This is a genomic window from Paenibacillus sp. FSL M7-0802, from assembly GCF_038004945.1.
In the GTDB taxonomy this organism is placed as follows: domain Bacteria; phylum Bacillota; class Bacilli; order Paenibacillales; family Paenibacillaceae; genus Paenibacillus; species Paenibacillus polymyxa_B.
Genome location: NZ_JBBOSD010000001.1, coordinates 2,425,172 through 2,482,842, shown reverse-complemented (window position 1 = coordinate 2,482,842; position 57,671 = coordinate 2,425,172). Strand labels below are relative to the sequence as shown.

55 protein-coding genes (2 of these 55 running past the window's edge) are annotated in these 57,671 nt (G+C 44.5%); 33 read left to right on the top strand and 22 right to left on the bottom strand.

Annotated features, from left to right (window positions below; all coding sequences use genetic code 11):
• A protein-coding gene (locus MHB54_RS11630; RefSeq protein ID WP_076265112.1) for a MarR family transcriptional regulator crosses the window boundary here: on the top strand, positions 1-312 show its 3' portion. It extends 192 nt beyond the left edge of the window; only the last 312 of its 504 coding nucleotides appear in the window; its start codon lies off the left edge, out of view; the stop codon is at positions 310-312.
• A gap of 203 nt (positions 313-515) precedes the next feature.
• On the opposite strand, the gene MHB54_RS11625 is transcribed toward MHB54_RS11630, so the two are convergent.
• Positions 516-1,445, bottom strand: coding sequence for a response regulator (locus tag MHB54_RS11625; RefSeq protein WP_023986559.1), 930 nt, complete (start codon positions 1,443-1,445; stop codon positions 516-518).
• A gap of 5 nt (positions 1,446-1,450) precedes the next feature.
• Positions 1,451-2,755, bottom strand: coding sequence for a sensor histidine kinase (locus MHB54_RS11620; RefSeq protein ID WP_264454286.1), 1,305 nt, complete (start codon positions 2,753-2,755; stop codon positions 1,451-1,453).
• Between the two features lie 211 nt (positions 2,756-2,966).
• Here MHB54_RS11620 and MHB54_RS11615 point away from each other — a divergent pair, with 211 nt between their 5' ends.
• The 10 genes from MHB54_RS11615 (at position 2,967) to MHB54_RS11570 (ending at position 14,011) form a co-directional block, all read left to right on the top strand.
• Positions 2,967-4,220 (top strand): cation:dicarboxylate symporter family transporter, encoded by a 1,254-nt coding sequence (locus MHB54_RS11615; protein ID WP_023986561.1) that lies wholly within the window; start codon positions 2,967-2,969, stop codon positions 4,218-4,220.
• A 256-nt stretch (positions 4,221-4,476) separates the two neighbouring features.
• Positions 4,477-5,988, top strand: coding sequence for a methyl-accepting chemotaxis protein (locus tag MHB54_RS11610; RefSeq protein ID WP_319640920.1), 1,512 nt, complete (start codon positions 4,477-4,479; stop codon positions 5,986-5,988).
• A gap of 130 nt (positions 5,989-6,118) precedes the next feature.
• On the top strand, positions 6,119-6,481 hold the full coding sequence (locus MHB54_RS11605; RefSeq protein ID WP_023986563.1) for a DUF1304 domain-containing protein: 363 nt from the start codon (positions 6,119-6,121) through the stop codon (positions 6,479-6,481).
• A gap of 156 nt (positions 6,482-6,637) precedes the next feature.
• Positions 6,638-8,257: an ABC transporter substrate-binding protein gene (locus MHB54_RS11600; protein ID WP_068938348.1), complete on the top strand. Its 1,620-nt coding sequence runs from the start codon at positions 6,638-6,640 to the stop codon at positions 8,255-8,257.
• A 72-nt stretch (positions 8,258-8,329) separates the two neighbouring features.
• Positions 8,330-9,280, top strand: coding sequence for an ABC transporter permease (locus MHB54_RS11595; protein ID WP_023986565.1), 951 nt, complete (start codon positions 8,330-8,332; stop codon positions 9,278-9,280).
• A 4-nt stretch (positions 9,281-9,284) separates the two neighbouring features.
• Entirely contained in the window at positions 9,285-10,130 is an 846-nt protein-coding gene (locus MHB54_RS11590; RefSeq protein WP_013308329.1) for an ABC transporter permease, read from the top strand.
• Positions 10,131-10,189: 59 nt separating this feature from the next.
• Positions 10,190-11,227 (top strand): ABC transporter ATP-binding protein, encoded by a 1,038-nt coding sequence (locus MHB54_RS11585; protein WP_071559474.1) that lies wholly within the window; start codon positions 10,190-10,192, stop codon positions 11,225-11,227.
• A complete protein-coding gene (locus MHB54_RS11580) occupies positions 11,220-12,182 on the top strand; it encodes an ABC transporter ATP-binding protein (protein ID WP_319640919.1) in 963 nt (320 codons plus the stop codon). Before MHB54_RS11585 ends, MHB54_RS11580 begins: the two co-directional genes overlap by 8 nt.
• Before the next feature lie 49 nt (positions 12,183-12,231).
• Positions 12,232-12,690, top strand: coding sequence for a hypothetical protein (locus MHB54_RS11575; protein WP_023986568.1), 459 nt, complete (start codon positions 12,232-12,234; stop codon positions 12,688-12,690).
• 490 nt (positions 12,691-13,180) lie between these two features.
• Complete coding sequence (locus tag MHB54_RS11570) at positions 13,181-14,011, top strand: hypothetical protein (RefSeq protein ID WP_023986570.1); 831 nt, start codon at positions 13,181-13,183, stop codon at positions 14,009-14,011.
• 39 nt (positions 14,012-14,050) lie between these two features.
• Here the strand turns inward: MHB54_RS11570 and MHB54_RS11565 are convergent, their stop codons facing one another.
• Both MHB54_RS11565 and MHB54_RS11560 read right to left on the bottom strand, forming a co-directional pair.
• Complete coding sequence (locus tag MHB54_RS11565) at positions 14,051-14,527, bottom strand: L,D-transpeptidase (RefSeq protein ID WP_023986571.1); 477 nt, start codon at positions 14,525-14,527, stop codon at positions 14,051-14,053.
• Positions 14,528-14,986: 459 nt separating this feature from the next.
• A complete protein-coding gene (locus MHB54_RS11560) occupies positions 14,987-15,202 on the bottom strand; it encodes a helix-turn-helix domain-containing protein (RefSeq protein WP_235322351.1) in 216 nt (71 codons plus the stop codon).
• 1,354 nt (positions 15,203-16,556) lie between these two features.
• Between MHB54_RS11560 and MHB54_RS11555 the strand changes: the two genes are divergently transcribed.
• Complete coding sequence (locus MHB54_RS11555) at positions 16,557-16,880, top strand: hypothetical protein (RefSeq protein WP_023986575.1); 324 nt, start codon at positions 16,557-16,559, stop codon at positions 16,878-16,880.
• A gap of 190 nt (positions 16,881-17,070) precedes the next feature.
• Here the strand turns inward: MHB54_RS11555 and MHB54_RS11550 are convergent, their stop codons facing one another.
• The gene (locus MHB54_RS11550; RefSeq protein ID WP_235322432.1) at positions 17,071-17,658 is read right to left on the bottom strand and encodes a Y-family DNA polymerase; all 588 of its coding nucleotides are present in this window, start codon (positions 17,656-17,658) and stop codon (positions 17,071-17,073) included.
• 831 nt (positions 17,659-18,489) lie between these two features.
• Between MHB54_RS11550 and MHB54_RS11545 the strand changes: the two genes are divergently transcribed.
• The gene (locus MHB54_RS11545; protein ID WP_023986577.1) at positions 18,490-18,981 is read left to right on the top strand and encodes a hypothetical protein; all 492 of its coding nucleotides are present in this window, start codon (positions 18,490-18,492) and stop codon (positions 18,979-18,981) included.
• A gap of 70 nt (positions 18,982-19,051) precedes the next feature.
• Here the strand turns inward: MHB54_RS11545 and MHB54_RS11540 are convergent, their stop codons facing one another.
• The 3 genes from MHB54_RS11540 to MHB54_RS11530 form a co-directional block, all read right to left on the bottom strand.
• Complete coding sequence (locus tag MHB54_RS11540; protein WP_023986578.1) at positions 19,052-19,516, bottom strand: hypothetical protein; 465 nt, start codon at positions 19,514-19,516, stop codon at positions 19,052-19,054.
• A 462-nt stretch (positions 19,517-19,978) separates the two neighbouring features.
• A complete protein-coding gene (locus tag MHB54_RS11535) occupies positions 19,979-20,194 on the bottom strand; it encodes a helix-turn-helix domain-containing protein (protein WP_235322353.1) in 216 nt (71 codons plus the stop codon).
• A complete protein-coding gene (locus MHB54_RS11530) occupies positions 20,146-20,478 on the bottom strand; it encodes a hypothetical protein (protein ID WP_039275274.1) in 333 nt (110 codons plus the stop codon). The genes MHB54_RS11535 and MHB54_RS11530 overlap by 49 nt, the downstream gene beginning before the upstream one ends.
• A gap of 361 nt (positions 20,479-20,839) precedes the next feature.
• Between MHB54_RS11530 and MHB54_RS11525 the strand changes: the two genes are divergently transcribed.
• The 5 genes from MHB54_RS11525 (at position 20,840) to MHB54_RS11505 (ending at position 28,538) form a co-directional block, all read left to right on the top strand.
• Positions 20,840-21,397, top strand: coding sequence for a GNAT family N-acetyltransferase (locus MHB54_RS11525; protein WP_071559472.1), 558 nt, complete (start codon positions 20,840-20,842; stop codon positions 21,395-21,397).
• Between the two features lie 271 nt (positions 21,398-21,668).
• A complete protein-coding gene (ppdK, locus tag MHB54_RS11520; protein WP_053324425.1) occupies positions 21,669-24,341 on the top strand; it encodes a pyruvate, phosphate dikinase in 2,673 nt (890 codons plus the stop codon).
• A gap of 218 nt (positions 24,342-24,559) precedes the next feature.
• Complete coding sequence (locus MHB54_RS11515; protein WP_319640918.1) at positions 24,560-25,858, top strand: ABC transporter substrate-binding protein; 1,299 nt, start codon at positions 24,560-24,562, stop codon at positions 25,856-25,858.
• Between the two features lie 414 nt (positions 25,859-26,272).
• Positions 26,273-27,001, top strand: a complete 729-nt coding sequence (locus MHB54_RS11510; protein ID WP_023986584.1) for a LytR/AlgR family response regulator transcription factor — start codon at positions 26,273-26,275, stop codon at positions 26,999-27,001.
• Positions 27,002-27,434: 433 nt separating this feature from the next.
• Complete coding sequence (locus MHB54_RS11505) at positions 27,435-28,538, top strand: hypothetical protein (protein WP_023986585.1); 1,104 nt, start codon at positions 27,435-27,437, stop codon at positions 28,536-28,538.
• A 79-nt stretch (positions 28,539-28,617) separates the two neighbouring features.
• Here MHB54_RS11505 and MHB54_RS11500 read toward each other — a convergent pair whose 3' ends face one another.
• Positions 28,618-29,454 (bottom strand): helix-turn-helix transcriptional regulator, encoded by an 837-nt coding sequence (locus MHB54_RS11500; protein ID WP_023986586.1) that lies wholly within the window; start codon positions 29,452-29,454, stop codon positions 28,618-28,620.
• 137 nt (positions 29,455-29,591) lie between these two features.
• On the opposite strand from MHB54_RS11500, the gene MHB54_RS11495 reads away from it, so the two are divergent.
• Positions 29,592-30,878: a Gfo/Idh/MocA family protein gene (locus MHB54_RS11495; protein ID WP_264454284.1), complete on the top strand. Its 1,287-nt coding sequence runs from the start codon at positions 29,592-29,594 to the stop codon at positions 30,876-30,878.
• Between the two features lie 111 nt (positions 30,879-30,989).
• Here MHB54_RS11495 and MHB54_RS11490 read toward each other — a convergent pair whose 3' ends face one another.
• Positions 30,990-31,826 carry a carbonic anhydrase gene (locus tag MHB54_RS11490; protein ID WP_264454283.1) on the bottom strand — a complete coding sequence of 279 codons (837 nt, stop codon included), beginning with the start codon at positions 31,824-31,826 and terminating at the stop codon, positions 30,990-30,992.
• A 217-nt stretch (positions 31,827-32,043) separates the two neighbouring features.
• On the opposite strand from MHB54_RS11490, the gene adhP reads away from it, so the two are divergent.
• A complete protein-coding gene (gene adhP / locus MHB54_RS11485) occupies positions 32,044-33,060 on the top strand; it encodes an alcohol dehydrogenase AdhP (protein ID WP_023986589.1) in 1,017 nt (338 codons plus the stop codon).
• A 76-nt stretch (positions 33,061-33,136) separates the two neighbouring features.
• Here the strand turns inward: adhP and MHB54_RS11480 are convergent, their stop codons facing one another.
• A complete protein-coding gene (locus MHB54_RS11480; protein WP_028541937.1) occupies positions 33,137-33,502 on the bottom strand; it encodes a winged helix-turn-helix transcriptional regulator in 366 nt (121 codons plus the stop codon).
• A gap of 187 nt (positions 33,503-33,689) precedes the next feature.
• Here MHB54_RS11480 and MHB54_RS11475 point away from each other — a divergent pair, with 187 nt between their 5' ends.
• The 7 genes from MHB54_RS11475 (at position 33,690) to MHB54_RS11445 (ending at position 41,565) form a co-directional block, all read left to right on the top strand.
• Positions 33,690-34,886 carry an MFS transporter gene (locus tag MHB54_RS11475; RefSeq protein WP_028541938.1) on the top strand — a complete coding sequence of 399 codons (1,197 nt, stop codon included), beginning with the start codon at positions 33,690-33,692 and terminating at the stop codon, positions 34,884-34,886.
• A 31-nt stretch (positions 34,887-34,917) separates the two neighbouring features.
• Positions 34,918-35,760: an aldo/keto reductase gene (locus tag MHB54_RS11470; protein WP_023986591.1), complete on the top strand. Its 843-nt coding sequence runs from the start codon at positions 34,918-34,920 to the stop codon at positions 35,758-35,760.
• Positions 35,761-35,926: 166 nt separating this feature from the next.
• On the top strand, positions 35,927-36,949 hold the full coding sequence (locus tag MHB54_RS11465) for a LacI family DNA-binding transcriptional regulator (protein WP_023986592.1): 1,023 nt from the start codon (positions 35,927-35,929) through the stop codon (positions 36,947-36,949).
• Positions 36,950-37,133: 184 nt separating this feature from the next.
• On the top strand, positions 37,134-38,609 hold the full coding sequence (locus MHB54_RS11460; protein ID WP_028541940.1) for a glycoside hydrolase family 32 protein: 1,476 nt from the start codon (positions 37,134-37,136) through the stop codon (positions 38,607-38,609).
• Between the two features lie 67 nt (positions 38,610-38,676).
• A complete protein-coding gene (locus MHB54_RS11455; RefSeq protein WP_081326318.1) occupies positions 38,677-40,095 on the top strand; it encodes a sucrose-specific PTS transporter subunit IIBC in 1,419 nt (472 codons plus the stop codon).
• Positions 40,096-40,469: 374 nt separating this feature from the next.
• The gene (locus tag MHB54_RS11450; RefSeq protein ID WP_028541942.1) at positions 40,470-41,057 is read left to right on the top strand and encodes a hypothetical protein; all 588 of its coding nucleotides are present in this window, start codon (positions 40,470-40,472) and stop codon (positions 41,055-41,057) included.
• A 103-nt stretch (positions 41,058-41,160) separates the two neighbouring features.
• Complete coding sequence (locus tag MHB54_RS11445; protein ID WP_023986596.1) at positions 41,161-41,565, top strand: hypothetical protein; 405 nt, start codon at positions 41,161-41,163, stop codon at positions 41,563-41,565.
• Between the two features lie 98 nt (positions 41,566-41,663).
• On the opposite strand, the gene MHB54_RS11440 is transcribed toward MHB54_RS11445, so the two are convergent.
• Entirely contained in the window at positions 41,664-42,452 is a 789-nt protein-coding gene (locus tag MHB54_RS11440; RefSeq protein ID WP_023986597.1) for a helix-turn-helix domain-containing protein, read from the bottom strand.
• A 179-nt stretch (positions 42,453-42,631) separates the two neighbouring features.
• Between MHB54_RS11440 and pyk the strand changes: the two genes are divergently transcribed.
• Positions 42,632-44,047: a pyruvate kinase gene (gene pyk, locus MHB54_RS11435; RefSeq protein ID WP_023986598.1), complete on the top strand. Its 1,416-nt coding sequence runs from the start codon at positions 42,632-42,634 to the stop codon at positions 44,045-44,047.
• A gap of 127 nt (positions 44,048-44,174) precedes the next feature.
• Here the strand turns inward: pyk and MHB54_RS11430 are convergent, their stop codons facing one another.
• From MHB54_RS11430 to MHB54_RS11400, 7 genes are all read right to left on the bottom strand, one after another.
• Positions 44,175-44,573, bottom strand: a complete 399-nt coding sequence (locus MHB54_RS11430; protein WP_023986599.1) for a hypothetical protein — start codon at positions 44,571-44,573, stop codon at positions 44,175-44,177.
• Positions 44,574-44,829: 256 nt separating this feature from the next.
• Positions 44,830-45,969: a GerAB/ArcD/ProY family transporter gene (locus MHB54_RS11425; protein WP_308457640.1), complete on the bottom strand. Its 1,140-nt coding sequence runs from the start codon at positions 45,967-45,969 to the stop codon at positions 44,830-44,832.
• Positions 45,941-47,092 carry a GerAB/ArcD/ProY family transporter gene (locus tag MHB54_RS11420; RefSeq protein ID WP_023986601.1) on the bottom strand — a complete coding sequence of 384 codons (1,152 nt, stop codon included), beginning with the start codon at positions 47,090-47,092 and terminating at the stop codon, positions 45,941-45,943. Before MHB54_RS11420 ends, MHB54_RS11425 begins: the two co-directional genes overlap by 29 nt.
• Positions 47,093-47,107: 15 nt before the next feature.
• Positions 47,108-47,359 (bottom strand): hypothetical protein, encoded by a 252-nt coding sequence (locus MHB54_RS11415; protein WP_023986602.1) that lies wholly within the window; start codon positions 47,357-47,359, stop codon positions 47,108-47,110.
• A gap of 74 nt (positions 47,360-47,433) precedes the next feature.
• Positions 47,434-48,639 carry a Ger(x)C family spore germination protein gene (locus MHB54_RS11410; RefSeq protein WP_023986603.1) on the bottom strand — a complete coding sequence of 402 codons (1,206 nt, stop codon included), beginning with the start codon at positions 48,637-48,639 and terminating at the stop codon, positions 47,434-47,436.
• Positions 48,640-48,675: 36 nt separating this feature from the next.
• On the bottom strand, positions 48,676-50,271 hold the full coding sequence (locus MHB54_RS11405; RefSeq protein ID WP_076295736.1) for a spore germination protein: 1,596 nt from the start codon (positions 50,269-50,271) through the stop codon (positions 48,676-48,678).
• A 153-nt stretch (positions 50,272-50,424) separates the two neighbouring features.
• Positions 50,425-50,769 carry a DUF805 domain-containing protein gene (locus MHB54_RS11400; RefSeq protein WP_023986605.1) on the bottom strand — a complete coding sequence of 115 codons (345 nt, stop codon included), beginning with the start codon at positions 50,767-50,769 and terminating at the stop codon, positions 50,425-50,427.
• 429 nt (positions 50,770-51,198) lie between these two features.
• On the opposite strand from MHB54_RS11400, the gene MHB54_RS11395 reads away from it, so the two are divergent.
• From MHB54_RS11395 to MHB54_RS11385, 3 genes are all read left to right on the top strand, one after another.
• Entirely contained in the window at positions 51,199-53,634 is a 2,436-nt protein-coding gene (locus MHB54_RS11395) for a LamG-like jellyroll fold domain-containing protein (RefSeq protein WP_076295737.1), read from the top strand.
• Between the two features lie 386 nt (positions 53,635-54,020).
• A complete protein-coding gene (locus tag MHB54_RS11390) occupies positions 54,021-54,221 on the top strand; it encodes a cold-shock protein (protein ID WP_007428290.1) in 201 nt (66 codons plus the stop codon).
• A 131-nt stretch (positions 54,222-54,352) separates the two neighbouring features.
• Positions 54,353-54,568, top strand: coding sequence for a cold-shock protein (locus MHB54_RS11385; RefSeq protein WP_013308357.1), 216 nt, complete (start codon positions 54,353-54,355; stop codon positions 54,566-54,568).
• Positions 54,569-54,677: 109 nt separating this feature from the next.
• Here MHB54_RS11385 and MHB54_RS11380 read toward each other — a convergent pair whose 3' ends face one another.
• Positions 54,678-55,496 (bottom strand): alpha/beta fold hydrolase, encoded by an 819-nt coding sequence (locus tag MHB54_RS11380; protein ID WP_023986607.1) that lies wholly within the window; start codon positions 55,494-55,496, stop codon positions 54,678-54,680.
• A 188-nt stretch (positions 55,497-55,684) separates the two neighbouring features.
• Here MHB54_RS11380 and MHB54_RS11375 point away from each other — a divergent pair, with 188 nt between their 5' ends.
• Positions 55,685-56,017, top strand: a complete 333-nt coding sequence (locus tag MHB54_RS11375; protein ID WP_250273452.1) for a hypothetical protein — start codon at positions 55,685-55,687, stop codon at positions 56,015-56,017.
• Between the two features lie 51 nt (positions 56,018-56,068).
• On the opposite strand, the gene MHB54_RS11370 is transcribed toward MHB54_RS11375, so the two are convergent.
• Both MHB54_RS11370 and MHB54_RS11365 read right to left on the bottom strand, forming a co-directional pair.
• Complete coding sequence (locus MHB54_RS11370; RefSeq protein ID WP_264454282.1) at positions 56,069-56,614, bottom strand: GNAT family N-acetyltransferase; 546 nt, start codon at positions 56,612-56,614, stop codon at positions 56,069-56,071.
• Between the two features lie 191 nt (positions 56,615-56,805).
• Positions 56,806-57,378 (bottom strand): hypothetical protein, encoded by a 573-nt coding sequence (locus tag MHB54_RS11365; RefSeq protein ID WP_023986609.1) that lies wholly within the window; start codon positions 57,376-57,378, stop codon positions 56,806-56,808.
• 212 nt (positions 57,379-57,590) lie between these two features.
• Here MHB54_RS11365 and MHB54_RS11360 point away from each other — a divergent pair, with 212 nt between their 5' ends.
• Positions 57,591-57,671 carry the 5' portion of a GntR family transcriptional regulator gene (locus MHB54_RS11360; protein WP_258297472.1) on the top strand. 333 nt of this gene lie beyond the right edge of the window, so only the first 81 of its 414 coding nucleotides appear in the window; the start codon lies at positions 57,591-57,593; its stop codon lies off the right edge, out of view.

The window sequence follows — 57,671 nt, the reverse complement described above, 5'->3', positions numbered from 1 at the left end:
GTTACGACATTAGCGGATCGAATTGAGCTGAGCAAGGGTACAGTTTCGAAAGTCAGCACCAAGCTGATCAAGGAAGGCTGGATTCGCAGAACCCAGCTTAACGACAACAAGAAAGAAATTTATTTTCGGTTAACCCCGTTGGGGAAAAGACTCTTTCTTGTGCATGAACGACTGCATGTTAAGGTACAGCAGCAGTTATTTGAATTTTTAAATCGTTATAGCTCGGAAGAACTGAATGTCTTGAAACGTCTGCTGTCCGATGGTGTAGATCTCTTGGAAACTATGGAGTGGCAGGACAAGAGTCTGGACTAAAGGGATATCGAATCATCAACGATGGGCACCTGTTTTATCTCCGAGTAATAGATACATGGGGAGATGCAGGTGCTTTTCTTTTAATGTCAGCAGTTTGCATAATTCGATTCCCAACGCTCGAAGGTACAATATTTAGACGGACTAACCCGTTCCGATCTATATATTGCTGATTTGTGAATACTCTTGGGATTTATGCAAAATGCTTAGTGTAATAGCCGTTTTGCTTCCATATAGAGCACCTGTACGAACTTTTTCGTATTAATGCGGGCTTGGGACAGTGAAGGCTCCACATTGTTTTGCAGCTCCAGCATTTTTTTGCGGATTTCTGTAAAATCAAAAAATTTGGATGCATAATTTTCAAATTTAGGATGCGTATAGTCGGTCAATCCGAGCGATACTATATGGCTTAGCGTCTGGAAAATAGCGCGGCGGACACGTTGCTCCGATGCTTTGATTTCCTTACTCAGCTCTACTGCTGAGGCTGAAGCCCCCAACCGTTTGGACGCCACATTGGCAAATATATCCTTCAACGGCGGGAACAGATAGGGAGATAGATTGCCTGTTTCCTCCTCATACTGGTCCAGAAATTCCAGCATGTCCAGTAGATCCATACTCCCGGCTTCCCCGATCATCCCCATTTCAGAGAGCAGAAACTGCCCGGAAGTTACGATGTTTCGGGTCGGTTCAATTGTTGCCGTTGGGTTATTCGATGTGAACATCGACAACCCTTGAAGCGTGCGCTGGATATCCGTAATCGATTGCTGCATGCGCAGACGCTCAGCCACCTTATGAATAACTGCAATAATCTCCAGTCGATTCAAAGGCTTGGCCACATAATATTCAATACCGAGCGAGTACGCCTCGCCGATCATGTTTTTGGATTCGATGCGAGAAATCATAATGATTTTGCCGCTGAATTGATCGCCGAGTGCACGCACGGTCTGAATGCCGTCACGAAGCGGCATCAGCAGGTCAATCAGCAATACATCAATCCGGTTCAACTCCAGGAGGCCGCTATTCACGTAGGTACCATCCTCTGCTTCCCCGATGACTTCCCCTAGACCTTCGTCTTCAATAATATCTGCCAGCATAGAACGAATTCCCTGATCGTCATCCACAATATAAAAACGCATCCGGGCTATCTTCCTTTCTCCGTCAGTTTCCGTAAAGGCAATGTAATTCTAAAAGTGGTCTGTAATCTATCTGTATTCTCTTCTTCATCCTGTTGCAGTTCAATCGTTCCTTCAAGGCTCTCCGCGACCTCACGCACATAAAACAATCCCATACCGGTCGACGGCTGTCCTTCCTCATCATACTTGGTCGTATACCCCGGTGTGAAGACCATTTCCCGTTTCCGCTGAGGAATACCCGGACCGTTGTCGGTAACACTAAAGGAGGCTATATCCTCTTTTCCCGGGAGACAACGAATGGAAACGTCAATCCTTCCGTTGTCCCTCATTGCTTCAACCGCATTGGCTGTCAGGTTATTAATAAGTGTCAAAACGGTATAAACATGTAGCTTGGGTAACAAAGGATCGACATCTAGGGTAAAACGAATAGACTTGTCCAGCGATTGGGCATATTTGCTGTTCGTTCGGATGATTAGCTCCCCAAGCTCTTGAGAAGCCATGTAATGGACTCCGCTTTCGGCATCAATCAGCTTGGACAAACCAGCAAAAATCCGCTGGCTGTCTTTTTTAATCTCGTGAACCTGTCCGGAAATACGAAGTGCCTGTCTGGCGTAATGTTCTCTATCCTTCAGAGATTCATCCTGCTGTAGCTCACGGTACAGCTCGTAGCTTTCACGAGTGATTTGTTCTGCATGTGATAGTGTTTTGCCTAACTGGACCGACTCCTCATACAAGTCCGATACAAGGAGTAAAATTCGCTCTGTCTGCTGCCTTTGTGCCTCTTCATGCTGAACCGATTGATTTAACCGAATCATATTATAAAACCCAAGCACGAAGAAGCTGCGGATCATAGCCATGAAAGCTACTTTGCTGATCTTAATGATGTCCCAGAAATCGCCGTCAATGCTCCACCGGACGCTAAGTTCCGACACACTTGCGGCAACCTCAATCCCTACAGAGAGGATGCCCACGCGGAGCGCGCGGTAAGGCTCAGCATTAATGTTAAGGACCTGGAAGAGCAGCCCGTAGACCATGTAATAAAAAAAGGTAGGGCCGTGCAGTGTCAGCAACTCTTCGAAGGGAAGACCGGGCTGAGTGTAATGATTGAGTAAGATGCGAAAGGCGACTACCGCTATCCCTGCAAGCACTCCTGATAATGCAGGCGGAATATGACGAATAGATAACAGAAAGAAAAAAAATACAGGCGTACCAAAGCTGAGACGGAATGTATTAGCGAACGGGTGAATATTCAGCTCACCTGCGAGCGGTACAAATACAAGCATGAGCAGGAAAAGGAGCGTATTCAACTTCATCCATATTCACCTCCTGGGTATTCAGTCAGAAAGGCAATGTGAGCTAAATTCACAGGCTCGCCGTTAAAGTTTGTGAATTTATAGAAAAAAATAAATGTGGCTGTAGATAATTGTCGTTTTTTATAGATCAGATTGTAGTATAAATAACATCATTTGAATATTAAGAACAGCATACTGCAAAAATATACAAATCAGCCAGGGGGGACACGAAGTGAAAAAGATTAATTTGACGATGCAAATCTTTATCGGTCTGGCTTTAGGTATTATTATTGGTGCCTTATTTTACGGCAATTCAGGGGTGGAAGTCTACTTAAAGCCAATCGGCGATATTTTCATCCGCTTGATCAAGATGATTGTCGTGCCTATTGTGATCTCAACGCTCATTATCGGCGTTGCCGGCGTGGGAGACATGAAAAAACTAGGTAAACTTGGCGGCAAGTCTATTCTGTACTTTGAGATTGTAACGACAATCGCCATCCTTTTCGGACTGCTTGTTGCCAACTTGGTTCGACCGGGTGACGGCGTGGATATGTCCCACCTGGCCAAGAGTGATATTCATTCCTATGTGGAGACTGCAGAGAAGTCAGGCCATAGCTTTATAGATACGATTGTGCATATTGTTCCTACCAATATTATTCAAGCTCTGGGCGAGGGAGATATGCTGGCTATTATATTCTTCTCCGTACTGTTTGGACTAGGGGTAGCGGCGATTGGTGACAAGGGCAAGCCCGTGCTGAATTTCTTTGAAGGCGTAGCCGACGCCATGTTCTGGGTAACCAATCAGGTCATGCGCCTGGCTCCGTTCGGAGTATTCGCACTGATTGGAACGACAGTGGCCAAGTTTGGATTGGCGTCGTTATGGCCATTATTGAAGCTTGTTTTGTCGGTGTACGGCTCCATGGCGCTGTTCATTGTGATTGTTTTCGGAATTATCGCCAAGCTTTGCGGTACCCGTCTCTGGACCATGATTAAAATTTTGAAAAGTGAGCTGTTGCTTGCATATTCGACGGCCAGTTCGGAAAGTGTTCTGCCTAAGATCATGGAGAAGATGGAGAAGTTCGGATGTCCTAAAGGAATTACTTCCTTTGTCATTCCGATTGGGTATTCTTTTAATCTGGACGGTTCCACCCTGTATCAGGCACTGGCTGCGATTTTCATTGCCCAAATGTACGGCATTGACCTGCCAATCACGACACAAATCACGCTGGTGCTAGTTTTGATTATTTCATCCAAAGGTATTGCAGGGGTGCCAGGTGCTTCCTTTGTCGTTTTGCTTGCTACACTTGGAGCAGTGAATCTCCCGCTGGAGGGTTTGGCTTTTATCGCTGGTATTGATCGCATTCTGGATATGGCGCGTACGGTAGTCAATGTATTAGGCAACTCGCTTGCCGCTGTGGTCATGTCCAAATGGGAAGGCCAATATGATAAAGAAAAGGGCGAAGAATACGTTGCTTCAATTAAATAAGATGCGACGAACTGAATAGTTGACAGAAAGAGCACTTTTGCGAAGTAATGCAAAGGTGTTCTTTTCGCTTCCAGACTTATTAAGACCTTTCCTTTTTCGACATTTTTCGATGTTTTTGTATGAATATATAGGTATATGGACATAAAAATGATTCTTATTACCTATGCAATTTTAAATTTATTTATAATGATTCTTAATAAAATTCCGATATTAAACTATATCGTTTTATATATTGGCTTAGAAGGGAAGAGCATATATGTTTCTTAAAAAAAATGAGACCCACTCACTTGCTCCTTTAGTAGAAGAAAGCCGCAAGCTTTCACAAAGAATACAGCAGAAGGATTATTCCGCCGCAATACAAGTTTCATCCAAATCTTCCGAGGTTCAAGAAATCGCAAACAATGTAAACCAAGCGCTTGAGTCCATGAAAAAGGATGCTCAACATGTTGACATCCGTCTGAAGCTTGTTACCAAGGCTATAGAGATTGGCTTATGGGACATGGAGGTAGTTGCGGGTGATCCCGTCAATCCAAGTAATACGTTCACATGGTCAGAAGAATTTCGTGCTATGCTGGGGTATCAGAGCGAAAAGGACTTCCCCAATGTATTAAACAGCTGGGCATCCCGGCTGCACCCCGAAGATCATGACAGGTCATTGGCAGCTTTGTCAGATCATTTGCTGGATTTTACGGGCAAGACGCCTTATGACGTACAGTATCGTTTGAAGCTGAAGCATGGAGAATACCGCTGGTTCCGGGCTACCGGAACGACGATCCGCGATCAGCAGGGAGTGCCGCTTCGAATTGCGGGTGCTCTATTGGATGTGCACGACCAGAAGATTAAGTCCGAGGAGTTGCAGGCTCTAGTTACAAGATATGATCTCATCAATCGTGTTTTGGTGGAAGCTCCATATGATGTCATTCTGGCTGATGGAGACATTGAGAACCCGGATAATATATTTTGGTGGTCCCAGCAATTCCGCCACACCTTGGGCTTTAAGGATGAGCAGGACTTCCCGAGTGTACTAAGCAGTTGGAGTTCGCGTATACATCCTGACGATGCCGAGCATGCGTTTAAGGCTGTAGTTGATCATTTAAATGACTATTCAGATCGTACGCCATATGACATGGTGTGTCGCTTGCAAAGTAAAAATGGTGAATATCGCTGGTATCAAAACAGTGGAAGAAGCATACGCGATAGCAAGGGAGTGCCTATTCGTATTGCCGGGACCATTCGTGATATCACAGTGGAAAAGGAGAAGCAGGCTGTCGCGGATGAGCTTACGCTCAAAATCCAGCATCTCTCCGATTCCATTACGGAAATGGTGAACGGCGTTAACTCGGTTAGTAACCAGGCGCAGGAGCTGGCAACGGCTCAGGAGCAATCGACAGAGGCAGCGAATCAAGCCAAAGTCAGTGCAGAAGAAACCCAAAACATTTCCAACTTCATTAAAGAGATTGCGAATCAAACAAATCTGCTGGGTCTGAATGCTGCCATTGAGGCATCGCGTGCGGGCGAGCAGGGGCGGGGTTTTGCGGTAGTCGCAGATGAAGTGAGAAAACTTGCCATTCACAGTGCTGATGCAACCGGAAATATCGAGACCAGTCTGGACGAAATGAAGACACTCATCGAGCGGATTTTGCACAATATCGGTAATATGTCTATGCTGACACAGACACAAGCCGCGCTAACGCAGCAAGTGAATGCATCTACGGACGAGATTAACAGCATGTCCAAATCTTTGTTGGATTTTGCAAGAACGATGTAAGGCTTCATGTAGAAATGAGGCCGGGCCTTAGGCTCGGTCTCTTTACTGTTTTTGGAAGATGAACTATACTTTTCGAGAATAGATCTAAAAATCACCTCATAGTAACTTTATGTGGAAAAGAGGAATATACTTGAGCTTACTTAGTTCAATATTGGTCGGAATTGTAGCTCTGGAGCATGTGTACATTCTAATATTGGAAATGTTTCTGTGGACGACTCCGCGGGCGATGCGTACGTTCGGCACCTCGAAGGAGCTGGCGGAAGCAAGCAAATCCTTGGCTGCAAATCAGGGGCTGTACAACGGCTTTTTGGCAGCCGGATTGGTGTGGGGCTTGTTCTATCCGGATACTGTGATCGGGCGGCAAATCCAATTATTCTTTGTCATTTGTGTGGTAGTGGCTGCGTTGTATGGTGCATTAACTGCTAATAAGTCTATTTTATTAAAGCAAGGCCTGCCTGCCATCCTGGCACTGATCAGTTTGTGGATACTCTGAAGACACCCTTACCGGGTGTTTTTTTCTAGATTCGATCACATAATGTCTGGAATGCTAATGACAAGGGGAATAAACAGTTTTTGATCGATTGTAAATCCGACTATTCCGATTTATAATAAATTTATTACATACTAAGAGGACACGGGGGCTAGAGCGATGCGTCGTAATTTGACTGGTGTATTGGTATTAATTGTATTAATGTTGGTTGTAAGTGCATGCTCCGGCGGGAATTCTGGATCTACGTCTGAGACGAATGGGAATACGCCCGGTACAGCTACCACAACAGCTGATAACGGACAGCCTAAAGATGGCGGCAGCCTGATCATTGGCGTACAAGCTGATCCGGTGGTGCTGAATCCAAACTATGCGGGTGATCGGGTAAGTCTGACGATAGACCAGGCGATATTCGCACCATTGTTTCAAGTGAACAATGGCAAAAAGACATTTTATTTGGCAGACAGTCTGACTCCTTCAGCAGACAAGCTGACTTATACACTAAAACTGAAAAAAGATCTGACTTGGCATGATGGCGAGAAGCTGACAGCTGACGATGTCGTTTTCACCATTAACAAAATTTTGGACGAGAAGCAGCACAGCTTTTTGAGAAGTAATTTTATGGTTAATGGCAAACCGGTACAGGCGAGCAAGGTTGATGATACAACGGTCGATTTCAAGCTTCCTCAGCCAGCTCCTGCTTTTGAGGCAGCACTGGTACAGGTATCCCCGATTCCGAAGCACATTTTCGAGAATGAAGCGGATATTGAGAAAAGCACGAAAAACAACTCTCCGATTGGATCAGGTCCTTTCAAATTTAAAGAGTACAAAACTGGTGAGTACGTTACACTCGAACGGTTCGATAACTATGTTGGCGGCAAGCCGCATCTGGATTCAGTAACATACCGGATTGTTAAAGATTCGAATGCTGCGAATTTGGCCCTTCAAAATGGTGAGATCAATGTAAACTATCTCGATCCGCAAAATGTAGAGACCATTAAAGCAACAGATAAGTTTGACATTTTCCCTTACAGCGAAGGTCGCTTGGCTTATCTGATGTTTAATGAAAACAGTGATACGAAGCAGTTGAACAAAAAAGAAGTACGTCAGGCGCTTTCTTATGCATTGAATCAGGATGAATTGATTCAAGTCTCCTATGGCTCCAAGGATTATGCAGATACTGCGAAATCTGCTCTGACACAGGATGTACTGTATCACACGAACGACGTTGCATTTTTCAATAATGATGTGAACAAGGCGAAGGAGCTGCTGAAATCGGCTGGAGCTGAAGGACTGAAGCTGCGCATTATCATTCCGGGCGGCAACAAGGTACAGGAAGCACAAGCGCTCTATATCCAGCAGAAGTTCAAGGACATAGGCGTTCAGCTGGACGTGAACAGCATGGATTCCTCGGCATGGTCGCAAAAGTTCGTCGATACGAATGCCAAGGACTTCGATCTGGCGATCAGCGGCTATATCATGGGGTATGACCCTGATGCATATCGTATTTTGTATAGCACCGGATCGTCCTCCAATTATTCGCATTATTCAAATAAAGAAGTGGATAAGCTGCTGGAAGAGGGCGCGGGTGAGTCGGATACGACTAAACGTGGAGAAATTTATAAAAAGGTACAAGAGCTGCTGGCTGAGGATGCTGTCATCTACCCGATTGCTTACACCAAGACTATTGTAGCCTTCGACAAGCAGTATGGCGGTATTGATCAGGCTGTGTTGAAGCCGGTCGTGATTTTCGAGGATTTGTCCAAAATTTATCACAAATAAGACAGGGTTTTCAAAAATAAGCTGGGCTAACCAGCTTATTTTTTTCGAAAACAGCAAGGGGAAGGGAAACGTATGAGACAACTCATCGCCAGAAGGTTGCTGCAAGTTATACCGATGCTATTTTTTGTGTCCATCGTCTGCTTCGGCTTGATCAAGCTGGCTCCAGGTGATCCGGTTCTCTCTTTTGTTACACCGAATATGCATCTGGAAGACATTGAACGAATGAGGCATAGCTTGGGGCTGGACCAGCCCGCTTATGTGCAGTACATATTATGGCTTAAAAAGAGCCTAACGGGTGATCTCGGCTACTCGCTAATTAATCACCAGCCTGTGCTGGATCAGATTCTCGATCGTCTACCGGCTACAGCCGGGTTAATGGGCGCATCTATCATACTGGCTGTGCTGATTGCAATTCCACTCGGTTTGACGGCTGCGGCTAATCGGAATCGCTGGATCGACAAGCTCATTAATCTGATGTCGTACATCGGGATTTCTGTTCCGCTGTTTTGGCTCGGTATTTTACTTATTTATTTGTTTGCGATTTATCTGCACTGGCTTCCGAGTACAGGGATGCGTACCATCGGTACGGACTCGGTGCTGGATGTGATTAAGCATGGAATTTTACCGTGTTTTGTACTGGCTTTCGGCTTTCTGTCTGTGTATGTGAGGTACATCCGTTCCAGCACGATTACGCAGCTCAAGGAAGAGTATGTGCAGATTCAATACGCGTTCGGGTCTGGAAAAAGACTGGTTTTGTTTCGACATGTGCTCAAGCATGTGCTATTGCCCATCATTACGCTGCTCGGAATGTCGGTTGCGGACCTGGTGGCTGGAGCCATTGTGACGGAGACAGTATTTTCCTGGCCGGGCATTGGCTCGCTGGGTATGACGGCGGTGAAAGGGATGGATTATCCCGTCATCATGGGGATTACTTTATTTTCCGCTCTGCTGCTGATCCTGGGTAATCTGCTTGCAGATATCTTATACAGCATTGCGGACCCGAGAATTAAATCAACGAGGTGAATTCATGAATCGGAGCAAATGGCGCAACATCGGGATCGAGCTGATGACGAGCAAAATGGGCGCCGTCGCCCTCATACTATTGATCGTATTCTCGCTGGGGGCGATTTTCGCATTTTTATCGCCGCAGGACCCAAATAAGTTGAACGTGCTAGAGCGTCTCCAACCGCCGGGAGCGGCACACTGGTTTGGGACGGATGATTATGGGCGGGACTATTTTACAAGAGCACTGTACGGTGGACGTGTATCATTGCTGGTAGGCTTTGCGTCCATGATTATTGCGACCAGTATCGGTGCAGTGGTAGGTATTGTGAGCGGATATTTTGGAGGATGGATCGACAATCTGCTTATGCGGGTTTTGGAGCTGATCATGTCGATTCCGTCTTTCTTGGTTATTTTGCTGCTGAGTGTGTTTTTGAAGCCGGGCGTCGGCAATATCATTGTCATTATCGCCCTGCTCATGTGGATGAACATTGCCCGGGTGGTTCGTGCAGAGACAATGACGTTGCGCGAACGGGAGTATGTACTATACGCCAAAGCTTCGGGACAAAGTACGTTTGGTATTATTATGAAGCACATCGTACCGAATCTGATTCCGGTAATTATCGTAGGGGCGACGAACAATATCGCTTCAGCGATTATGATGGAATCGTCACTGAGCTTCCTCGGCTTTGGTGTTCAGCTGCCGAATGCTACGTGGGGCAGTATGCTGAATAATGCCCAAGGATATATTGCACAGGCCCCATATATGGCATTATTCCCGGGTCTACTTATTTTACTGACTGTGTTGAGCTTTAATGTTTTGGGGGATGTGCTTCGTGTAGGCTTTGAACCCAAATTAGTAAAACGATGATTCATAGCACAGATCCATTACAAATGGCTCCAGGAGCGACAGGAAGGAGCGAAAACACAATGACAGAACATCTACTGTCCGTCGAACAGCTGGAAGTCTCCTTTTTCACTCGTGAAGGGGAAAATCAGGCAGTTCGAGGGGTTAGTTTTCATATTGATGCTGGAGAAACGGTAGGAATCGTAGGAGAATCCGGCAGCGGCAAAAGTGTTACAGCGAAAGCGATCATGTCGATGATCGCCCCGCCGGGCAAGCGGCTGAGCGGCGATATCCGTTATCGGGGACAAAGTCTGACCGCTCTGACGGAAAAGCAATGGCGCAAAATACGCGGAAACCAGATTGCGATGGTCTTTCAGGACCCGATGACCTCACTGAATCCGGTCAAAAAGGTTGGCTATCACCTGGTTGAGGTGATCCGCAGACATCGAGGACTGAGCAAGGAAGCGGCTACGCAAGCAGCTGTAGAACTGCTGCGACAAGTAGGCATTACCGAGCCGGAGCGCCGAATGAACCAATACCCGCATCAATTCAGTGGCGGGATGCGCCAGCGGGTGATGATTGCCATGGCGCTCTCGTGCAGCCCGGAGCTGCTGATTGCAGATGAGCCGACTACAGCGCTGGACGTGACGATTCAGGCGCAAATCTTGGAGCTGCTCAAGACGCTGAAGCAGCAATCCGACATGTCGATTGCTCTGATCACCCATGACCTGGGCGTCGTCGCCCAGGTGTGTAGCCGTGTCATCGTCATGTACGGCGGTATGGTGATGGAGGAGGGGCGCGTGGACGATATCTTTTATCGTCCGGGCCACCCGTATACGCAGGGCCTGCTGCGTTCTGTGCCCCAGCGCACGAACGGCTTCCGCGAGCGGCTGGTGCCGATTGAGGGCACGCCGCCAGACCTGCTGAACCCGCCATCGGGCTGTCCGTTCATGGAACGGTGCCCGCATGCGTTTGCCCGCTGTGTGGAGCGGCCGCCGATGGTGGAGCTGCGCCCGGATCAGCGAGCAGCCTGCTGGTTGAACGAGCCGGACGCAGTGCCTGCTGGAGTCTACGAGATGCCCGAAGCGGGGCAAGCGGAAGGGGGGAATAACGGTGAGTGAAGCAAACGATGTATTGGATGAGCATCAGCCCTTGGTAGAGGTACACCAGCTTAAGAAGCATTTTGTGACCGCAAAGGATTTGTTAGGGCGTAGCTCTGAGGTGCTCAAGGCGGTGGATGGCGTGAGCTTTCAAATCAAGCGTGGTGAGACGTTCGGACTGGTTGGTGAGTCAGGTAGTGGGAAATCAACGGTTGGACGCTGTCTGACACGGTTATACGATTATACAGAAGGTACGGTACGCTTTGACGGTCAGGATATTTCCAAGCTGAACGACAAACAGCTCAAGCCGCTGCGTCGGCGCATTCAGAGCATTTTTCAGGACCCATATTCCTCTCTTAATCCGGGTATGAACGTGCTTGACCTGATCGGTGAGCCGATGGATATTCACAGATTGCATCAGGGGAGTGAGCGTAAGGATGCTGTAGTGGCTTTGCTTGAAAAGGTAGGGCTGAAGCGGGAACATCTGTATCGCTACTCGCACGAGTTCAGCGGCGGGCAGCGCCAGCGGATTTCCATCGCTCGTGCTCTCTCCGTGAACCCCGAGTTTATCGTCTGTGACGAGCCGATTTCGGCACTGGATGTGTCCATCCAGGCGCAGGTCATTAACACGCTGGAGGATCTTCAGCAGGAGTTCGGGCTGACGTACCTGTTCATCGCCCATGACTTGTCGATGGTGCGGCATATTTCAGACCGAATCGGTGTGATGTACCATGGACGACTGGTAGAAGTAGCTGATGCAGATGAGTTGTATGAGCAGCCCGCTCACCCTTATACGCAGGCGCTGCTGTCCTCCATCCCTGTGCCCGATCCGAGAGCAGTCGGAGAGCGGGAGGGACTGGGGGGAGGCTTGGCCCAACCAGACGGCTCATTAGTATGGGACAAGGATAACAACAGTGCAACCGAGTTGAGAGAAATCAGTCCCGGCCATTATGTAGCATACCCGGTTAACCGTTAGGGTTAAGATCGGTTGTACGATGTGTATGACCCAAAGGAGGTAAAAAACGATGACTGAATCGACAAAAAGAGTACGTATTTCCCAATGGGACGCGCTCTTGCTGGAATCATTACGCTCTTTAGGCTGGTCCCAAGAGGAATTAATCCGTCGGGTGCAGCAAAATGAGCTGCCAACGGACGGACCATCCGATTTTGATTATACAGAGCTTGTCACCGGACTGGCGTCCAAAGAGCCGGAGGTGTTTGTCAGCGCGGTAACGGACGGATATCAGATCAAGTACAATACGATCCGGGGCATCCGTTCGTGGATTGCCGTTGCGTTCGGGCGGGAGCCTGAGCTGTCACTGGAGGAAGGAAGCGAAGCTGTTACATCCGAACTGACGAAGGCTGAGTATGATCGGCTGGAGGGAGTGCTGTCGTTAGGCTGGTTCATCCAGGAATTACGTCCCGCGGCTGGCGAGACTTCAGGATTATACCGAATTGTACCTGCTGCACAGATTAAAAGTTGACTTTGTAGGGCTCGTTCTGCAAAATCAACAGAAGTGGAAAATGTCCAAGGTGAAAAGGCTACAGCCGATAACTGGTGTACTTAGAGAACTTTATTTGAAGTCAGGGAGTCAATGTGCTTTTCCTGATTGTGTTAAACAGATTGTGATTGTGGATATGGATTTTACTAAACTAGATAAGTAACGGTAAGGCTGGGCGGTTGCTCAGCTTTTTTCTTTACGCATGGAGTCGGTATGTCTGTAATCCCGTGAAAGCGCGCTTGCCAGCCCCAATGTCGTCCAACCTTATGGCGGAATGTTTGACTTGGGATGGTCTGCTAGAGCGGGCGAAAGTATCACCCTTGCCTTAACGTTTTCCAATTGTTATGTAATTATTTTCAATAAACAAGAAACAAATTCACGATTTTCACGTCTATGTATATAGATATAGTTTTAGGAAAACCTTGGATCAAGACCTGTAGAACAATAATTTTTTTACAAAGGAGCAATTAAAATGAAAAATCTAAGATTAAAATACGCTACTGCTTTCCTGTCGAGTGTAGTGCTTGTGGGAAGTGTAAGTGGTTTTTCTATTGCCAATGCTAATAGTACATTACGCCCTAATACGTATGTTCAAAGTTCAGTTAATGCTGTAAATCCATCTGTGTATCAGTCCATAACTAAGTTTAAAAAGAGCGAGACCCCAAATCAGTTGATTTGGAAGGAGAACAACATTTCGTTAGTGGCAAAAAAAATTGAGCTAGAAAATGCACCAAGTTCTGAGAAAAGTGTTATTACATCAATAACGATCAAAAAAGGAGAAAAGAGTTATACCATTAAAACAGATGGATATAATGATAAACTGCGTGATATATCGAGCGCAGTATTATCTCCTTCTAATACATGGTTGGCTATACAGGCACAGCGGAGTGCAGGAGATACGTTACTACTGATCAATCTTAAAACCGGAAAATCTACCATTGTAAATGATCTTTTAAAGGCTAAAGGCAAAAAAAATATAGAATCAATTACTGCTTATAACTGGTCACCTAAAGAAGATCAAATTGCCTTTTCGTACGGTGATACATCAAGCAGCTCCATAGCTATATATAACACAAATAAGGATGCCTTTATATATCTTCCTAGGGAAACGGATTACATCAGCACAAGTCTGATTTTATGGCATAAAAATGGGAAAAATTTAGACTATATAAGTGAGTATCCATCTGACCAAAAGAAATTATACAGATACTCAATGGACAGCAAAAAAGTGAAACCTGTTAAAAAAATTAGCCAGAGAGAATTTCAACAATGGTTCAAACTTGATAAATACAAATCAAATTAATACAAAAAAGGGCGGAGTTTTACCTCCGCTCTTAATTTTTTAGCTTTCGCTTATTGTGATCTTACCAGAACTACCGTTTTGCTCAAGAACTTGAATTAGTGCTCTTTGATCGCTGTTAGTAAGTCTAATGCAACCGTATGTTGGACGCAAAGGATACCATGTTAAAGATGTGCTCTTAGCAGGGTCTCCGCCATGAATCATAATTTCGTCGCGGCCATTATTTGTAGCAGTCAGGAAGTTTCCACTTACCGCTTGATTCAGCCACACACGCTTATAAGGACCATAAGAGTAGTCAGAATCACCTTTAGCATAAACAATTGTTTTCGCGACACCCGTAGGAATGTCTGCATATTTAAGTCTCCAGTTCGTATGATCCTGACCGTTTTTTGCATCATTTGATCCACGGCCTAAAGCTTCTACAGGTCCAAATACCAAACTGCCACTATCATTATAAACTTTCAGTGTTCCTTTGTAATCTCGATTAGATGGAAAATTAGCAATAATGTGATAACCCATTGTTAAACGCCTCCATTAGTTTAGTTGAGAGTGGATTTGATGGAGTCGCTAACATCTAAATGGCTCCACATTCTTTGATGTTAGTCTTCAATTCCCTCTCACTTATGTAGGTGATTTAAGGCTGTGAATTACAACCAATCGTGAAAAATGCGAATACATAAAATTTTTTCAATTCATGTACTTTGCTCGATTATCCCCTACACTTATATAGGAGTTGGGGACTGTAACTACACAACCTGAATATGAACTTTTTCTAGATCGAGAAAATCCCTCTCTAAATTTGAATAGCCCCTCTAGCTAGAATAGATCCTGGGATAAACCTTTGGATTATCCTGTATAATTTAAAATTATGCTCAAGATGTGAGAAGAGTTGAGGAGTATATTCCAACTCGACCACAGCAAAAACTAAATAAGCTGCCTCCGGTAGAGTAACTGGAAGCAGCTTATCGCTAAGGACTCTTATTTTTTCATGATAAACTCAAGAAGTTCGGTTTTCATACTCTGGATGGCATCCTCTTTTGGCATAAGGATAAATTTACTTAATCGTTTAATATCTGGATCGAAATATTGGAAAATTGCATTCATAGCCTCTACATCGGATTTGGTTTGGGCAAGTTCTACTAATTTCATAAACTCATCATCTGACATAAATCGTGAAGCACCTTCTTTTTCCATTTGTTCACCGCCTGTTGTGTAATATGTAGTTCCTTGGCAACTTGGCCTTCCTTTTTATCGTTTATGTAAATTTCATAGATGACCTTTTTGCCTACCTCAGACCTTAGTCTATTAATGTATGATTTCATCATTATTTTGTTATCAGATTCTTCCGAAAACGAGGTTTGAAAGAGATTAGGCTTGGATTCTAAAGAAATTTCACGTTTCCGATTTCGTTTTGTACGATACTGCATTCTCCAAGCAATTCTATAAAGCTCGCGTCGGTAATCTTCGATAGCACCCATCGGAAATTTCCTCCCTTATGTTCATATACGTACATATAAGGTAGGAGTTCTCAAAATCAATATAACAACCAATTTATAGAATCAATTTTCTTTTTTTAGCGAATATAATAAAATTTTGAATTCTTTTGGAATTATCTGAAATTGCCGTGCAGAAACCCCTAAAATTCCGTGAAGAACCCGGGCGATTATATCGGCTTGTGTTGGTTCTTTTTTTGTTGGAAAAGTGGGGTGTATCATCCATCTGGCTCAGAAAAACTGGTGGTTGCAGGGGGATATATCATGGGATGGTTAGCAGAGGGCGTAAAAACGAAAAATTGACTTGACCATTCAGGAAGCTACTATAGTTGATGTTGATTATAGTGGGTCAACCATGCGGATCAACAGTAGGTATCAATCTCACGTTTAGTTGTGAAGAGTGAAAGAAAAGATTCTTCATTGAATCCAGCAGTGCTGGTTATGTGGGTATATTTATGTATAAAATGATATATATTTTTTCTTTTCTAGGCTTAATTCAAAAGGTTCATTAAAAAAAAGCGAGCATCTTGCAGCTGTTGGTATATAACTTGTGCCGTGTCGTTTAGGTAATCAGACAGAAGAAGTATTTCGTCCCATACATGCTGTGTAAATTTGAGATGTAGCAGCTCCACATTTTTGTCCATTGTATGATGATCGGACAACAGGTAGGTGAGATCTTTAACTGATATGATTTCATCCATTATAAATACCGTCTTTCATTGGTTATTATTTAGAATTAGATATTTTTACGCCAATCGGCATAAAAATTTTGTGAAGAGTCAGGATACTTTTAAAGGATTACGATACGACCCAAACTATCCAAGGGTCTAATGATTCCCGTGGTTTTCACCCTGTCCACCTCCGTTATTTGATCCAATAATACCAATATATCTTTAATTTTGCCTTTGCTAATAGGCTAAATTTACACAATTTGATTTGCTGAGATCAAAAAGAGAGGCAGGGGCTGTCTCTCTGAATGGTATGATATTAAAGTAGCATCTAATTGTACATTCCAGTAAGATATATTTAAAAATTTATGTTAGAAAGAGGTAATTATGTTAAAACATCATTTTTCAAAAAAATTGAGACAATCCATTGGAAAGGGAGAGTGTTTTTCTTTAATTCGATGGATGGTTATCTTGTTACTAGCTTTAAGTGTTTCTTTAGCTATGGCTGTTTACGGGATCTTATCAATAGATCTACCGAATTGGATAAAGCCACTGCCACCAAGCAACTGGATTGGATTTTATGGAAGTATGTTCGGGGCATTCCTCAGCGGATCGGTGACCATATTTATTTTTAACGAAACACTTAGAGAAAATCGGAAGACGAATAGTGAAAATAAGCGAGTCCAAAGTTTACCGCTGCTGAAGCTATGAAGGTGTTATTGATATTGCCGGTTCGAAACATAGTGTATAAAAACTTCAATCTAGTCGTTTCGTTTAGAGATATTTTAGGGAATCACTACCATCAAACTTATAAACTAGGTTTCTCCAGCAACGATGGTCTTCCTATATTAACCTTAAAATGTACCACATCACCCATGTGGAAGACTGATAAAAAAGATTCCTATTTCATACATACGGAGTGACTTAAAAAAAGAATAGTACAAAGGTCTGTACTGCATAAAACAAGGGAGTAACGCCGAATATATAAAAGCGACCATAGAAGGTCGCTTTTTACATTTAGACAAATTGAGTAGCTCTGTAGAAGGGCTAAGCGAATTGTATATTCTTGCTGATAAATCCCTGTTGAATTAATCCTTTTCTTCATCTTTCTTTCAATCCCCCATATGTCTTTCACCAGCGGCGGCCACAGCAGGTGGGGAATATCCTGGTACGTGCATTCTGCGATCCCTGTTTTCTTGGAGTAATTGTCCAACTCCAATTTTGCAAGGAGCTTGTTCGGACCGATTCCAGCTGCGGACGGTAATCTAAGCTGCATAAGAATATCTTTCTGGATACGTTGAACTGCTTCGAGTGTTGTCCCGTGTAGGTGTGCTGTGGCATCTAAGGTAATCCAACTCTCATCAACGGAATATGTAGAAATAGCTTCAGTCGGTACGTACTGGTTTAGTAATTTAGTAATAGTCATAGATGTGTCCAGGTACAGTCCCATCTGAGCATTTACCATCTGGATACGCGGATCGGGAGGGATTTCATATAGTCGGTTTCCTGTCCGGATACCGAATTGTTTTTTAAAGCTGGAGAAGCCACAAGAATTACGGAGCCGGGGCGATTTTTATCGCCTACAACTGCTAAGAGGGTAGTAAGTGGGCCGAGCCCTCTGTCTACAGCTTCAATGGAAGCATAAAAGACTGGCAATAAATACAGGCGACCTCGTGATGGGGAAGTTTTGAGTAGTCAATCATGCTGTACCCCCTCTCAATATAGAACATTTGTTCTTGTGAATATATCACGAAAGTCCTTAGTATATTCATTATAATTTTTTCCTTTTTGGCGATAGAGTAAGTGTCATACAAGGTAAGGGAAATATTTAAAATCTTTATGCCACAAACCAATGCCGATATTAACAAGTAAAACAAGCCCCAAAAAACCTAGACAATCTAAATACCAGAGTATGGAATATGTATGTAGTTATTGTATAATAATTGTAAATACAGTGAGAGGAGAGAACATGCTAAAGAATCCAAATTTCCTTATTTTAATAATTTTCTTGGCTACATTAACAGTGCGAATTGTATATAATAATCCACCCATTATATTTATGACTGGTTGATGGGTATATACGCTATCCGTTTGATTGGCCGGACGTTGTACGAAAAATACCAGAATAATCATAGGACCAGTAATGTAACCGATACGATTGTAGAAGTGATTATGGTTATGATTTCAGTCGAAATTGTTCTGTTTTTATTTATGTCACAAGAAACATGGATGCATAAGTTGCTTTTTTTAATCGGAGAATCCTATTTTCTCATTTTATACTTTTTAAAGAAATCATACTAAAAAATAAGGAAGTGAATTGATGAAGAATCGAACTATTAAGATTGCAGTTGTTATTGTTTTAGTACTAGCATGGGGCATTTATGGCACTTATTATTTTTTGAATTTAAATACCTCTATTCAAAAAGCTGTGTTGGATCAGGTCGATATGGATAATGTCTATCTTCAGATTATAAGAACGCACACTAAAATTACTAATGAACCAGTCGATTATAACGTGCATGTGATGGAAAAGAGTGGAGTTAAAGCAATTTTGGATCAATTATCTGGCATTGAGCTTAAAAAAACAAGCGGAATGAATAACGGGGATAAAGTTCCTTTTTACTATACTATTATCATCCGCCCGAAAAGCAATCAGGATTCAACATTGAAGTATGAAATTACATTTAAGAATAATAAGTTAGTATCTATCTTTAATCAGGAAAAAAATTATAGGCAGGAATATATGATAACAAACGAATTCGACTACCACTCGTTCAAAAATTCAATCGATAAACTTTTCCAGAAGGAGTAGTTAGTTTGTATGAAAAAAGGTCGGTTGTCAAACTCAACCGACCTTTTTCTCAGTTATTTAGGAATCAGTCTTAGAAAACTTCCCATCCATTTCCGGAGTGTGCTTTTTGCACAACGCCATTACCCGAAATAAAACGGATAACGGTACCGTCTTGTAGAGTGTACTCAAGGAACGGGAATTTAATCTGATAAAGATCGTATCTTCCACCGTAAAGGGCAATTTGAGTGTTGATTTTATCAATGCCCGCAATACCGTCGCTAATGACATTTTCGACTGTCGAACCCGTGCCTGAGGCAAATAGCGTAGAGGCGAGGGAAGCAATTCCCATTGCTACCCCTACTGGTGTACTTGCAACGAAGACCAGCCCCAGAACCGTAGCTGTTATTCCTGTCAGCCCTGCTACGATTGCAGCTGTGTTGGCAGAACCACCTCTGAAATTACCGCTCTCTAATGCGACACGTTGTGCTTCACTCATTTTTAGTAATTGATACGGACTTGCCGTTACTGTTGCTGCATACTCTCGTGATCTTGCCATAATATATCAACCTCCTGATTTTTTGTGAGGAATTGATGGAGTCGCTGACATCTAAATGGCTCCACATTTATTTGATATCAGTCTTCAATTCTCATTCACTTATGTAGGTGATTTAAGGCTGTGAATTACAACCAAATCGTGAAAATTACGAAGACATGAATCTTCTCTTATTCATGTGCTTTGCTCCGATTATCCCCTACACATATGTAGGAGTTGGGGGCTGTAACTACACAACCTGAACATGCATTTTTTTCTGGATAAAGAAATTCCCCTTCTGAGCCCCTTAGAATATATATTGGAATACCCCGCTGGTTTATCCAATATAATATCCGAAATATGGGCAAGGAAAAATAAGAGTTGAGGAGTGTGTTGGATTTATTTTACAACAGACCTCAACCACAGCAAAAGCTAAATAAGCTGCCTCCAGTAGAGTAACCGGAAGCAGCTTATCGCCAAGGACTCTTATTTTTTCATGATAAACTCAAGAAGTTCGGTTTTCATACTCTGGATGGCATCTTCTTTTGGCATACGGATAAATTTACTTAATCGTTTAATATCTGGATCGAAATATTGAAAAATTGCATTCATAGCCTCTACATCGGATTTGGTTTGGGCAAGTTCTACTAATTTCATAAACTCATCATCTGACATAAATCGTGAAGTGCCTTCTTTTTCCATTTGTTCACCGCCTGTTGTGTAATATGTAGTTCCTTGGCAACTTGGCCTTCCGTTTTATCGTTTATGTAAATTTCATAGATGACCTTTTTGCCTACCTCAGACCTTAGTCTATTAATATATGATTGCATCATTATTTTGTTATCAGACTCTTCCGAAAACGAGGTTTGAAAGAGATTAGGCTTGGATTCTAAAGAAATTTCACGTTTCCGATTGCGTTTTGTATGATACTGCATTCTCCAAGCAATTCTATAAAGCTCGCGTCGGTAATCTTCGATAGCACCCATCAAAATTTCCTCCCCTTGTTCAAATACGTACATATAAGGTAGGAGTTCTCAAAATCAATATAACAACCAATTTGTAGAATCAATTTTCTTTTTTTGGAGAATATAATAAAATTTTGAATTATTTTGGAACTATTTGAAATTTCCTTATAGAGAGCCTCTAAAATTCTGTGAAGGGTATGGGCGATATGGGAAGCTACTAGAAGACCAAGTGTATGCTGGTATGGATGACGAGCAGGAGCAAAAAGAATCATGTCTGGCAAGCGGAAGGAACCGCTGTTGCAAAAAAGAACAGGTGAAGTCAGACGCTCATTTTTTATGCTATATTTTATACATAAGGAAAATTTGAGAGTTGAGGTGCAGCATGACATCAATGACTATTGTCAAATCATCCGTCACACCAGAATTAATGGCTTTTCAGGCAAGCACTGAAGATCAGGCTGAGGTTCAGGAGTTAATTTTAAAGACGGCCAGATGGCTGCACAGCAAAGGCTCCACGCAATGGGGCAACTTACTTAAAGGAAAAGATGATCACAACTTGGGCGGCGCTATTGCACGCGGAGAAGTGGTTATTTTCCGAGCATCGGAGGACCATAGCCTGGCAGGCGCAGTGATCTTGCAGCAGCAGCCCAGTGCATGGGACCGTAAGTTGTGGGGACTAGACGAAACGGATTCTGAAGGAGGAACCTCAGTATATCTGCATCGTTTGGTTGTGGATCGCGATAGCACCGGGAAGGGGCTAGGCCGTGAGCTGATGCAATGGATTGAACAAGGCATCCACTTCACAGGCAAGGATCGAATCCGTTTAGACTGTATTGCGGGAAATGACAAGCTTAGCGAGTTTTACACACAATGCGGTTATACGTATATAGGCGAAACGAACGGCTATAATATTTTTGAAAAGATGCTAACAGAGATGTAGAAAAATAAAATCTGAGCTGAGCAAAGGGACGTCTAGACAGATGTCCTTTTTGTTTTTTTAAGTCGTGTCATTCTATCCCGATATACGTCTAATTCCGAATTAAAGTGTTTTATAAATAAGTTTATTCATTAATTAAAACATCATAAATGAATGTTATAGGTATATATTACGTCATATATATTGAAATTTCCTCCTGATTTGTGTTACAACTTTAAATAGACATATAGATTAATTCAGGCATGTATCTCGATAAGTGGAGGGAATGAATTTAATGCTGAAAAGAGTGTACTCATTTAACGAAGGTAAGTTGGGGATGAAAGCGCTACTAGGAGGAAAAGGCGCTAATCTCGCGGAAATGACGACACTGGGTCTCCCGATCCCTCCCGGCTTCACGGTGACCACCGAGGCGTGCCGAGCCTACTTTGCTTCAGGCGGCAAGCTTCCGGAGGGCTTATTGGGGGAGATCGTAATCGCCCTGCACGACATTGAGGAAGCGCAGTCGGCTATATTCGGAGATACGGAGCGGCCTTTGCTGGTATCTGTCCGTTCAGGCTCGGTAACCTCAATGCCCGGTATGATGGATACGATTCTGAATCTGGGTCTGAATGATGAAACCGTGCGTGGATTGGCAGAACAGTCGAGAAATGAAACCTTCGCCTATGACTGTTACCGCAGATTTATTCAAATGTTCGGCGAGGTCGTGCTAGGGATAGACTCCATCCATTTTAATCAGCTTCAGGAGCAGAGCAAGCAAACTAACGGGCGTGTCAGTGACCAAGAGGTTAGCGCAGGAGAATGGAAGGAACTGATCGCAAATTATAAAGATCTTGTCGCAGAGCGGAGTGGACAGCCGTTTCCACAGGATGTGTATCAGCAACTGCAACTGGCGGTGGAGGCTGTATTCCGCAGTTGGAACAATATGCGTGCCAAGGTTTACCGGAAGGCTTTCGGCATTCCAGATGAACAAGGAACAGCAGTGAGCATTCAGGCCATGGTGTTTGGCAATCTCGGCAACGATAGCGGAACCGGAGTGCTCTTCACTCGCAATCCCTCCACAGGTGTGAAGGAACTGTACGGTGAGTATATGGTAAATGCTCAGGGAGAGGACGTCGTGGCAGGAATAAGAACGCCTAACCCTATTCCACAACTTTTGGAAGAGCTGCCGCTAGTCTATGATCGTCTGGAAGAGCTGGCCTCATTGCTGGAGTGTCATTACCGGGATATGCAGGATATCGAATTTACGATTGAAAAAGGCAATTTGTATCTGCTACAGACGCGCAGCGGCAAAAGAACGGCGCAGGCGGCTGTAAAAATAGCTGTGGATCTGGTGGAGGAAGGGATTATCAGCAAAGAGGAGGCTATCCAGCGGATCGAACCGTCCCACATGGACCAGCTGCTGCATCGCTCCATTGATACTTCCACACCGCTGGAGGCAATTACCCAAGGTTTGCCAGCCTCGCCTGGCGCAGCGAGTGGGCGTATTGTATTCGACGCGGATACGGCAGTGAACTGGACGAAGGATGGGCAAAAAGTCATCCTGGTCAGTGTGGAGACCTCACCCGATGATGTTCACGGAATCATTGCCGCCGAAGGGGTGCTGACGAGTCGAGGTGGGATGACCAGCCATGCTGCTGTGGTTGCAAGGGGCATGGGTAAACCCTGCATTTGCGGCTGTGACGCGCTGAGCATTGATCTGAGCAGTCGGAGCGTCAGTATCGGTACCCTGACCTTTCAGGAAGGGGAGGATATTTCACTCGATTCGACCACCGGACAGGTGTACCAAGGCAGTCTGTCGCTCAATGAGCCGGTTATTACACCGGAGTTACTGAAGCTGCTGGAGATTGCGGACGGCATTCGGACGTTGAAGGTCTACACTAATGCGGATACGCCACTCGACGCAGTCAAAGCCCGTGAATTTGGAGCCGAAGGCATCGGGCTATGTCGGACGGAGCATATGTTTTTCTCTGGCAATCGTCTACCTATCGTTCAGGCGATGATTTTGGCCGATGATCAGGAGGAGCGGATTCTTCATTTGAATCGTCTGCTCCAAATGCAACAATTTGACTTTGAGGCTATGTTCAGTGCGATGGACGGTTTACCGATGACGATTCGCCTGCTGGACCCGCCGTTACATGAGTTCCTGCCGAATCTGGAACAGCTTCAGGAGCGACATCGGGAGCTTGTGCTTTCCGGCGGCCATGCAGAGGAGCTCCAGCGTCTTAAAAGCACTATCTCCAAGGTTCATGAACTACGGGAAATTAACCCTATGCTGGGTCTGCGCGGTGTTCGGCTGGGCATTCTGTTTCCAGAGATATACGACATGCAGATTGAAGCGATCTTTAAGGCCGCGGAAGCGGCACTACGCAGGGGCGTGGATGTGAGACCGGGGATTATGATTCCGCTGGTCGGTCACTCCAATGAACTCAAGCAAATGAGGGAACTGGTTGATAAGGTAGCCGTTCAGGTGCTTAGCGAGGAATTTAAGTGGTTCAAGTATCGGGTGGGCACCATGATTGAGGTTCCAAGAGCAGCCCTGCTGGCAGATAGCGTGGCCCAGTACGCGGACTTTTTCTCCTTTGGAACCAATGATCTGACGCAAATGACCTTTGGTTACAGTCGAGATGATGCTGAAGGTAAATTCCTCGGCTCCTATATGGAAAAAAACATACTGGAAACGAACCCTTTTCAGGTGTTGGATCAGGATGGCGTAGGCAAGCTGATCGAATGGGCTGTTGTCAAAGGCAGGGCAAAAAAGCCTTTTCTGGAGACAGGTATCTGCGGCGAGCATGGCGGGGATAGTGAGTCTATTCTCTTTTGTCACCGCAGCGGACTGGACTATGTCAGTTGCTCACCGTACCGGGTGCCATTTGCCCGCATTGCCGCTGCCCAAGCAGCTTTGCTTGTCAGAGCGGAGCAACCTGAGGGATCGTTGTCCGCTTTGTAGCTTATTAGCATATTCAAGGCAGCCTTGCTTCAAAGGCTGCCTTGTTCGTTTTACAGCAACATTGATATGCAGATCTCGTCGAGAACAATAAATTTTATATAGAAATGAAAATGGGGATATCGTGTCTCGCCCTCCTACATATGATGATAGGGAAAGTTTTGTAAGCGTTTCAAAAAAAGAAGACATACAACCAAGTGAAGCTACAGGAGGCGGTTAAGGTGGACAATTACATGAGCTGGATAAAGATTGGATTTTTCCTCAGCGTTCTGTTTTTGCTTGCAGCGGCATGCAGTACCTCTCCCAAAATAAAGAACACAGACGGGCAAAAAGTGCGGCTTACGATACTGGCTTGGGGTAATCCTGCGGAGGTGAAGGTGTATCAGCGGGCGCTGGATGCATTTGAAAAGGAAAACCCATATATCGAGGTTAAGCTGGTGCCTGTGCCGGGAGACCAATATGAGCAAAAGCTGCTGACACAGCTTCAGGAAAGTCGCGGACCGGATGTGTTTTATGCGTATGAACCGACGATTGCGCGTTTGATCGGGGCGAAGCAGGTGCAGCCTTTGGGTGAGTTTTTAAATAGTGATGCGAGTGATGTGAAGGCTGAGGATTTTCCGGAAGGATTGTGGGGACCGGCAAAGCGTGACGGGGAAATCTATGGGGTCACTCCCGACTCCAACCCGATGGTCATGTATTACAACAAAAAGGTATTTAAGGAAGCAGGCGTGAAGACGCCGCAAGAATACTATGACGAAGGCAAGTGGAACTGGGATGCTTTTGAGGAGGTTACATCCAAGCTGAAGGCAGCTGGAAAGCAGGGTTATATTGCGGAAAACTGGTGGGCTCACTGGTATTCATGGGTGTGGTCGAATGGCGGTCAGATCTTTGATGAACAAGGCAAATATGTGCTGGACCACAATGAAAAGGGCAAGGAAGCCTTCAGTTTTATGTACGATATGGTGAAAAAGGGAAATGCGGTATATCTCGGCTCGTTTCCCAAAGGGCAAGGGGCTGACGCGATGTTCATGTCCAATCAAGTCGGCATGCTGGCGGCGGGAAGATGGCTGGAGCCCTTGTTTAGTCAAAATAAAAGCCTCGACTTCGATTATATCTACTGGCCATCCAATACCGGTAAGAATGAGCCCGTCGCCATTCCGGTTGCCTATGTAGCTGTAAACAAAAATAGTCCGCATGTGCAAGAGGCCATGAAGCTGGCAGCATTCTACGTCTCTGTGAAGGGGCAGGAGGCGCGGCTAGTTGAAGGCGGGAATGCCATGGGTACACTTGCTGCGGCAGATGAGAGCATTAAGAAAAAGGCGACAATTGAGCATTCAAGCTATTTGACTGAGGGATGTAACATAGGGCATGCTCATGGATCTGCACTGGCCTATGATGCTCAGGTGCCGGGGTTGAACTCGGATATCACGGAAACCATCGACCTGATGTTCCTGGGCAAGCAGGATGCTGCGGCAACCATTGAAAAGTTGAATCAGATCATATCCAAGGCGGTCAAGTAGGCACGGGATGGGCTGTGACCGGGGAGGAAGGTGACAAGATGCAGAAAAAGCATCAAGCGCTGTGGGGCTGCCTTTTCATTGGCCCCCAGCTTCTGGGTCTGTTAAGCTTTTGTTAAAAATTGTTTTCCAGGTTCTGATTAGTTACCCCTTAAAAAGTCAGAGTTTCGCCTTAAAAACAAGCAAGGAATTCGAGTCGCCCATGTAGAAGTTGTTGTTGTCGAGGGAAAAAAGATTCCAAATAAGTCGTCTCGTGCTACGCCGTATTATGAAGGAAACCCGTCTGAAGATGAATTGCCCGTCCCCGTCATAGAATCACATATCAAGCAATTCGGTAAAGCGCCGCAGGCTGTAGCCACCGACCATAAATTTTCAACACTTGTATCTTAACTGTACAAATGAAGGAAGTGGTATGCCGTGAAGGTCGTAATTTGTGAAGACGAATGTTATTGGCGCGATGCGTTAAAAGCGTCTATATCTCGGTGGGCTTTAAATAAAAATATAGAGCTGCAATGTGCTGATTTTTATTCGTCCCAGAAATTAATTCAATATCTTAATGCTCACATAGATATAGACGTAGTTTTGCTCGATATTTCGCTAAGTAGTGAAGAAGATATTGATGGGATGACTACAGCAAAGCATATCCGAAAAATGGGCAATCGGGTACCTATCATTTTTGTTACTGTTGATTCTGCTCGTGCTATTGACGGATATTTAGTGGAAGCAATGGGCTTCTTGAAAAAACCTATTGACGAGAAGCGACTTTCGCTATTTTTGGATAGAGTAGTGAAGCAAAAAAAACCGGAGCGAGTGTTCACTATCATAGCAGAGTCCACCATAAATAGTGTTCGTCAAAGTGATATAGTTTTTGTGGAAGTGAATAATCATACGATAATCTATCATACAACAAAAGAGGAAATCTATCTTAGAGGAACCTTAAACAAAGTGATGCAGTTATTAGGCTGTGAAAATTTTATCCAGATACATAGGTCGTATGTAATTGCAAAATCTAAAATCTACAGAGTAAAAATAACTTATCCATATTCCGTCGATATTTTTAATGGTCATGAGATTACCAATCTCCCTGTGAGCAGGAATTATATTACTAACCTGCTTGAGGTATATTCAGATGATGTATTGCAGTGAATATTATAAATACAGTATGCTTTCTTGAAGTCTTTTGAACGAAATGTAGCGTCGTACTGATACCCTTGGCGTAATCAGTCCTATCATCAGAAAGGCATGCCCAAATTAATGAAGGGTGCCGCGAAACAGCTAATTTACAGCTGGTTTGCGACACCCTCTTTTAGTTGTCCGGACGGAAATTTACTCGTATTTCATGCTGTTTACGACATCAACATACTATCTACGCCAGTCCATTGAAATTTCTTCTGTACTATTTAATAATCTAGACACAACAGAAGAAACGATTGACTCATATTCAAAACTACGAAAGGAGAATGCGAGTGATATAGACTTTTACGTTATGCATCTTAGAGATGATCATGTAGATGACTTCCTAGAACGAAGCTTACTAATTTTTTGAAAATAAGTATCTCAATCGTGAAAGGAGTACATTATGAAATTTGTCAGAAAAAGTGTTAGTTTTATTTTGGCAATACTGCTCATGTACAGTGTTTCAGTAGTTCCCTCTTTCGCGGCAAGTGAAACAACGTCGCAAGCGGCTAAGGAAGAGACGAAGAAGGCAGAAATTCAATCCATGTCCTCCATACCGTATTCTGCAATGGATACTCAAAAATTTGAAAATCTAGATGAAATATCTCCGGACGAAGCGAAAAAGATTTCCACAGATTCAACCCAGAGCAGAACCGTTAAACCGCAAAGCGCATGGGGTATCTCTGAACCTGTATTTGTAGGAGATGGCACTCTCAGTGATTCATTTGATAGCTACGCGGTTTCTCTCACTGCAAAGCAGCTATCATTCCTAAAGCTGGATTCCAGCAATCCAAATCTGTTGGCTATTCTGTACAATGTCAATGCCAACGGCTCGTTAGGCAGTTCTACTGGATGGGGTGTTAAAGCAAACGGAGGTCAAGCATACATTAATATCCCGGCAGGTAAATATGCGATTGTAATTGGTTCTGCGACAGGTGAAGAAAAAGGCAGCTATAAATTGATGTGGAATGCTTCTAATCCATCGGGTGCCTCTGCCATTATCAATTGTACAGCTGACCTTTCCAGAGTCGTATTGTATTATGATCTTTCAACGATCCGCAGCAACGGAGATAATATCTTAACGGGACTCAATTGGGAAAACCACGAAACCTGGTATACCCCAAATGGGTATTCCGCTAGAGATATGAGCATTTCAGTAGCTGAAGTAAAGGGCGTATATTTGGGGTCGTTCTCCAGTAGTGCACCCTATTCTGCTCCAAATGCATTACTGATTGAAATCAATAAGGGGTCATGGCTGTATAGTAACAGCTATTATCGTAATGTAAAAGGAGATGTAACCCATATTATGGATTACACCGATCCTTCGGGTCTTCAAACTCCGAGAACCTTTGGAACAGGGGAAGCCGATTTTTCGTATGGTCCTAATTACATCGTTATTAATTTGGACACATTCCAGGTTTGCGAGTTCTTAAGTCCATTCAATTATTTTTATACTTCAGATGGTGGCCGCACCTATTCGCTTACCAAGCTACAAAAAATATCTTAAATCGAAATCTTCATTATTGTCTAAAAGCAAATTATTGAAGGCATCACCTTGATGGGAGTTAAGGAGTAGGGGCATTCCTCTACTCCTTTTTGTATTTTTTTCGGTACTGTAGCGGGGTGTGCCCGGTAAGATGCTTGAATACACGACCAAAGTGAGCAATGCTGTCAAAGCCCGTTTTTTCAGCAATGGAGGTTACTTTCCAGCTCGTTTCTCTCAAATACGCACGAGCCTGCTGCACCCGCACATCCTGAAGATATTCTACTAAAGTAAAACCTGTTGTCTGCTTGAAAATACGGCACAAATACGTGCTGCTAATATAAAAATGCTCAGCCAGCTGATCTAGCGACAGGCTCTCGTCATAATGAACATGCAGGTATGCAATGACCGAGTACACGCGCTGCTGCTTTTCGCTACGTTCCGGTGCAATGGTATCGGCAGTGGCCGATTGTATGCGCCGGATGCGGATAAGGAGCTGGAGTAGCAAGCTTTGGAGATATAGTTGGCGGTAGGCATGTTCTTGGTGGTATTCATCTAGCATTTGCCGGAATAGATGCTCCAGCTCGCATTGTTCTTCCGCGGAGGGACGAAGCAGAAAGCTTTTTTCTGGCAGAAGAAGCTGGTTCTGATCGCTGGAGGGAGAGACATTCATTGACGAGGCTGCAAATTCTTCATCAAAGTTAATCAAAATCCGTTCATGGCTACCACTACCCTTGTTACTCGTACGGTGAAAATCATGTTTGCTGATCCAAATCAGATCGCCCTTCTGGAGCGCGTATACCCGCTGATTAATGTAGTAGTAGCGCTCTCCTGCCAGCAAATAATAGATTTCGTGCGCTTGGTGGACATGGTCGGCAGACATGCTGAATGGCACCTTCCGCAGTGCTTGCTCGATGGCAAAACGGGGTGTAGCGATCATATCGATAGTCTCCTTTAATAAAAAATGCATAAGGATAATATATGTACACTTTACGGGAAAAATCATAATAAAAGCGAAGATTTTGCTCTTTCTTATACTATAAAATAAAAGCAATTCATGTAAAGGGTGTGAACCAATTGGCTAAAATCAAATATGCACTTGTGGGTACTGGAGGAAGAGCCGAATTTTTTTACGGTGAAGTTGTTACCGTTTTCAAAGATACCTCGGAGCTGATCGCGTTCTGTGACGTCAATCAGACGAGAATGGATTATGCCAATCGGCTGTTGCAGGAGAAATACGAGCATGAGCCGATTCCGACCTATAAAGCTCACGAGTTTGATCGGATGATCGCGGAGACGAAGCCAGATATCGTCATTGTCACGACCATTGACCGGGTGCATCATCGGTATATTATCCGGGCGATGGAGCTGGGCTGTGATGTCATTTCCGAGAAGCCGATGACGGTGGATGAAGATAAATGCCAAGACATTTTGGATGCCATAGATCGCACGGGACGGAAACTGCGCGTCACCTTTAACTACCGCTATGCGCCACATAATACGAAAATCCGTGAGCTGATCATGGACGGGACGCTCGGAGAGGTGCTGTCAGTCAATTTCGAATGGCTGCTGAATACACAGCATGGCGCGGATTATTTCCGTCGGTGGCACCGAGACAAGCGCAATAGCGGCGGTTTGCTGGTGCACAAGTCGACGCATCATTTTGATCTGATGAACTTCTGGCTTGGCTCAAAACCGGAGACGGTGTATGCGATGGGGGATCTGAAATTTTACGGACGGGAAAATGCGGAGCAGCGTGGCGTGACGGAGTTTTATCAACGGGCTTACGGCAGCAAGGCAGCGAAAAATGACCCCTTTGCGCTACATCTGGACCGTAACGAACATCTAAAAAGCATGTATCTGGATGCTGAGCATGAGGATGGCTATGTGCGGGATCAAAGCGTATTTGGCGACAATATCAGCATTGAAGATACGCTGAGTGTCATGGTGAAGTATCAGAACAAGACGGTGATGAACTATTCACTGAATGCTTACATGCCTTGGGAGGGCTTTATCATCGTATTTAACGGCACAAAGGGACGGATGGAGGTTCGGGTATCCGAGCAATCCTATGTTAATTCCGGCGGCAGCAAGGCAGATGAGGGTGCACTAAAAGAGAAGACCATCACCATCTATCCCCACTTTGCAGCACCTTATGAGGTCGAAGTGGAGGAAGGCCAGGGGGGGCATGGCGGAGGAGATCCAGTTATGCTGCGTGATATTTTTGATAAGCCGGCAGAGGATCGGTTTCATCGTGCGGCCTCACATATCGACGGTGCATGGTCCATTTTAACAGGCATCGCCGCCAACCGTTCTATGCGTACAGGTCAGCCAGTGAAGGTGGAGGAACTGGTGCGCTTGTAATGAGCAGTAAATTTAATACCGAAAAGCCCCCTCTAACTAGATGAATAGAGGGGGCTTTTGGGTTGTATTTATATATAGAATGCACCTTACATCTTACGGCACTTTATTTTATTATTTATCGGCAGTCAGTTCCCGGGTTCCCAGCTGTTGTACAGGGCGATGGTTATCGGGGAAAATGGCAGCAAACTGGTTGATTTGGTCTGCGGACATTTCAATAGGCTGCTCCAGCACTGTCCAATTGACATGTTCTGTGCATGGCGGGGTAGTCAGCGATCCGTTGTAACGAACGGAGTGCAGGTCTTTTGGCAGCAGCGTAGCGAGATTTATTTCTTCATCCAGAGCTGCTTCTTGGGAAATATCTTTCGGCAGTTTGGACCAGATGCGGTTGAAAGCCTTGTTATCTTTGCCACTTTGGATAAGGACCCCTAAGACTGCTGTGCTTCCGTTGTCGCTTTGATGGACAAAATGAAGCTCCATTTCAGCATTTTTACCATCTATTTGGTGTTCGCTCGGGTGATGAAAATGAAACTGCTTTAAAGTGAATTTAGTACCGTCCAGCACGATGTTATTGTTGGCATCGGCAACACTGATTTGCACAGTGTGCCCATTATTTAAAATGGATGCTTTCGTATTGGTGTAATGAACTTGCAGAGGTTGCTGCGTTTGCGATGCTTCAAGATGGGTATGCTCTATATTGACAGGAGATTGTTCGTGGCCGTTACCACAAGCAACAAAATCTTTTTCCAGCTCTCCCCAATGCTCGGGTCCCTCTTCTCCTGCATAGGACCAGTGTGGGCCTTTCTGAACAACTGCATGAGCGTTGTTAGCCGATGAGGATGAAGTGCTGGTGGTACTAGAAATGGCGGGCTGTGAATTGCATCCTGTTACCGACGCGACCAAGATAATGGCAAATATGCTGAACAGGCAACCTTTCCAGTTTTTTTTCATGTTTCTTTATCCTTCTTCCAAATAGAGTATGTGAAACTTTTTACATTGTAAATTATTGTACAAAGTTCCTACAAGGGTCCAAGGACTTAGAAAGAAGCGTTTTTCGATTAAATAGTTTTAAGTTAGATTTATATTTGTCCTTTTTGGGCAAAAATTACTATAATAATGAAGTGTGCATTACAAAATAATTCCATATCTAATTAAAGGAGAGATCTACATGAAAGCAGCAATTGTTACAAAAGACAAGAAAGTCAGTGTAGAAGAGAAACCTTTACGCTCCCTGAAGCATGGGGAAGCGTTAGTCCAAGTCGAATACTGTGGAGTTTGCCACACAGATTTACATGTGAAAAATGCAGATTTCGGTGATGTCACAGGCAGAGTTCTGGGGCATGAAGGTATTGGAAAAGTCATTGAATTAGGCGAAGGAGTAACCAGTCTTAAGATTGGTGATCGCGTAAGTATTGCCTGGATGTTCGAAAGCTGCGGTCACTGCGAATATTGCCTAACCGGGCGGGAAACGCTGTGTCGTGAAGTTAAAAATGCCGGATATACGGTAGACGGTGCAATGGCAGAGCAATGTATTGTCACAGCTGACTACGCGGTCAAAGTACCAGATAGTCTTGACCCTGCTGCTGCAAGTAGTGTAACTTGCGCAGGGGTTACAACATATAAAGCAGTTAAAGTAAGTGAAATCAAACCAGGACAATGGATCGGTATCTTCGGCATTGGCGGCTTGGGTAACCTGGCTGTGCAATACGCCAAAAATGTATTCAATGCTAAAGTTGTAGCCTTTGACATCAGTGATGAAAAACTAGAACTGGCTAAACAAATTGGTGCTGACTATATCGTTAACAGCATGAAAGAAGATCCGGTCGCCCGAGCTAAGGAGCTAACAAACGGTGCTGGTCTGGACGCAACCGTGGTTACTGCTGTTGCCAAAACACCTTTCAACCAGGCCATCGACGTTGTAAAGGCTGGCGCGCGTGTTGTAGCTGTAGGTCTTCCAACTGATAAGATGGATCTGGACATTCCACGTCTGGTTCTGGACGGCATTCAAGTTATTGGCTCCTTGGTCGGCACTCGTGAAGACCTTAAAGAAGCGTTCCAGTTCGCTGCAGAAGGTAAAGTCGTCCCTCTTGTACAAAAACGTCCGATCGAAGACATTAATGAGATCTTCGAGGAGATGGAGCAGGGCAAAATCCAAGGACGCATGGTCATCGATTTCACAAATTAAAATGATGTCCAATTCGTAACCCTTGGAATTCGGAGAGAGAAGCGCCTGCTGATGTATGCAGGCGCTCTTTTTGGCTTTACAGCTTATTCAGAATGTTATCTTCCAAAACCGTAGATTTATCCCCGTATTCTTTAATAATATGTCTTTCTCCCCAAGCACAAAGAGAATCTAAAATGCCTTTCAGACTACACCCATATTCACTAAGCTCGTACTCCACTTTGGGTGGAACCTGATTATAGCTAATCCGATTGACAATGCCGTCTTCCTCTAATTCACGAAGCTGCTGAGTCAGCATTTTTTGTGTTATGGAAGGCATCATCCGTTTTAATTCGCTTGTCCGCATCTTTCCATGTGTCAAATGACACAGAATCACGCATTTCCATTTCCCGCCGATCACCTCTAACGTCGCCTCAACAGAGATGTTGTATTTTTTCTTCCCCAATGCAGATCCCCCCATGTGTATCACTTCTGTTATACATACCTTAACAGCCTGTTTTAATCAAAAAGAACTTTATCTAGGGTACTTTTTAGTACCTATATCACTAAAAAGTACGTACTGTTCATATTTGCTTGAATAACTCATAATAACATCTGCTGGTCGAAGATTTCTATAGATAGGAGTGAAAAACATGTCGCCAGAATCAAAACGAAGTATCTGGCCATTACTGGCTCTAGCCGTAAGCGCCTTTGCGATTGGAACAACCGAGTTCATCAGCGTGGGACTACTTCCCCTGATTGCTGAAGACTTGCATATATCTGTAACGATGTCTGCACTAACTGTAACGCTATATGCATTAGGGGTTACCATCGGGGCACCTGTCTTGACTTCATTAACATCAAGTGTTCCCCGTAAAACGTTGCTGCTGTGGATCATGATTATATTTATTGCAGGTAATAGCCTCGCTGCGGTCTCTAGCGGAATAGCCTTGCTGCTGATTGCGCGTGTGATCTCAGCGTTCGCCCATGGGGTGTTCATGTCTATCGGTTCCACCATCGCGGCCGATCTTGTGCCGGATGATCGGCGAGCGAGTGCTATTTCCATTATGTTCTCCGGGTTGACCGTAGCCACAGTCACAGGTGTACCTTTGGGTACCTACATTGGGCAGCAATGGGGTTGGCGGGCTGCATTTATGGCGATTGTGGTCGTCGGTGTAGTGGCACTCATCGCCAATCTGATTCTGCTGCCATCTACGCTGCGCAAAGGGAACAAGACTCCTTTCCGCGAGCAGGTCAAACTGGTTACCAATGGTCGCTTGCTACTCGCATTTATCATTACAGCTTTGGGGTATGGAGGCACATTTGTGGTGTTTACTTATTTATCTCCATTACTTCACGACATAACCGGATTTCAACAAAGTACGGTAACGTTTATACTTTTGCTGTATGGAATTGCGATTGCCATCGGTAATGTCATTGGCGGAAAAGCAGCCAACCGCAAGCCGCTTTCAGCTTTGTTTTACATGTTTTTGATTCAAGCAGTGATCCTTTTTCTCCTGTTGTTCACGGCACCTTTTAAAACGGCAGGACTGATTACGATCTTCTTTATGGGATTGCTTGCGTTTATGAACGTGCCCGGGCTACAGGTATATGTAGTCATGTTGGCCGAAAGGTTTGCACCCAAAGCTGTCGATGTTGCCTCTGCTGTTAATATTGCAGCTTTCAACGCAGGGATAGCCATCGGAGCTTATCTAGGCGGGATTGTAACGGATTCACTCGGTCTCATTCATACGGCCTGGATCGGGAGCATTATGGTTTTCGTTGCGGTTTTGCTCACAGGCTGGAGTCGTATGCTCGAAAAAAGGGATACAACCACCATTACAGGTTAAAGCTTTTAAAAAATAGAGAGGAAGATACAAAATGACACAAAACTTACAAAGCACAACATTGTTAAACAACGGAGTTCACATGCCTTGGTTTGGCATTGGGGTATTTAAAGTGGAAGAAGGTTCGGAGCTGGTCGATGCTATAAAGGCTGCTGTAAAGCATGGCTACCGCAGTATAGATACAGCTGCAATCTATGCGAATGAAAGCAGTGTAGGGCAGGCTATTCAGGAAGCCCTTCAGGAAAATAATCTGTCCAGAGAAGATCTGTTCGTCACGTCCAAAGTGTGGAATGCAGATTTAGGCTATGAAGAGACACGAGCAGCTTATGAAGCCAGTCTGGACAAGCTGGGTCTGGAATATCTGGATCTATACCTGATTCATTGGCCAGTTCAAGGAAAGTATAAAGAAGCTTGGAGAGCGTTGGAATCCTTGTATAAAGAAGGACGGATTAAGGCGATTGGAGTCAGCAACTTCCAGATTCATCATTTGGAAGATCTCATGAAGGATGCTGAAATTAAGCCAATGATCAATCAAGTGGAGTTCCATCCACAATTAACCCAAGCCGAGCTGTTGCAATTCTGTCAAAAGAACGACATTCAAATGGAAGCCTGGTCCCCGTTAATGCAAGGCCAATTGCTCGATCATCCGGTACTGCAAGACATAGCGACCAAGTATGGCAAATCGGTGGCGCAAGTGATTTTACGCTGGGATGTGCAGCAGGGAGTTGTCACCATTCCCAAGTCTACCAAGGCGCATCGGATCGTCGAAAATGCCGACATTTTTGACTTCGAACTGACGCGCGAGGATATGGATCGAATTCAGGCGTTAAATGCCGATCTTCGAGTAGGTCCAGATCCGGATAACTTTGATTTTTAAAATTACGTTCATTATGATACGCCGTTTCCTTCTTCAGAAGGGACGGCGTTTTGTGCATGATGGGTCTGGAGCCACAGCAATCCAATCCCGCCATATGGTATTATAGGGTTATGTGAAAAGAGACGTTTTGGAAGCATATGAATATGAAAAATCTCCGGGGGACTTCATGAATAAGACGATTGCAGATATAGCCCAAATGGCTGGTGTATCCAAGAGCACGGTATCCCGTTTTTTGAACGGCGGGTCTGTCAGCGTGGATACGAAACGTAAAATTGAAAAAGTGGTTAAAGCCACGGGGTATGTGCCCAATGCCTTTGCCCAGAGTCTTAAGGCGAAGCGGACCAACATTATCGGCACCGTTGTGCCGCGTCTGGATTCTTTTGCGACATCCCATACGTTGATGGGGATTGATGAGGAGCTGCGTTCTCAGCATTATCAGATGCTGATCTCCAATACGAGCCAGGATGTACAGCGTGAAATTGAAGCTATTTATGAGCTGGGCCGACAAAAGATTTCGGGTATCATTTTGCTGGCTGCTCAAATCACAGACGACCATCTGACCGCGATTCGTGACATCGGTATTCCGGTGTTGCTGGTGGGCCAGCAGCACGAGCAGCTTCATAGCCTTATCCATGATGACTATCGTGCAGGATATGATATCGGCACGTACGTTTTGTCACAGGGACACCGCGAAATTGCCTACGTTGGTGTTACTGAAAAGGATGTTGCCGTCGGTGTGCAACGCAAGGAGGGCTTTAGGCAGGCTGTTCGCGATGCATTGCCTGCTGAGTCTCATACGGACGATGCGATGCGAGCAGCAGGGTATGATATCAGATACTATGAGACCGGATTTAAAATGTCCGATGCACGGATTGCTGCATCCGCCATTTTGGACCATTTCAAGCCATCGTTAATGGTGTGTGCTACGGATAATATCGCGCTGGGCGTAATCAATGCGGCTTATTCCAGAGGGATTGTCATCCCGTCGGATTTGTCGGTAACTGGCTTTGGGGGATACGATATTACGGAGGTCATTCACCCTGCCCTGACAACCGTTCAATATCCGTATATGGAGGCTGGACGTGTAGCAGCGCAAAATATTATGCGGCTGGTAGAACATAAATCGGTAGAAAAAGTGACGGTCATGAATTATTCCCTTATCGAAAGAGAAAGCGTTGACAAACGCTGAACAAGTGGATTATAATTTCTTCGAAACCGGTTCCATAGCATTCGGGCACAAATGGAATCGGTTGCAAATCCATGGATGAGTATATATTTTTAATCGCAAGGGAACCGGTTCCGATAGAATATTTTTTTCATTGGTTTGGAACCGGTTCCTGAGGCGAAAGTTTTAATAAAAATGAGGTACACCTATGAAAATGACAAGAGAACAAAAGTATCGAATGATCGAGCAGGCAGAGCCCGGTGAAATAGCCAGCTTGGAGGAGAAAGTGGAGCAATGTCACTGGCGGCAGGTGTTTCATATCCAGCCACCGACAGGTTTGCTCAATGACCCCAATGGCTTTTCATATTACCAAGGTGAATACCACTTATTTTATCAGTGGTTTCCGCTCGGAACGGATCATGGGATGAAATACTGGTATCATCTGAAATCGAAAGATTTGGTCACATGGAATAGTGCCGGCATTGGCATCGCACCTGGGGATTATTTTGATTCGCATGGGGCTTATTCGGGCAGCGCACTGGAGCATGAGGGCAAGTTATATATGCTGTATACGGGAAATGCACGAGATGAAGACTGGATCAGACATCCTTATCAATGCATGGCTGTTATGGACGAGAATGGTCACATTACTAAATGGGAGCACCCCGTTATTTCCAATGTGCCAGAAGGGTATACAGACCATTTTCGTGATCCCAAGCTATGGAAAGACGGCAATAGCTTTTACTGTGTGATTGGTGCCCAGAGAACGAATTTAACAGGCTGCGCCGTCCTCTACCGATCAACCGACCTTCGTACGTGGCAGTTTGAGGGAGAATTGTGCACAGGCCTGGAGTCGTTTGGCTACATGTGGGAATGTCCAGATTATTTTGAACTGAACGAAGCGGGTGTCTTGGTCTTTTCTCCTCAGGGCTTGGAGCCTTCTGGGGATGAAAATCACAATATTTATCAATCGGGCTACGTAATCGGCAAGCCGTTGGATACCGGAACAAGAAGACTGGAGCACGGCGCATTCCACGAGCTCGATAGAGGCTTTGACTTCTATGCGCCACAGACGATGATTGACCCACAGGGGCGGCGTATTATGGTGGCATGGATGGGCCTGCCGGATATCGAATATCCCACAGATCCGAACGGATGGGCTCATTGTCTGACATTACCAAGGGAGCTTACGCTTCATGAGGGCAAACTCTTGCAGCGGCCGATCCCTGAGCTAACTACGCTACGTAGAAATCGTGAGGATCGGGTAGCTGACACGTTATTCTCAGAGAGCAAAACCTATGAAGGATTTACAGGTACGGCCTATGAGCTGATCTGTGAGGTAGATCTTTTGAGCGCTAAGGTGTTTGGTATTGAATTCCGTGCGAGTGAGACTGAGAAGACGGTGATTAAATATAATGCCGTCAGCCGCAAACTTGTATTGGACCGTTCGCAATCAGGTGAGCCTGTAGCCACTTCGTATGGTGAGGTACGGCAGTGTTCATGGGATAAAGATCATATCAAACTACATTTGTTTGTAGATACGTCTTCAGTTGAGATTTTCGTCAATGATGGGGAAGAGGTGTTCACCAGTCGTATTTTTCCGCATCCAGAGAGTGACGAAATACGCTTTTTTGCCGACAAGGGAGAGGCTCTCTTCCAGGCGGTAAAATGGGATTTTACATGAGCAGGCTAAAACATCAAGTGGTTCGTTAATCATCAAACATAACGGAATGAACGAGAGGATGAACATCATGGCGGAAAACAGAGAAATAGCTAAAGAAGTGATCCAGGCAATCGGTGGGCAAGAAAATATTGCATCTTTTGCTCATTGTGCGACGCGCTTGCGAATTATGGTGCATGACAAGGAGAAGATTGATCAGAAAAAAGTTGAGGAGATCGACAAGGTCAAGGGTGCTTTTTTCAATTCCGGGCAATATCAGATTATTTTTGGTACGGGTACGGTAAATCGAATTTTTGAAGAGGTCGAAAAGCTTGGCGTAACCGGTTCATCTAAAGAAGAGGTGAAGAGTCAGGCGAAAAAAGAAGGAAACGTCTTCCAACGCTCCATCCGTACCTTTGGCGATGTGTTTGTACCGATTATTCCTGTACTGGTTGCTACGGGGCTGTTCATGGGGCTACGTGGCTTGCTCACTCAGCCGCAAATTCTCGCTCTACTCGGCATGACGCCACAGGACATTTCACCCAATTTTCTATTATACACACAAGTATTAACGGATACGGCCTTTGCTTTTCTGCCAGCGTTAGTCGCATGGTCAGCCTTTAGAGTATTTGGTGGCAGTCCAGTGCTGGGTATCGTTCTTGGTCTGATGCTGGTAAACCCGGCCTTGCCCAACGCTTATAGTGTTGCGGACGGCTCAGCTCACCCGTTGACGATGTTCGGATTCATTCCTGTGGTGGGCTATCAAGGCTCAGTATTGCCAGCTTTCTTCGTGGGCTTGATCGGAGCCAAGCTGGAGCGGGCGCTGCGCAAACGGGTGCCTGAAGCGCTAGATCTGATTCTTACACCGTTTTTAACACTGTTAATCATGATCACTTTGGGATTATTTGCCATCGGTCCAATTTTCCATTCACTCGAAGAATGGGTGCTGCACGGAACAACGTTTGTGCTGGATTTACCTTTCGGTATTGCAGGGATTGTCATCGGTTTCTTGCATCAGATTATCGTCGTTACAGGTGTGCATCATATATTTAATTTCTTGGAGATTCAACTGCTTGAAAAGAACGGCGTAAACGCCTTTAACGCCATCATTACCTGCGCTATGGCTGCTCAAGGTGCTGCCTGTCTGGCGGTTGGACTGAAAACGAAGAATAGCAAGCTGAAAGCGTTAGCACTTCCTTCCTCGTTGTCTGCTTTTCTAGGGATTACGGAGCCGGCTATTTTCGGGGTCAACCTGAGATACATGAAGCCTTTTGTCATGGGCCTCATCGGTGGTGCGGTTGGCGGTTTTATCGCTTCGGTCTTCCATTTGGCGGCTACAGGTATGGCAGTTACGGTCATTCCGGGCACGTTGCTCTACATGAATCATCAGCTTCCGCTTTACATTTTGGCGAACTTGGCTGCTATGGTGGTAGCGTTTGTCCTGACCTGGATGTTTGGCTATAACGATAAAATGTTGGAAGAGGTCAAAACAGCGGGTTCTTCAACTTAATATCATTTCAAAATAAGCACGGATACGCATATGAATGAACTATAACGGTCGCCCTACTTTGGAGCGCTCTTGGCCCTTGTTGAAAAGGGATGCTAGAGAAGCTTCCAGGTGGGGAGACCTTTTTTTATAGACTTTATCATTACGTATCCGGTTACGTAATTTGACTTTGGACGTTAGTCCGTTTTCAAACGCTCAATAGACTGAAAATGTTCCCTTATGCCGAATGGTTGTCCATTTTTATCTGTCAGACTTCTGGAAGGAGACAAAATATTGTGCCAATGAGGTAAAAATTACAAATAGTATGCACACTATGGGTATTTTGTGTGTTATTATATAAATGTTGTTAAAATTTAGTATTTGGGAGGCAATTATTCGTGAAAAAATTTCTTGTAACTATGTTAGTTGTCATGCTGGTAGCCATCGGATTGACCCCAGCAAGCTCCTATGCAGATTCCTCTTCATCGGCTAAAGAATCTTCCCCACAGTCTTTTTTTCCAGCATATTCTTCAATTGCTAATTCGGATTCACTATTGAGCGGTTTGACGCCTGAAGAATATAATGAAGTTATCAAAAATGCGAAACCCATAGAATCAATTGCTGTTGAAAAAGAAAAGACTCAACTCGATCAAAAGATTTCTCCTATGTCATTGGGAGCATGGTCATTTAGTCACCATTCTCGAGACGATGGGGCTATTTACTCTAATAAGTTTTCGGTTAATAACGCAGCTATCCTGAATTTCCATGTAGTACAATGGGCAGATGGTAGTTCTTGGTCTAGCCCTGAAGTAGGTTACCTGCTCGTGAACAAAAATTATCTGGGAGAGGTTTTTGCCGTTTATGGAAGATATACAGATGAAAATAGGGATTTTCAAATTAAAGCTCCAGGTTTTGGACAATATCAGGTAATGGTACTTAACCTCAATGATTATACGATTTCAGGAAATGGATACGTTACGTTTTAATACTATTTTATTTAACGATTATTATGTTTTTTTATGAACTCGTTATAATACTAATATTTTTTAAAATACGTAATACATCTTTTGGGAAGGGAGGTGTGTGCGTGTGAACAAGCGACTAAGAACAAGTGTTGTTGTTTTAGGTCTAACTGTTCTTATCGGAGGGGTTATAACCGTCATTCAAAGCCAAACTTTTGCTAATGAAATTAAAACTGAGGTTAAAGTAACCGGCGATTCTAAAACCAGTGTAACCAAAACTGAGACTAAGGCAACCGATGATTCTAACTGGCTCTCACCAGAGAGAAAGAAAGAACTAACTCATCTAGCTCAATCTAAACAACCCCATGTCCTGTTAACTGAGCACGGAGATTTTTATCCCGTTAAGGTTCCAAACAAGTTTCAAAGCGATCAGGTTGCAAATTTGGATAATAAGGGGGAAGAAATAACTACTAAAACAAAGCAGGTCATTTTAAGAAATTTCACCTACGAAAAAAAAGAGGAAGAAAACTAATTTTCCCAGAGAACGCTCGAAAAAATGAGCGTTCTTTTTTCTAGCTTCAAATTTAAAATTGCTTCGTATCATCTTCCCATAATCCTATTTCTGTAGTTCTAAACGATTGAGGAACGTTCATCCAGAAATTCGGACGGCGAGCAGCCTGTCAACCGTTTGAAGATTCGATGAAAATAGGAAACATCACTATATCCCACATACTCCGAAATTTCACGAATCGTTAGCCGGGACTCGGTCAGCATGTAGATGGCGGTTTTAATACGTTGTGTATGTACATGCTCACTGATCGTTTGGCGTGTTACCTCACGCAGCAGCGTCGCGGCATAATTGGGGGTTTTACGGATGGCGTCGCCAAGCTCCTCCTTGGTTACCTTTTCCCGGTAATGGTTCTGGATATACTGTTTCATATGTTCTACATGTCGCTCTCGATCGCAAGAAATGGCGCCTTTGTCCCATTCCTGATTCATATATATCATGGCCTCGGTCAGCAGACAGTCAGCCATCATGGTGTAGTAGCTAGGGTGTTCAGTCCATTGAAAGTACATCGATTTGATCCGTTCATGCAGCATATCGTAGCATCCAGGTTTGATCAACAACGGCTTGTCAGTATTCAGTATGGGAAGTGTGCTGTTCGTACATGTTTTGCGACAATGTATCACATACTTGGTATGAAAAAGCGTAGGAATGCTCTTGCCATAGTAATCCAGATGACCGGGTAAAAGCAGTGTTTCACCCTTACCGAGAATGAATTTGCAATCGTTCACCCAATATACACATTTGCCAAAGGTGACCAAAATGAACAGTAAGTCATCGTTGTCGCTATTTGCACTAGCCTTTTCATACCAGTCCACACCGTTGTCCTGCCGTATATCCACCAATGTAATCACGAAACTCACTCCCCGATGTCTTCAATATTCATTATACTGTAGTACATTCATCATACTATAGTTCATAGTCTTGGTGCACGGGTACAGGTAGAATAGAGCCATATAAGTTTAATGTAGATAGAGAAGCAAAGTGGAATAGAAAACCATACAGTAAAGACATTCAGGAGGATGACATTACTATGCTTAAAACGAAAATTATTTGTACTATGGGACCTGCCTGTGACTCCATTCATTTGTTAAAAGAAATGATTCAGGCTGGTATGACTGTAGCCCGCTTGAATATGGCTCACGGTGAACTGGAAGATCACGTTAAACGTATCGAAAATGTGCGGCAGGCTGCGAAGGAAATGAATACCTTTATACCTGTCATGATGGATATTAAAGGACCAGAAATACGGATTGGCAAGCTGAGAGAGGCATCTTGTCTGTTGAAACCAGGTAGCCAGCTCATTCTGACCACAGAAGAGATTCTAGGGGACGAGCATCGTATTTCAGTGAATTACCCGGATATGCCGAAGGACATCAAACCAGGCGACCGCATTCTCATTGACGACGGTTTGGTTGATCTGACTGTAACCTCCATCGAGGGTACGGAAATGATTTGTAATATTGTAAGCGGCGGTATTTTGAAGCCGAGAAAAGGTGTAAACCTGCCAGGGATTCATACAACCCTTCCAGGCGTGACGGAGCGAGATGTGAGGCACATCCAATTTGGGGTGGAGCAGCGCGTTGAGCTTATTGCGGCTTCTTTTGTGCGTAAAGGCGACGATATCCGTGAAATCCGTGAGATTTTGAAGGGACATCATGCTGAGCATGTACAAATTTATTCCAAAATCGAAAATGCTGAAGGCATGGAAAACCTGGATGATATTATCGAAGCTTCCGATGGCATTATGGTAGCCCGTGGCGATCTGGGCGTCGAAGTGCCGATTCAAGATGTGCCTGTGATGCAAAAAGAAATGATAGACAAGTGTAATCTGGTCGGCAAGCCCGTTATCGTAGCTACCCACATGCTGGAATCCATGCAGGTGAACCCACGTCCGACGAGAGCCGAAGTTAGTGACGTGTTTAATGCTGTTATGCAAGGAGCCGATGTTGTTATGCTGTCGGGCGAATCTGCTGCAGGTAAATATCCTGTCGAGTCTGTACGGACCATGGCCGCTGTAGCTGCCAGAGCAGAATCACAATTCGATTATCAGGAGCAGTTCGATAAGCGCAGAGCACGTCAAAGCACCAACATTACGGAAGTGATTAGTCAGGGAGCGGTGAGTTCGTCCCTGGAACTGGATGCGAAAGCGATTATTACGTCGACTGCCAGCGGATTCACGGCACGTATGGTATCCAAATATCGTCCGAAGGCACCTATTATTGCGGTTACTCCGAATAACACGGTATTCGCTAAAATTTGCCTGTTATCCGGTGTGTTCCCGATCAAAGGGGATAAAGTAGCTACAACGGATGAAATGTTCGAATCCTCCATCCGTAACGCGCTGAATGCAGGTTATATCCATAAAGGGGATACTGTAGTTCTGTCGGCAGGTGTTCCAGTCGCTGAGGCAGGTACTACGAACTTGATCCGAGTATATCAAGTGTAAGTTAAAACAAAATATAGACAAGCCAAAAGGCGCTCATCCCATCGGGGAGCGCCTTTTTGACATGAATTCGGAAGCATCTCTGAGGGGGCATGGACTACGGCGTAAAGCGGGCCAAGTGTGTCACTGCTTACAGCCCGAACACACTTTTAGCAACGACCTGTGTCAATTCTGCCTTATGGGCTTCGTATTGCTCAGGCGTAATGCTCTTATTGGCCAGTCGTTGATCCAACTGCTCCGTTAACTGAGCTACCTGTAAATCAACAACAGCCTGTGCGTCCTGTTTATTGGATTGTGCAATATCTGCCAAGGTTTGACCGTTATATAACGCATCATACAATTGCTCATCCGAGGATGCGCCCAGTGTTTTCAAAAGTTCATCATCCTTGGAAGCTTCATTATCCTGTACCTGAGGGGCTCTCTCTGGAGCCAGTGTAGCAGCATTAGCCCGACTTCCCCAAGTAGAAGACTGCCCAATAGATAACGCCAGCAACAGTGTACAGATGACCATAATTCGTTTTCGATTCATAAGTGTAAATCTCCTTTGTGTTTCATTCAATTTCTGCCAGGGTGGAGCCTTATATGGATATCCAACGGGAGTAATGTTTATGCCTTTAGCCGATCCGGCTTTATGTAATTACCAGATTCTAATATACATCATACACACCCAATCTTAGCGCCAGCTTAATACTCGTTTAAAATAAACTAAAAGAGGAGGATGTAAACAGGTAACAGCAAAAAAATTTCATCGATGCTCGTAGGAGGGCTCGTACGATGGATGTGATCTATCCTTCGGTCCCTATTTTTTTCTTTGACCAGATTTTTCGTATCCCATGCATACAGAGCAGCAGCAGAGGCAGAAAAAGGCCCATAGATAAGGAAAAAGGTGTCCATATTTTTGCATCCCAGGATTGCTGGTATGGGACATTTGGGTATATGATCACCGACATGACGATCAGGATCATTCCGATAGGGAAGATCAGCGGACGATCATCTTTTAGATTAAAGATTTGGCTAATGGCTATCATAATCGATTGCATATACAGAGCCAGCCTGAAAAAGAGCGAAATAAACCACATAGCGGCCATGATCGCTTCAATACGCTGAAGAAAATTTCCAATGTTTATTTTTTGGGCTAATGAATAGCTCGGATACATACTTCTTGCTGTTAATTCATGGCCGAAAACCAAAACGGCCAATACAATGACCACAACCAGAATCAACCCGCCAATCAGTCCCCCTGTTAAAAAAGCCCTGCGCGCTTGATCGGGCTGATCGACAAACGGAAAAATCATTAGAAAAACAATATGGGTCAGAAACGCAATACTAATAAAGGACAAGGCGGCAGACCAAACGGGTCCGCCTCCCTTCTCCAGCATCGGTTGGGCGTTCTCCAGTTTGATATTGGATACGACTAAAATGACAAAAGCTGTATACAGCAAAATGAACAAGGGAAACAATAGTTCAGCAGAACGGGCTACCGTTTCCAGTCCCAGGCGCACGCCCATCAATACAATGAGCGCAAAGAGGATGTTGACCGCTTGCATCGGCGTTTCCGGCATCATTTGAGTAGTCAAAAAATTCCCCGAATCATACAACACCGCAGCAGGACCCCCCAGAAAAAACATAACCATAAACAGCAGAGCAACAGACTTCCCCAACCACTTGCCCAAAAGGGTCTCCATGATTTCAATCAGGGTCATCTGTGGATACAGGATGGTAATCGTGTTGTACAGCCATATCAACAGCAGCCCGGAGCCCACTCCGACGAGTGCTGCGATCCATGCATCCTGTTTAGCAGTGGCGGCCATAACGGAAGGGATGACGAGGATTGCAGTGCCGATTGTAAATAATATCGTTAAGATCAACAATTGCCGTGTGGAGATTTTAACTTGCTTAGGCACCATCTTCACCTCTATCTTCACGTTTATCATCCGGCTTGTTATTCTTCTTTGTCCCCAACCTTTTCAGGGCATGTATACTGAGCAGCAGTAAGGGAAGAAACAACCCGATTGATAGTGAATAAGGAACCCACGTCTTTGTATCATAGATTTGTTGATATGGGACATTGGGATACACGATGACGGACATGATGACTAAAATCATCCCGAGAGGAAGCACCAGTTGCCGGTCGTTTTTCAAACGAAAGATTTGGGCTATTGCTGTCACAGTAGTGTGCATGTACAGCGTGATTCTGAAAAAGAGTGAAATAAACCACATGGTAGCCATAATTGCTTCGATACGCTGTAAAAAATTTCCGATGTTAATTTTTTTGGCTAACGCATAGCTAGGATAAATATTTCTTGCCGTTAAATCAGGACCTAATACAAAAACTGCCAGTGCAACCACCACGACCAACATTAATCCGCCAATTAGGCTGCCTATGAAAAAAGCTTTACGGGTTTGATCGGAACGATTTACAGAAGCCGGGAAGATCATGAGCAGAATAATATGAGGTATAAACACAGTGCTAACAAAGGACAGGGCAGCAGGCCAAATAGGTCCCAATCCCGCCTCTAATACAGGTTGAATGTTTTCTAATTTAATATTGGACACCACTAAACCTGTAAAAGAAATATAAAGAAGAGTAAATAACGGAAACATCAGTTCGGCAGAACGGACCAGCACTTCCAGGCCCAGCCGAACAGCCAACAATATAATAAGCGCAAAAAGGATATTTACCGCTAGAATTGGTGTTTCTGGTATCATTTGAGTAGTCATAAAATTCCCTAAATAAAATAAAACGGGAGCGGGAGCATTGATGAAAAGTGTGGTGAAAAACAGAAGACCGACGGCTTTGCCTAACCATTTTCCGAGCAGGGTTTCCATAATCCCAATCAGAGTCATCTCTGGATACAGAGCTGCAATCTTGCTGTACAAATACAAGACAAGGAGCCCGGCCCCGACCCCGACGAGCGCGGCAATCCACGCATCTTGTTTGGCTACCAACGCCATGCCTGAAGGAATGATGAGGATTGCACTCCCGATCGTAAATAGAGCCGTTAATATCATAATTTGGCGTGCTGAGATTTTGATCTGTGCGGGCACCTATTTCACCTCGTCTTATTTTATTAGACCGATATGGGTCAGGAAATCACTGAAAGGTCTATATACCGCTGTTATCCAATCCAGAGGAGTTGGAATAAGCCAGTTTAATGCCTTGGCGCAGCAAATTCCGACGGCAAAAAGGAGAAGGATGGAGAATAACCAAAGCTCTTTTTTTAACCCCTTTTTCCACATGTAGGGGACCTCGATCAAGCTGATTGCAGCAGCGGTTAGTAATATGCCCAGAACTTTCACCATATGAGATAGCATCTTGGGAAACACCTTCTTTTGTAGGGTAAGGTTCTATACAGGAGCCAGATCCCCCGCCGTATCTGACAAGGGATTTACTCCTTAATATCATTCAAAAATGAGCTGCCAATCGTGCCCAAGCGCCGAATCTTGAAATTGACCTTGATATTTACGGGTAATTCTGCAAAGTGCTCATAATCCCAATTTTTTTTAATGGATTTCCAGGTTCTCGGGTCAGCGCGGTGAATGGCTTCACCGAATCCGAAAATGTCAGCTTTGTATGATTTTTGAGCTTTTCTGACAGCCATTTTCATAATCTCTTCTATCTTTTCTTCCTCTTTCTTCTCAATGTCATAAATCGTCCCCACCTGGGTCAGATCCAGGTCATTACACTCGACTTCTCCCACGTTGGCCTCAACCTGCATTTTTATATTGACCTGGGGCTCCCCCCTATAAACGTTCCCTTTTATAGTTGTTTGGGTACGAATGATTTCCGAAACGACTTTGCCGCCTCTGGGGCAAGCTACAAAGCCGACAGAGCTCTGCACTTTGCCGCGGATGAAATTGTAGCCTCTACTTTCAGTTTCATTTAACCACCCGATTAATCGATCTTTTCTAAATACAGCAAGTCCGGAATACTGTAATCGGGCGGATGGGGCGATCTCTTGCACATTGCCGCTTGTTTCTCCCGTTTCTTTATTGCCAACGATTCGGAGTCCTGTCAAGACAGGCTGCATTCCTTCACTGGTGAGTGCTGATACCAATTCATCCAAAGTTACTGTCGTACTGGGTGACCAGTTTTTTTGTGATGTTTCCAGAGAGGAGAAAAGGTCGTTTGCGGGAATCGGATCTAAAGGTGTCATAATTTTTAACGTATCCTCCGCACTAGTGCCCTTGGACACTACAATATAAAAATCAGTGCGGAATTGATGATATCTGGAGAGTAAATCTAAAGATTTCGCCATTCCTTCGGTGGCCATCGATTCACCGATTACACATATACGCAGATGAGAAAAATACATTCTCCGGGGGCTAATCGTTGTTATTTTTCGGATCGCTTCAAATATGGTATCCGCTTCTTCTGTATACAAGGTGGCTGGAGCACCACCGCCTGCTCCTTTTTTGGCCGATGCTTTTCCAGGATCCACCACTTGGAGAGAGACCCGGAATTGATCTCCTTGTTTATCAATCCCCATACCAACGGCGATGGCAAGTTCATTCAACTCCCTGCGATTCCAACAGCCCGTCAGAAGTAAAACGAGTGCAAGAATCAGGCACAGAATCGCTATCTTCCGCTTCATGATTATCCACTCCTTTCCGACTGTTTCTCTTTTCTTTTATTCCCTTGATTTGCGAGGTGGAGCGCTGTTTCGACGTTTGACATTCTTCTGATCGACTAACCGTGGACGTGAAGTCATCATCCAGTGAGGAAACCGAAATATGGTGTCTTTGGTGTCCGTCGGTATTAGAGGTGCAAAAGGAGTCATATAGGGAACACCGAACGAACGAAGGCTGCACATATGCAGGACCAGGGCAATGCCTCCAACGATAATCCCGAACAGCCCAAAGGAAGCGGCAAGTCCCATCAAGGGGAACCGCAGCATACGAAAAGCGATGGACATATTATAGGCAGGGAGAACAAAGCTTGAAATCGCCGTAATCGATACGACAATAACCATTGCTGCAGATATGATGCCCGCCTCGACGGCAGCTTGCCCGATGACGAGTGTGCCTACGATAGAGACGGCTGCCCCGATGTACTTCGGCATACGAACTCCAGCTTCCCGCAATATTTCAAAAGTTAATTCCATCATGAGTGCTTCGATAAAGGCGGGGAAGGGAACGGCCTCCCGCTGTGCTGCCAGACCGATCAGCAGTGAGGTCGGCAGCATTTCCTGATGAAACGTAGTGATGGCAATATATAGGGACGGACCTAACAGGGAGATAAAAACTCCGGTGTAACGAAGAACCCGGATGAAGCTGCTGATGTCCGCACGCTGATAATAATCCTCCGCCGCATGCAGGAAGGAAACAAACAGCGCAGGTACGACAAGCACAAACGGGGTCCCATCCACCAGGATCGCGATTTTTCCTTCCAACAGCTCGGCGGCGATGACGTCTGGACGTTCGGAGTTATATACTGTTGGAAAAGGGGTGAAAGTTTCGTCCTGGATTAACTCCTCGATATAACCGCTTTCGAGAATGCCGTCTACATCAATGCGATTCAATCGCTCATGCACTTCCTCGACCAATTTAGGGTTCACGATCCCTTTGATATACATGACAGCGACTTCGGTCTGGGTTACACGACCGATTTGTTTGGTTTCCAGCCACAAATTCGGATCTTTAATCTTACGCCGAATCAATGCCGTATTCGTGCGCAGTGTCTCAGAAAATCCTTCCCGCGGCCCACGGACGACATTTTCCGAGGCAGGCTCGGTGACACCGCGATCCTTCCATCCACGTGCGCTGGCTACTATTCCCTGTGTCTCACCGTCAATCAAAATGACAGCATCCCCGGACAACAGCGCGTTATATAAGGTTTCAAAGTCGATAATCTCCCGGATGCTTCCAATGGTTAGGGCATAATCTTTCAATACTTGCATGACACTAGAGGAGTTCTGGAGCCTGCACTCTACGTCTCTGGACAAGCTACTATCCAGCATCATCGATTCCATAATGAAGTCGGAGACTATATTTTTGTCCGCCAAACCGTCCGTATAGAGAATTGCAATGAGCTGGTCACCATCTTTGCCGATACGAACTTCTCTTATGATGATGTCAGTGCTGTTACCGAGTGCTTGTCTGATTTGCTGAAGATTGCTTCCGATATTCGCACTGAGCTGCTCTCCTGAATGCTCAGACTTACTTTCGCTGTGCTGGACTGGCGGCTTTTTAACTTTGTTAGGGGGGGTTCTTTTCCGAAAACGCATGAACGTTCTCCCTCTCTTTGAGGATACTTTTTAATCCAGTATGGACGCAGGGGTCTCCAGATAAACTTACTGCTGAAATTTCGATGGGGGAGATACAGATATGAAAAAAACCTCCTTCACAAAAGTGAAAGAGGTTTTAGACATCTACAACCATTACAATTTAGGGTTTTTCCCATACTTATTGTCGCCAGGCTGACTGTCTTGGCATGTGAATACAATCAAAATAATTGACCCTACCAGAGGAATCAGAGCGATTAGAATCCACCATCCGCTTCTGCCTGTATCATGCAGTCTACGGGCCAGGACGGCCAAGGATGGCAGCAGGACAGCCAAAGAATAAATGTAAGTCAATATCGGTGATAAGCCAACAAGACTATCGATCAGACTGATTACAAAGCTAACGATTACACTAAATAGGATAAACATCCAATACTCTGTACGTCTTGCTCTACCTTGGAATCCTACATAGTTTTTTAATGCATTTAAATACCATTGCATATATTTTTCACCTCCTTATAAAATCTAAACGGTTCTTTACAGTATCCGTAAAATTGTCCTTTTAGGTATATCGGCAGGAAACATATAAAATTTTACTTGTAAAATTATAACTTTAAACTAGAAATTTACGCAATACATTTATTAATGTTAATAATTCGATGAATAATTTATAAAAATATAAAATTACATATTGAATTTTCCATATCCATTGAATAATATAGAGGTACGGTTAACCGCTAGGTTTGAAACGTCCTTCTTAACAGAAGGTGCTTTTATTTTCAAATCAAGTGAAAGCGCTTTAATGATGAATAGGAGGGATGAGCAACATTAAATTCGAGGCTGAAGAAGTTAATACAAACATAATCCTGACCGCTTTCTCAATATTTTTTTATGTTATCAGGGATGTTCAAAACGAGAGGAGATTGATTTATGAAGCAATCATTTGTTCGTAAAGTAACGGCAGCTTCACTGGCAGGTGCACTGTTGTTGCCTGCTTCTTTGGTAGGCGCCGAGCAAACACTCAATTCAGATACAGATGGAATTCAAAATGTGGGGCAAACTTCCCTTCAAGCTCAAGACCTAGAAAACTTTTCAATTCAAAGTAAAAAGGCTGTCTCTTTCAAGGAGACTTCCGTACATGATCCATCCATCCTGAAAGTGAAAGACACATTTTACATTTTCGGCTCACATCTGGCGGCTGCCAAGTCCAAAGACCTCATGAATTGGGATACGATTGCTACAGGAGTGGCGAATGGTAATGCATTGATTCCCAACGTCAAAGAAGAATTAAAGGAAGCACTGGATTGGGCACAGACAGACACCCTGTGGGCAGCTGATGTCATTCAACTGGCAGATGGCAGGTTCTATATGTATTATAACGCTTGCAAGGGTGACTCACCGCGTTCAGCAATGGGCCTAGCAGTTGCTGATAAAATTGAAGGGCCTTATAAGAATAAAGGCATTTTTCTAAAATCCGGCATGTGGGACCAACCGAGTGAGGATGGGACGATCTATGACGCAACCAAGCATCCAAATGCCGTAGACCCGGACACCTTTTATGATAAAAACGGCAAGTTGTGGATGGTATATGGCTCTTACTCAGGAGGCATCTTCATTATGCAGATGGATGAAAAAACAGGGAAGCCGCTCCCTGGTCAAGGCTACGGTAAAAAGCTGACAGGCGGTAATCATGCTCGTATGGAAGGGCCGTACATACAATACAGTCCGCAAACGGACTACTATTACTTGTTCCTGTCCTATGGTGGATTGTCAGCGGATGGCGGATACAACTTGCGGGTGGCTCGGTCCAAAACACCGGATGGTCCTTTCTACGATGCTGAAGGCAATGATATGATCAAGGTCAAGGCGAATCCCGATAAACCACTTTTTGATGACGCTTCCATTGAACCATACGGTGTCAAACTGATAGGTAATTACCTGATTCCAAGAGAAATTGGTGATCCGGGTACTGGACTGGGTGCAGGTTATGTGTCACCCGGACACAACTCGGCTTATTATGATCCCAAGACGAAAAAGCATTTTGTCATTTTCCATTCCCGTTTCCCGGGGAGAGGCGAACAGTTTGAAGTGCGGGTACATGAAATGTTCATGAACGCTGACGGTTGGCCTGTGGTTGCTCCTTATCGTTATTCGGGAGATGAAGATTCACTGAAAAAGCTGTCAGAAAAGGATGTCCTCGGTCAATATTCGTATGTAAATCACGGGAAGGAAATTTCGGCAAATATTAAGCAAGCCGTTAACGTCAGTCTGGATAGTGGCGGCAAGCTGTCTGGTGGAGTGAACGGTACATGGAAGTTGGGGGCAGGCAATCAGCTGGAAATTACAGCAGAGGGCACGAAGTACAAAGGTGTATTCCTGCGGCACCGTGATCCAGACACAGGTGCCAAGACGCTTGCTTTTACCGCGTTGTCCTCCAAGGGTGTTGCGGTATGGGGTTCGCTAAAGCCTGACCTGAAGGCCAGCAAAATTGTAGCTGCTGTGCAGAAGGATCTGAGCCTGGGCGATACGAGCAATGTTCTTTATAATCTGACGCTACCTACTCAAGCAGCACAAGATACCACTATTTCATGGGAATCCACCCACCCGGAGAATATTTCTGTGACAGGTGAAGTATACCGTCCAGAAGCCGGCTCTCAGCCTGTAACAGTTACATTGACAGCGACCATCAAAAAGGACAAAGCCACAGCTAAGAAAAACTTTACAGCCATTGTTCCCGGGCAGGCCCGAGGTCCTCAGCTCGCACGCTATTCGTGGAGTGAAGATCAAGGAACTTCGGTTGTCGACAGCACATACAATCAATTCGATGGTAAGACCTATGGTGGTGCTGCATGGGATAAAGACGGGAAGCTTGGCGGTGCGCTTGTCCTAAACGGTAAGGATGGTTACGTGCAACTACCAAATACAGTAACAGATGCGAAGGATTTTACCTTTTCCGCTTGGGTGAACTGGAAGGGCGGTGCAGCTTGGCAACGGATTTTTGACTTCGGCAACGGCCAAGCCCGGCATATGTTTCTTACCCCTTCCCAAGGAAACGGTGTGCTCCAGTTTACAATCCATGAGGGTACGGATCAAAGCTTGCTTTCCAAATCATCATTACCTCTAAACCAGTGGACGCATGTAGCGGTTACACTGGAAGGGAATACAGGAAAGCTGTATGTAAATGGTGAGGAAGTAGCCGTTAATGACAGCATTACCTTTAATCCCAATGAGTTGCTGACGAGTGAGGCTTATCTCGGCAAAAGCCGCTTTGCCGCCGATGCTTACTTCAATGGCAGCCTGGATGAAGTTCAAATGTATAACAAAGCGCTGACAGCAGAGGAAATTAAAGCACTGGCAGAATTGTAATTCAAAATGAGCAAATAAACGCAGGAGATGAGCTTTTAGTAAGAAGTTCGTCTCCTGCACAATGTTTTGTATATTTATTTCTTGATTGCTGGTATAATAGGAAGCAACTGCGGATATAATGTTTTAAGTAGGCGTTAATGACTCACTCCCGCCGAATGAACACAGCTTTGAAGCAGCAATAGAAGACATAAGCACTCTGCATAAATTAAATTCACCAGTGCTTGCGTTTTCAATACACTTATGGTAATATGAGTATATTGAAATTGTGACCTGAGATTCACATATTGTAGAGGGTTATTGTTTTAGGTTGAAATAACCTTGTGCAATATGTGAATTTTTATTTGTCAAAAATAAAGGTCATATAAATACATTTTGGAGGTAATTCCATGCAAACAGGTACAGTTAAATGGTTTAACGCAGAAAAAGGTTTCGGTTTCATCGAGGTTGAAGGTGGAAGCGACGTATTCGTACATTTCTCCGCAATCCAAGGCGAAGGTTTCAAATCTTTGGACGAAGGCCAACGCGTAGAATTCAACGTAGTTGAAGGAAACCGTGGACCACAAGCTGAGAACGTTGTAAAACTGTAATTTAAAATTACAGCCTACTTCAGATGCCCCGAACATAGCGTTTGGGGCATTTGTTTTTATCTGTTCACAAGACCGTTTTTGAACTGATTACATCTTATCGCTTTATAAATCATGAAGAAAGAGGGATGTTTATGTACAATTCACGGAAAAAGCCAATGGATGAGATTCCTGAGGAAATTACAACTGTCTGGAATTGCGCCAGCGATACATGTAACGGCTGGATGCGGGATAACTTCGCTTTTTCTGTCGAGCCGACATGCCCCATTTGCGGTTCTGCCATGGTGAAGGGCGAGAAAAAGCTGGCTGTTTTAAATAATACGAGCTTTAATCATACCAAACAATCCTAAACGGATAAATGTTTGTAGTGAAAGATGCCCCATAGCCATTAACGGCGCTGAGGCGTCTTTTTTGTTTTTTATAAATATGAATTATACATAAGAATGAACAGGTTTTCAATTATGGTGTGGAGGATGGGGCTAGTATGCTCAGTAAGATAGAATTAAATTCGGGTAGCGCTTCGTAAAATACACCGTGCCCGCTTCGTTCGAAAGGAATAAGCTTTGATCCGGCAATTCCTTTTTGAGTTTGGACAGCCAGGGGGAAAGGACAGACCCGATCCAGCTTGCCGTGTAGAATCCAAGTAGGCACGTGTATACATGGTAGGTCAGCGCGCAAATCAGAGTCACGCAGTGAATACAAAGTACAAGCCATGCTATGAACTGTAGCCGCGAAACCCTGATCACGTAACCAATCGCGTAAGCTCTGGCTAACGGGATTGGCAAACAACATCTCGCCAAAAGAAGTTACCAGTTGTGGACGATCTGTATAGGCTTGTTTGATGAGTTTATCTACCTCTGTGACAGGAGTACCGTAAGGGAAGTCGCTGGTTGGGGTGAATCGGGGCGTAGCTGCTCCGATCAAGATCAACTGATTGACGCCAAATCCCCGGTGCCTGCTCATGTAGCGTGTGACCACAGCTCCCCCCATCGAAAAACCGATCAGCCGTACCTGGTTTAACTGAAGCGCCTGCATAACAGCCAGCAGATCGTCCGCCAATCGATCATAATTGTATCCATGCCATGGTCGATCAGACTTGCCGAACCCCCTAAGATCAACCTGAATACAGCGATACCCGTAAGCAGGCAACAAGGCGGCCTGATATTCGTACATTCGGTGATCCAGCGGCCAGCCGTGAACCATCAGAACAGGGATGCCTTCTCCAATATCCTCGACATACAGCTTCACGCCGCGTTCCACCTCAATATAATATCCCATCGTGTTCACCCCTTTAGAAATCACGAAATTTCATTCTCTCTCACATATATGTAGCCAGGGCTTAGCTCATTCGGAAAAGGGATGAGACTGTCACGAAATAAGCAAATAATATGTTAAAAAATGTATGTCACCCTGTGTAGGGATAGGATATAATTATAGGAATGAAACAGCATCGGGAGAGTGGGACAATGACACCATCAAAAACATTAAAATGGATTACAGGCGGATTGGAGCTATTTTTAGCTATTCCCGTTTTGGGCGGGCTGCTCATCGTAAATTCCGCGTATACTATATTGTTCTTTATGCTGATTTTCCACATTGTTACGTTGGTGCTATCGGTGACGAATAGAGAGTCTTATTATGGATCTATTTTAGGGATCGTGACCTCGGTTATTGGATGGATTCCGATTGTGGGCTGGTTGATGCATTTGATCTCAGGCATATTTTTGATGATTACCGCAGCCCAGCAGCCGCGTGATCAGTATCGTAATCGCAATCCTTATGATGATTATCGCTACTAGGGGATGTGTGGCGATACAAAGATGAAAGATCCTGTTGAACAGGGTCTTTTTTTATTTATGAAATCTCCCCATGATTATGGTGTTGTAGTATTTGCCATCTGAAAGAACCTTATCGTTTTTTAATAACCCTTCGATCTCAAATCCATGTTTTTTATAGAGCTCAATGGCTTTATCATTCGTTTCCAAAACTTGTAGAGTTATTTTCTTGATGCCATTGGAGTCAGCCCAAGAAATAGATTTTTTTAAAAGATTCGTCCCGATCCCATAACCCCAAAAATCCTTTAGTACGCATACGCCAAATTCAACTTTATGAGAGAATCTGCTCAGAACATGGCCCTCACATCTTGAAAAGCCGACGATTTTATCATGAACTACCGCAACTAAAAATAGGTTTCTGTTATTCTCTGTATCTGATTCAATGAGCTGTTCAAAACCGGATGTACTTATAAACGCTTCTCCCTTCTCTCTGTCTAAATTTTCAGTCTCTCCATCAATCAGCAAACGGATTTCAGACAAATTCTTCGCATCTTGAATCATGGCAGATCTGATCGTATAGCTCATTCCTTGTATATCAAATTCCTGTTTATTTATTTTCATTACATTCTCCTTATTATGAATTTTAGTGAAAAATGACCTCTGGATCATGTTAGTCTACCACATATTATCTTGTTTACATGACAAATAAGCTTGTCCCCTCCTGTTGTATCAGCAGCAGGGGACAAGCTTATTGATTTCTCAATCCGTACAGGGAAGCCGGATGGAGATTTATTATACATGGGTGGATGTAGCTATTTCTGCTTAGCAGAGGCTTTAGCTGCATTGGTTTTAGCAGGAGCCTTGGCTGCATCACCTTGAGCAGGAGCTTTACCTGCATCCGCTTTACCGCCATCTACTGGTGGTTTGGAGGGTTTTACGCCATTCACCATATCTGTCATCATTTTTTTTAGATTAGAGACACGTTGGTTATATTCAGTTGCCGTAATCTTGCCGTTTTGTTTTTCCGTAGCCAGTTTCGCTTTCATATCTGAAACCATCACATCAATAACGGAATTTACGCTCACACCTTGTGCTTTGGCGATTGTAGCAAGGGATTTACCTGCTTTCAATTGTGTATCCAACTGACTGGAGGACAATTTCAATAATTTCAGGAGAGCTTTGTTCTCAGCATAGTTTCCTCCTGCCATTTTAGGGCCGTTAGCATCTCCGGGGTTACCCTTAGGTGCTTGTGCTTTGTCTGCAATGGGAGCCTTCTCAGGTGTAGTTGAAGCAGCATGGGCTGCGCTTGTGGAGTATAGTGCACCGCCTCCTAAAAATGCCAAGGCCATCGTTCCAGCCAAAATTGCTTTCTTGGTGCTCTTCATCTTCATTTTCCACCTTTCGGTTATGGTTTGTTTGGTACGTGATACATCATAAGGGATCAACTTGAATGCTATCTGAGTGCAAGCTGAGCATTTACTGAATGAAATTTGGAAGCATGACTAACATTTTAGTAAGATGGTACTTGTATTACGTGTATTAAGTGATATAATACACTACAGGCACAATAGATGCAGCCGATTAGGGGGAAACACCCATGGAAGAACAACGGGTTGGCTCGTTCCGATTTTTAATTGACTTCAGCCAGCCATTATATGAACAAATATTAAATCAAGTA

Coding starts and splice junctions, on each gene's coding strand:
- MHB54_RS11380 (WP_023986607.1), bottom strand. CDS start 55,496: ATGGGATATTATATTGAGGTGGAACGCGGCGTGAAGCTGTATGTCGAG.
- MHB54_RS11595 (WP_023986565.1), top strand. CDS start 8,330: ATGAGACAACTCATCGCCAGAAGGTTGCTGCAAGTTATACCGATGCTA.
- MHB54_RS11465 (WP_023986592.1), top strand. CDS start 35,927: ATGAATAAGACGATTGCAGATATAGCCCAAATGGCTGGTGTATCCAAG.
- MHB54_RS11555 (WP_023986575.1), top strand. CDS start 16,557: ATGTTAAAACATCATTTTTCAAAAAAATTGAGACAATCCATTGGAAAG.
- MHB54_RS11585 (WP_071559474.1), top strand. CDS start 10,190: ATGACAGAACATCTACTGTCCGTCGAACAGCTGGAAGTCTCCTTTTTC.
- ppdK (WP_053324425.1), top strand. CDS start 21,669: ATGCTGAAAAGAGTGTACTCATTTAACGAAGGTAAGTTGGGGATGAAA.
- MHB54_RS11600 (WP_068938348.1), top strand. CDS start 6,638: ATGCGTCGTAATTTGACTGGTGTATTGGTATTAATTGTATTAATGTTG.
- adhP (WP_023986589.1), top strand. CDS start 32,044: ATGAAAGCAGCAATTGTTACAAAAGACAAGAAAGTCAGTGTAGAAGAG.
- MHB54_RS11370 (WP_264454282.1), bottom strand. CDS start 56,614: ATGAAAATAAATAAACAGGAATTTGATATACAAGGAATGAGCTATACG.
- MHB54_RS11535 (WP_235322353.1), bottom strand. CDS start 20,194: ATGGAAAAAGAAGGCACTTCACGATTTATGTCAGATGATGAGTTTATG.
- MHB54_RS11475 (WP_028541938.1), top strand. CDS start 33,690: ATGTCGCCAGAATCAAAACGAAGTATCTGGCCATTACTGGCTCTAGCC.
- MHB54_RS11410 (WP_023986603.1), bottom strand. CDS start 48,639: ATGAAGCGGAAGATAGCGATTCTGTGCCTGATTCTTGCACTCGTTTTA.
- MHB54_RS11365 (WP_023986609.1), bottom strand. CDS start 57,378: ATGAAGAGCACCAAGAAAGCAATTTTGGCTGGAACGATGGCCTTGGCA.
- MHB54_RS11390 (WP_007428290.1), top strand. CDS start 54,021: ATGCAAACAGGTACAGTTAAATGGTTTAACGCAGAAAAAGGTTTCGGT.
- MHB54_RS11525 (WP_071559472.1), top strand. CDS start 20,840: ATGACATCAATGACTATTGTCAAATCATCCGTCACACCAGAATTAATG.
- MHB54_RS11405 (WP_076295736.1), bottom strand. CDS start 50,271: ATGCGTTTTCGGAAAAGAACCCCCCCTAACAAAGTTAAAAAGCCGCCA.
- MHB54_RS11430 (WP_023986599.1), bottom strand. CDS start 44,573: ATGAATCGAAAACGAATTATGGTCATCTGTACACTGTTGCTGGCGTTA.
- MHB54_RS11395 (WP_076295737.1), top strand. CDS start 51,199: ATGAAGCAATCATTTGTTCGTAAAGTAACGGCAGCTTCACTGGCAGGT.
- MHB54_RS11460 (WP_028541940.1), top strand. CDS start 37,134: ATGAAAATGACAAGAGAACAAAAGTATCGAATGATCGAGCAGGCAGAG.
- MHB54_RS11560 (WP_235322351.1), bottom strand. CDS start 15,202: ATGGAAAAAGAAGGTGCTTCACGATTTATGTCAGATGATGAGTTTATG.
- MHB54_RS11545 (WP_023986577.1), top strand. CDS start 18,490: ATGAAGAATCGAACTATTAAGATTGCAGTTGTTATTGTTTTAGTACTA.
- pyk (WP_023986598.1), top strand. CDS start 42,632: ATGCTTAAAACGAAAATTATTTGTACTATGGGACCTGCCTGTGACTCC.
- MHB54_RS11570 (WP_023986570.1), top strand. CDS start 13,181: ATGAAAAATCTAAGATTAAAATACGCTACTGCTTTCCTGTCGAGTGTA.
- MHB54_RS11540 (WP_023986578.1), bottom strand. CDS start 19,516: ATGGCAAGATCACGAGAGTATGCAGCAACAGTAACGGCAAGTCCGTAT.
- MHB54_RS11620 (WP_264454286.1), bottom strand. CDS start 2,755: ATGAAGTTGAATACGCTCCTTTTCCTGCTCATGCTTGTATTTGTACCG.
- MHB54_RS11505 (WP_023986585.1), top strand. CDS start 27,435: ATGAAATTTGTCAGAAAAAGTGTTAGTTTTATTTTGGCAATACTGCTC.
- MHB54_RS11575 (WP_023986568.1), top strand. CDS start 12,232: ATGACTGAATCGACAAAAAGAGTACGTATTTCCCAATGGGACGCGCTC.
- MHB54_RS11500 (WP_023986586.1), bottom strand. CDS start 29,454: ATGATCGCTACACCCCGTTTTGCCATCGAGCAAGCACTGCGGAAGGTG.
- MHB54_RS11530 (WP_039275274.1), bottom strand. CDS start 20,478: ATGGGTGCTATCGAAGATTACCGACGCGAGCTTTATAGAATTGCTTGG.
- MHB54_RS11490 (WP_264454283.1), bottom strand. CDS start 31,826: ATGAAAAAAAACTGGAAAGGTTGCCTGTTCAGCATATTTGCCATTATC.
- MHB54_RS11375 (WP_250273452.1), top strand. CDS start 55,685: ATGACACCATCAAAAACATTAAAATGGATTACAGGCGGATTGGAGCTA.
- MHB54_RS11415 (WP_023986602.1), bottom strand. CDS start 47,359: ATGCTATCTCATATGGTGAAAGTTCTGGGCATATTACTAACCGCTGCT.
- MHB54_RS11565 (WP_023986571.1), bottom strand. CDS start 14,527: ATGGGTTATCACATTATTGCTAATTTTCCATCTAATCGAGATTACAAA.
- MHB54_RS11455 (WP_081326318.1), top strand. CDS start 38,677: ATGGCGGAAAACAGAGAAATAGCTAAAGAAGTGATCCAGGCAATCGGT.
- MHB54_RS11590 (WP_013308329.1), top strand. CDS start 9,285: ATGAATCGGAGCAAATGGCGCAACATCGGGATCGAGCTGATGACGAGC.
- MHB54_RS11400 (WP_023986605.1), bottom strand. CDS start 50,769: ATGCAATGGTATTTAAATGCATTAAAAAACTATGTAGGATTCCAAGGT.
- MHB54_RS11470 (WP_023986591.1), top strand. CDS start 34,918: ATGACACAAAACTTACAAAGCACAACATTGTTAAACAACGGAGTTCAC.
- MHB54_RS11610 (WP_319640920.1), top strand. CDS start 4,477: ATGTTTCTTAAAAAAAATGAGACCCACTCACTTGCTCCTTTAGTAGAA.
- MHB54_RS11625 (WP_023986559.1), bottom strand. CDS start 1,445: ATGCGTTTTTATATTGTGGATGACGATCAGGGAATTCGTTCTATGCTG.
- MHB54_RS11385 (WP_013308357.1), top strand. CDS start 54,353: ATGTACAATTCACGGAAAAAGCCAATGGATGAGATTCCTGAGGAAATT.